The 55,086-nt window shown below is 65.0% G+C and carries 58 protein-coding genes (1 of these 58 cut by a window edge); 37 read left to right on the top strand and 21 right to left on the bottom strand.

The genetic code is table 11. The features are described from left to right. The first annotated feature begins 87 nt into the window (after positions 1–87). Positions 88–681, top strand: coding sequence for a hypothetical protein (locus AC3WLX_RS27815; RefSeq protein WP_492338358.1), 594 nt, complete (start codon positions 88–90; stop codon positions 679–681). Positions 682–894: 213 nt separating this feature from the next. Here AC3WLX_RS27815 and AC3WLX_RS27820 read toward each other — a convergent pair whose 3' ends face one another. Next, a complete protein-coding gene (locus AC3WLX_RS27820; protein ID WP_291628495.1) occupies positions 895–1,986 on the bottom strand; it encodes a TRAP transporter substrate-binding protein in 1,092 nt (363 codons plus the stop codon). A 290-nt stretch (positions 1,987–2,276) separates the two neighbouring features. Between AC3WLX_RS27820 and AC3WLX_RS27825 the strand changes: the two genes are divergently transcribed. Continuing rightward, a complete protein-coding gene (locus AC3WLX_RS27825) occupies positions 2,277–3,362 on the top strand; it encodes an NAD-dependent epimerase/dehydratase family protein (RefSeq protein ID WP_492338359.1) in 1,086 nt (361 codons plus the stop codon). A gap of 99 nt (positions 3,363–3,461) precedes the next feature. Here the strand turns inward: AC3WLX_RS27825 and AC3WLX_RS27830 are convergent, their stop codons facing one another. The 6 genes from AC3WLX_RS27830 to AC3WLX_RS27855 all read right to left on the bottom strand — a co-directional run bounded on the left by AC3WLX_RS27830 (position 3,462) and on the right by AC3WLX_RS27855 (position 9,014). Continuing rightward, a complete protein-coding gene (locus tag AC3WLX_RS27830) occupies positions 3,462–3,983 on the bottom strand; it encodes a hypothetical protein (protein ID WP_291628492.1) in 522 nt (173 codons plus the stop codon). Positions 3,984–4,121: 138 nt separating this feature from the next. Continuing rightward, the gene (locus AC3WLX_RS27835; RefSeq protein WP_492338360.1) at positions 4,122–5,441 is read right to left on the bottom strand and encodes an NAD(P)H-dependent oxidoreductase; all 1,320 of its coding nucleotides are present in this window, start codon (positions 5,439–5,441) and stop codon (positions 4,122–4,124) included. Positions 5,442–5,578: 137 nt separating this feature from the next. Further along, positions 5,579–6,379 carry a phytanoyl-CoA dioxygenase family protein gene (locus AC3WLX_RS27840; RefSeq protein ID WP_492338361.1) on the bottom strand — a complete coding sequence of 267 codons (801 nt, stop codon included), beginning with the start codon at positions 6,377–6,379 and terminating at the stop codon, positions 5,579–5,581. A 143-nt stretch (positions 6,380–6,522) separates the two neighbouring features. Beyond that, a complete protein-coding gene (locus AC3WLX_RS27845; protein ID WP_492338362.1) occupies positions 6,523–7,197 on the bottom strand; it encodes a GntR family transcriptional regulator in 675 nt (224 codons plus the stop codon). A gap of 183 nt (positions 7,198–7,380) precedes the next feature. Then, positions 7,381–8,193, bottom strand: a complete 813-nt coding sequence (locus tag AC3WLX_RS27850; RefSeq protein ID WP_492338363.1) for an alpha/beta fold hydrolase — start codon at positions 8,191–8,193, stop codon at positions 7,381–7,383. A gap of 2 nt (positions 8,194–8,195) precedes the next feature. Beyond that, positions 8,196–9,014, bottom strand: a complete 819-nt coding sequence (locus AC3WLX_RS27855; RefSeq protein ID WP_492338364.1) for an alpha/beta fold hydrolase — start codon at positions 9,012–9,014, stop codon at positions 8,196–8,198. A 132-nt stretch (positions 9,015–9,146) separates the two neighbouring features. Here AC3WLX_RS27855 and AC3WLX_RS27860 point away from each other — a divergent pair, with 132 nt between their 5' ends. Then, positions 9,147–9,689 (top strand): methylated-DNA--[protein]-cysteine S-methyltransferase, encoded by a 543-nt coding sequence (locus tag AC3WLX_RS27860; RefSeq protein WP_492338365.1) that lies wholly within the window; start codon positions 9,147–9,149, stop codon positions 9,687–9,689. A gap of 168 nt (positions 9,690–9,857) precedes the next feature. On the opposite strand, the gene AC3WLX_RS27865 is transcribed toward AC3WLX_RS27860, so the two are convergent. Further along, positions 9,858–11,402 (bottom strand): acyl-CoA synthetase, encoded by a 1,545-nt coding sequence (locus AC3WLX_RS27865; RefSeq protein WP_492338366.1) that lies wholly within the window; start codon positions 11,400–11,402, stop codon positions 9,858–9,860. Between the two features lie 185 nt (positions 11,403–11,587). Continuing rightward, complete coding sequence (locus AC3WLX_RS27870; protein ID WP_492338367.1) at positions 11,588–12,760, bottom strand: acetyl-CoA C-acetyltransferase; 1,173 nt, start codon at positions 12,758–12,760, stop codon at positions 11,588–11,590. Positions 12,761–12,910: 150 nt separating this feature from the next. Between AC3WLX_RS27870 and AC3WLX_RS27875 the strand changes: the two genes are divergently transcribed. The 8 genes from AC3WLX_RS27875 (at position 12,911) to AC3WLX_RS27910 (ending at position 22,157) form a co-directional block, all read left to right on the top strand. After that, the gene (locus AC3WLX_RS27875) at positions 12,911–13,570 is read left to right on the top strand and encodes a TetR family transcriptional regulator (protein ID WP_492338368.1); all 660 of its coding nucleotides are present in this window, start codon (positions 12,911–12,913) and stop codon (positions 13,568–13,570) included. A gap of 55 nt (positions 13,571–13,625) precedes the next feature. Continuing rightward, positions 13,626–14,384 carry an SDR family NAD(P)-dependent oxidoreductase gene (locus tag AC3WLX_RS27880; protein WP_025033612.1) on the top strand — a complete coding sequence of 253 codons (759 nt, stop codon included), beginning with the start codon at positions 13,626–13,628 and terminating at the stop codon, positions 14,382–14,384. Positions 14,385–14,587: 203 nt separating this feature from the next. Then, positions 14,588–15,394: an enoyl-CoA hydratase/isomerase family protein gene (locus AC3WLX_RS27885; RefSeq protein ID WP_492338369.1), complete on the top strand. Its 807-nt coding sequence runs from the start codon at positions 14,588–14,590 to the stop codon at positions 15,392–15,394. 44 nt (positions 15,395–15,438) lie between these two features. Continuing rightward, a complete protein-coding gene (locus AC3WLX_RS27890; protein ID WP_492338370.1) occupies positions 15,439–17,310 on the top strand; it encodes an AMP-binding protein in 1,872 nt (623 codons plus the stop codon). A gap of 156 nt (positions 17,311–17,466) precedes the next feature. Then, positions 17,467–18,594, top strand: coding sequence for an acyl-CoA dehydrogenase family protein (locus AC3WLX_RS27895; protein WP_492338371.1), 1,128 nt, complete (start codon positions 17,467–17,469; stop codon positions 18,592–18,594). 123 nt (positions 18,595–18,717) lie between these two features. Next, on the top strand, positions 18,718–19,962 hold the full coding sequence (locus AC3WLX_RS27900; protein WP_492338372.1) for an acyl-CoA dehydrogenase: 1,245 nt from the start codon (positions 18,718–18,720) through the stop codon (positions 19,960–19,962). A gap of 113 nt (positions 19,963–20,075) precedes the next feature. Then, positions 20,076–21,320, top strand: a complete 1,245-nt coding sequence (locus AC3WLX_RS27905) for an acyl-CoA dehydrogenase (RefSeq protein ID WP_492338373.1) — start codon at positions 20,076–20,078, stop codon at positions 21,318–21,320. Between the two features lie 138 nt (positions 21,321–21,458). After that, the gene (locus tag AC3WLX_RS27910; RefSeq protein WP_492338374.1) at positions 21,459–22,157 is read left to right on the top strand and encodes a nitroreductase; all 699 of its coding nucleotides are present in this window, start codon (positions 21,459–21,461) and stop codon (positions 22,155–22,157) included. A gap of 90 nt (positions 22,158–22,247) precedes the next feature. On the opposite strand, the gene AC3WLX_RS27915 is transcribed toward AC3WLX_RS27910, so the two are convergent. Further along, a complete protein-coding gene (locus AC3WLX_RS27915; RefSeq protein WP_011090521.1) occupies positions 22,248–22,796 on the bottom strand; it encodes a sigma-70 family RNA polymerase sigma factor in 549 nt (182 codons plus the stop codon). Beyond that, positions 22,796–23,029, bottom strand: coding sequence for a NepR family anti-sigma factor (locus tag AC3WLX_RS27920; protein WP_291625837.1), 234 nt, complete (start codon positions 23,027–23,029; stop codon positions 22,796–22,798). The genes AC3WLX_RS27915 and AC3WLX_RS27920 overlap by 1 nt, the downstream gene beginning before the upstream one ends. 216 nt (positions 23,030–23,245) lie before the next feature. Between AC3WLX_RS27920 and AC3WLX_RS27925 the strand changes: the two genes are divergently transcribed. The 11 genes from AC3WLX_RS27925 (at position 23,246) to AC3WLX_RS27975 (ending at position 33,296) form a co-directional block, all read left to right on the top strand. Beyond that, complete coding sequence (locus AC3WLX_RS27925) at positions 23,246–24,052, top strand: response regulator (protein WP_492338375.1); 807 nt, start codon at positions 23,246–23,248, stop codon at positions 24,050–24,052. Between the two features lie 144 nt (positions 24,053–24,196). Next, the gene (locus AC3WLX_RS27930; RefSeq protein WP_492338376.1) at positions 24,197–24,811 is read left to right on the top strand and encodes a nuclear transport factor 2 family protein; all 615 of its coding nucleotides are present in this window, start codon (positions 24,197–24,199) and stop codon (positions 24,809–24,811) included. A gap of 249 nt (positions 24,812–25,060) precedes the next feature. Beyond that, positions 25,061–25,474 carry a hypothetical protein gene (locus AC3WLX_RS27935; protein ID WP_291625841.1) on the top strand — a complete coding sequence of 138 codons (414 nt, stop codon included), beginning with the start codon at positions 25,061–25,063 and terminating at the stop codon, positions 25,472–25,474. A gap of 107 nt (positions 25,475–25,581) precedes the next feature. Next, complete coding sequence (gene htpG, locus AC3WLX_RS27940; protein WP_492338377.1) at positions 25,582–27,459, top strand: molecular chaperone HtpG; 1,878 nt, start codon at positions 25,582–25,584, stop codon at positions 27,457–27,459. 188 nt (positions 27,460–27,647) lie between these two features. Beyond that, positions 27,648–27,926 (top strand): DUF3551 domain-containing protein, encoded by a 279-nt coding sequence (locus AC3WLX_RS27945; protein ID WP_492338422.1) that lies wholly within the window; start codon positions 27,648–27,650, stop codon positions 27,924–27,926. Positions 27,927–27,935: 9 nt separating this feature from the next. Beyond that, on the top strand, positions 27,936–28,229 hold the full coding sequence (locus tag AC3WLX_RS27950; RefSeq protein WP_492338378.1) for a DUF3551 domain-containing protein: 294 nt from the start codon (positions 27,936–27,938) through the stop codon (positions 28,227–28,229). A gap of 442 nt (positions 28,230–28,671) precedes the next feature. Then, complete coding sequence (locus AC3WLX_RS27955; protein ID WP_492338379.1) at positions 28,672–30,486, top strand: long-chain-acyl-CoA synthetase; 1,815 nt, start codon at positions 28,672–28,674, stop codon at positions 30,484–30,486. A 143-nt stretch (positions 30,487–30,629) separates the two neighbouring features. Further along, a complete protein-coding gene (locus AC3WLX_RS27960) occupies positions 30,630–30,875 on the top strand; it encodes an acyl carrier protein (RefSeq protein WP_015688794.1) in 246 nt (81 codons plus the stop codon). Next, positions 30,862–32,244 carry a class I adenylate-forming enzyme family protein gene (locus AC3WLX_RS27965; RefSeq protein ID WP_492338380.1) on the top strand — a complete coding sequence of 461 codons (1,383 nt, stop codon included), beginning with the start codon at positions 30,862–30,864 and terminating at the stop codon, positions 32,242–32,244. The genes AC3WLX_RS27960 and AC3WLX_RS27965 overlap by 14 nt, the downstream gene beginning before the upstream one ends. Continuing rightward, on the top strand, positions 32,237–32,959 hold the full coding sequence (locus AC3WLX_RS27970) for an SDR family NAD(P)-dependent oxidoreductase (RefSeq protein WP_492338381.1): 723 nt from the start codon (positions 32,237–32,239) through the stop codon (positions 32,957–32,959). The genes AC3WLX_RS27965 and AC3WLX_RS27970 overlap by 8 nt, the downstream gene beginning before the upstream one ends. Positions 32,960–33,086: 127 nt before the next feature. After that, positions 33,087–33,296: a hypothetical protein gene (locus AC3WLX_RS27975; RefSeq protein ID WP_492338382.1), complete on the top strand. Its 210-nt coding sequence runs from the start codon at positions 33,087–33,089 to the stop codon at positions 33,294–33,296. 68 nt (positions 33,297–33,364) lie between these two features. Here the strand turns inward: AC3WLX_RS27975 and AC3WLX_RS27980 are convergent, their stop codons facing one another. Beyond that, on the bottom strand, positions 33,365–33,754 hold the full coding sequence (locus AC3WLX_RS27980) for a hypothetical protein (RefSeq protein ID WP_492338423.1): 390 nt from the start codon (positions 33,752–33,754) through the stop codon (positions 33,365–33,367). 207 nt (positions 33,755–33,961) lie between these two features. Here AC3WLX_RS27980 and AC3WLX_RS27985 point away from each other — a divergent pair, with 207 nt between their 5' ends. Further along, on the top strand, positions 33,962–35,107 hold the full coding sequence (locus tag AC3WLX_RS27985) for a DUF3095 domain-containing protein (RefSeq protein WP_492338383.1): 1,146 nt from the start codon (positions 33,962–33,964) through the stop codon (positions 35,105–35,107). 24 nt (positions 35,108–35,131) lie between these two features. Here AC3WLX_RS27985 and AC3WLX_RS27990 read toward each other — a convergent pair whose 3' ends face one another. The 3 genes from AC3WLX_RS27990 to AC3WLX_RS28000 all read right to left on the bottom strand — a co-directional run bounded on the left by AC3WLX_RS27990 (position 35,132) and on the right by AC3WLX_RS28000 (position 37,666). Beyond that, positions 35,132–35,566, bottom strand: a complete 435-nt coding sequence (locus AC3WLX_RS27990) for a DUF2147 domain-containing protein (protein ID WP_492338384.1) — start codon at positions 35,564–35,566, stop codon at positions 35,132–35,134. 105 nt (positions 35,567–35,671) lie between these two features. Next, the gene (locus AC3WLX_RS27995; RefSeq protein ID WP_492338385.1) at positions 35,672–37,057 is read right to left on the bottom strand and encodes an MATE family efflux transporter; all 1,386 of its coding nucleotides are present in this window, start codon (positions 37,055–37,057) and stop codon (positions 35,672–35,674) included. Between the two features lie 81 nt (positions 37,058–37,138). Then, positions 37,139–37,666, bottom strand: coding sequence for a GNAT family N-acetyltransferase (locus tag AC3WLX_RS28000; protein WP_291625520.1), 528 nt, complete (start codon positions 37,664–37,666; stop codon positions 37,139–37,141). A gap of 243 nt (positions 37,667–37,909) precedes the next feature. Here AC3WLX_RS28000 and AC3WLX_RS28005 point away from each other — a divergent pair, with 243 nt between their 5' ends. From AC3WLX_RS28005 to AC3WLX_RS28045, 9 genes are all read left to right on the top strand, one after another. Further along, positions 37,910–38,506: a superoxide dismutase gene (locus tag AC3WLX_RS28005; RefSeq protein ID WP_027573470.1), complete on the top strand. Its 597-nt coding sequence runs from the start codon at positions 37,910–37,912 to the stop codon at positions 38,504–38,506. Between the two features lie 276 nt (positions 38,507–38,782). Further along, a complete protein-coding gene (locus tag AC3WLX_RS28010) occupies positions 38,783–39,040 on the top strand; it encodes a hypothetical protein (RefSeq protein ID WP_492338386.1) in 258 nt (85 codons plus the stop codon). A gap of 2 nt (positions 39,041–39,042) precedes the next feature. Further along, on the top strand, positions 39,043–39,798 hold the full coding sequence (locus AC3WLX_RS28015) for a metal ABC transporter ATP-binding protein (RefSeq protein WP_492338387.1): 756 nt from the start codon (positions 39,043–39,045) through the stop codon (positions 39,796–39,798). 6 nt (positions 39,799–39,804) lie between these two features. Next, positions 39,805–40,674: a metal ABC transporter permease gene (locus AC3WLX_RS28020; protein WP_492338388.1), complete on the top strand. Its 870-nt coding sequence runs from the start codon at positions 39,805–39,807 to the stop codon at positions 40,672–40,674. Positions 40,675–40,676: 2 nt separating this feature from the next. Continuing rightward, positions 40,677–41,540, top strand: coding sequence for a metal ABC transporter solute-binding protein, Zn/Mn family (locus AC3WLX_RS28025; protein ID WP_492338424.1), 864 nt, complete (start codon positions 40,677–40,679; stop codon positions 41,538–41,540). A gap of 52 nt (positions 41,541–41,592) precedes the next feature. Further along, entirely contained in the window at positions 41,593–42,642 is a 1,050-nt protein-coding gene (locus tag AC3WLX_RS28030) for a CobW family GTP-binding protein (protein WP_492338389.1), read from the top strand. Further along, positions 42,642–43,661 carry a WD40 repeat domain-containing protein gene (locus tag AC3WLX_RS28035; RefSeq protein ID WP_492338425.1) on the top strand — a complete coding sequence of 340 codons (1,020 nt, stop codon included), beginning with the start codon at positions 42,642–42,644 and terminating at the stop codon, positions 43,659–43,661. The genes AC3WLX_RS28030 and AC3WLX_RS28035 overlap by 1 nt, the downstream gene beginning before the upstream one ends. Positions 43,662–43,691: 30 nt before the next feature. After that, positions 43,692–44,408 (top strand): MgtC/SapB family protein, encoded by a 717-nt coding sequence (locus tag AC3WLX_RS28040; protein WP_492338390.1) that lies wholly within the window; start codon positions 43,692–43,694, stop codon positions 44,406–44,408. 97 nt (positions 44,409–44,505) lie between these two features. Then, complete coding sequence (locus AC3WLX_RS28045) at positions 44,506–44,841, top strand: hypothetical protein (RefSeq protein ID WP_291628857.1); 336 nt, start codon at positions 44,506–44,508, stop codon at positions 44,839–44,841. Positions 44,842–44,954: 113 nt separating this feature from the next. Here AC3WLX_RS28045 and AC3WLX_RS28050 read toward each other — a convergent pair whose 3' ends face one another. The 5 genes from AC3WLX_RS28050 to AC3WLX_RS28070 form a co-directional block, all read right to left on the bottom strand. Further along, positions 44,955–46,397, bottom strand: a complete 1,443-nt coding sequence (locus AC3WLX_RS28050) for a homospermidine synthase (RefSeq protein ID WP_492338391.1) — start codon at positions 46,395–46,397, stop codon at positions 44,955–44,957. Between the two features lie 61 nt (positions 46,398–46,458). Next, positions 46,459–46,848, bottom strand: coding sequence for a RidA family protein (locus AC3WLX_RS28055; RefSeq protein ID WP_492338392.1), 390 nt, complete (start codon positions 46,846–46,848; stop codon positions 46,459–46,461). 140 nt (positions 46,849–46,988) lie between these two features. After that, positions 46,989–47,576 (bottom strand): GNAT family N-acetyltransferase, encoded by a 588-nt coding sequence (locus tag AC3WLX_RS28060; protein ID WP_492338393.1) that lies wholly within the window; start codon positions 47,574–47,576, stop codon positions 46,989–46,991. 131 nt (positions 47,577–47,707) lie between these two features. Beyond that, positions 47,708–48,850, bottom strand: a complete 1,143-nt coding sequence (locus tag AC3WLX_RS28065) for a type III PLP-dependent enzyme (protein ID WP_492338394.1) — start codon at positions 48,848–48,850, stop codon at positions 47,708–47,710. 670 nt (positions 48,851–49,520) lie between these two features. Next, positions 49,521–49,775, bottom strand: a complete 255-nt coding sequence (locus AC3WLX_RS28070) for a hypothetical protein (protein ID WP_291627162.1) — start codon at positions 49,773–49,775, stop codon at positions 49,521–49,523. Between the two features lie 134 nt (positions 49,776–49,909). Between AC3WLX_RS28070 and AC3WLX_RS28075 the strand changes: the two genes are divergently transcribed. From AC3WLX_RS28075 to AC3WLX_RS28090, 4 genes are all read left to right on the top strand, one after another. Continuing rightward, positions 49,910–51,991, top strand: a complete 2,082-nt coding sequence (locus tag AC3WLX_RS28075; RefSeq protein ID WP_492338395.1) for a M3 family metallopeptidase — start codon at positions 49,910–49,912, stop codon at positions 51,989–51,991. A gap of 8 nt (positions 51,992–51,999) precedes the next feature. Next, positions 52,000–52,632, top strand: coding sequence for a DUF1007 family protein (locus AC3WLX_RS28080; protein ID WP_492338396.1), 633 nt, complete (start codon positions 52,000–52,002; stop codon positions 52,630–52,632). Next, entirely contained in the window at positions 52,629–53,750 is a 1,122-nt protein-coding gene (locus tag AC3WLX_RS28085) for a nickel/cobalt transporter (protein ID WP_492338397.1), read from the top strand. Before AC3WLX_RS28080 ends, AC3WLX_RS28085 begins: the two co-directional genes overlap by 4 nt. Before the next feature lie 131 nt (positions 53,751–53,881). After that, positions 53,882–54,319: an acyl-CoA thioesterase gene (locus AC3WLX_RS28090; RefSeq protein WP_492338398.1), complete on the top strand. Its 438-nt coding sequence runs from the start codon at positions 53,882–53,884 to the stop codon at positions 54,317–54,319. A 6-nt stretch (positions 54,320–54,325) separates the two neighbouring features. Here AC3WLX_RS28090 and AC3WLX_RS28095 read toward each other — a convergent pair whose 3' ends face one another. Continuing rightward, a complete protein-coding gene (locus AC3WLX_RS28095) occupies positions 54,326–54,724 on the bottom strand; it encodes an MAPEG family protein (RefSeq protein ID WP_492338399.1) in 399 nt (132 codons plus the stop codon). An 82-nt stretch (positions 54,725–54,806) separates the two neighbouring features. Between AC3WLX_RS28095 and hemH the strand changes: the two genes are divergently transcribed. Next, a protein-coding gene (hemH, locus tag AC3WLX_RS28100; RefSeq protein ID WP_492338400.1) for a ferrochelatase crosses the window boundary here: on the top strand, positions 54,807–55,086 show its start. 758 nt of this gene lie beyond the right edge of the window; only the first 280 of its 1,038 coding nucleotides appear in the window; its start codon is at positions 54,807–54,809; its stop codon lies off the right edge, out of view.

Here is a 55,086-nt window from a genome sequence, read left to right on the forward strand (position 1 = left end):
GCGCGAGTTCAGGGGGCATTCACGCCCAGGCCGATAATCGAGACCCCGGCCGCGAAAACTGCCACCCCGAGATCCGAGGAGACTTCCATGCCAGCATTGCTTCGTCCCGCCCTCGCAGCGCTGAGCGTTGCGTGCCTGCTGTCCGCTGTGTCGCTGGCTGCGTCCGACGCCGCTCTCGCGCAGGCCAAGCAGTCAGCGCCCGCGCAGCCGGCGGAGCCGGCGCAGCAGCAGGCGCCCGCGTTGAAGCAGATTGCGCTCACCGACAAACAGCTCGACGGCGTGCTCGCCGCGCAGAAGGACATGGATGCAATCACGGAAAAGCTTCCGGAGAATGCTGCGCCCGACCAGAAGGTGATGGCGCAGGTCGAGGAGATCGCCAGGAAGCACGGCTTTGCCAGCTACGACGACTACGAAAACGTCATCGACAACATCAGCCTCGTGCTCGGCGGATTCGATCCCGCGACCAAGAAATATGTCGGCCCGGAAGCCGTCATCAAGGCGCAGATCGCGCAGATCCAGGCCGACAAGAAAATGCCCGCCAAGGACAAAAAGGAAGCGCTCGATGAGCTCAGTGAGGCGCTGAAGACGCCGGCGCTCGAGGTCGAGCACAAGAGCAACATCGATCTCGTCGCCCGGTATTACGACAAGCTGATTGCGGCGCTCGGTGATGACGAGAATTGAGGACGTCGATCTTCGTGTCCCGGATGCGCTGCAGCGTGTAACGCTGCTGCGCAGAGCCGGAACCCAGAGAGCCGCGAATTCTAGCATGGCCCCGGCTCTGCAGCGCACCGCCAGACGATGCTGCGCTGCGTCCGGGGCACGAGCATTCTGCCCTCAAACAAGAAAGCCCCGGAGACATCTCCGGGGCTTTCGTCGTTTCGTCGCTCGATGGGGCTACGTCCTCGTCCGCATCCGCATCATGAAGGTGTCGAAGCTGAGCTCGGCCACCTGCATCCACGCGAGTGACTCGCTGCGGAAGGCAGTGAGGCTCGCATACATCTTGCCGAAATGCGGGTTGCTCTTGGCGAGATCGGCGTAGATCTCGTTGGCTGCGCCATAGCAGGCTTCGAGCACTTCCTGCGGGAACGGCTTCAGGATCGCGCCTGATGCCATCAGCCGCTTCAGCGCGGGCGGGTTCACCGCATCGTACTTGCCCGTCACCCAGGTGAAGGTGTCCAGCGATGCCGTGCTGATGGCGGCCTGGTAGTACTTCGGCAGCGCGTTCCACTTCTCGAGGTTCATGATGTTGTGGCCTTGACCGGTGCCTTCCCACCAGCCGGGATAATAATAGTACTTCGCGACCTTGACGAAGCCGAGCTTCTCGTCGTCATACGGTCCAACCCACTCGGCGGCGTCGATCGTGCCCTTCTCCAGCGCGGGATAGATGTCGCCGGCCGCGATCTGTTGCGGCACGCCGCCCAGCTTGGAGATGATGGTGCCGGCGAAACCGCCGACGCGGAATTTCAGGCCCTTGAGATCATCGACAGTCTTGATCTCCTTGCGGAACCAGCCGCCCATCTGGGCTCCGGTCGAGCCCGTGGGGACGCCGATCGCCTTGTGCTCCTTCAGCAGATCGTTCAGCATCTCCTGACCGCCGCCCCATATCAGCCAGGAAATATGCTGGCGCGTATTGAGGCCGAAGGGCAGCGATGTCCCGAAGGTGAAGGCCGGATTCTTGCCCCAGTAATAGTAGAGCGCGGTATTGCCCATCTCGACCGTGCCGTTCGACACCGCGTCGAGCACTTGAAGGCCCGGGACGATTTCGCCGGCTGCGAAGGGCTGGATCTGGAATTTGTTGTCGGTGATCTCCGCGACTCGCTTGCAGAAATACTCGCAGCCGCCGTAGAGCGTATCCAGCGATTTCGGCCAGCTCGCCGCCAGCCGCCATTTCACCTCTGGCATAGACTGCGCGACAGCCGGCGAAGCAACCGCTGCGCTTGCAGCAAGGCCTGCGCCCGTTACCTTGAGAAATTCACGACGTTTCATGCGTACCCTCCATTGTGCCGATGCTTCGACCCGGGGAACGATCTTGCTGTCGTCTTGTCTTCGCCGAGGCTCGATGTTGTTTGCTTGAGGCTTGCTAGCGTTTCCGAACGGCCCTGACGGGCTCTTTTTGTTGGAAGTCCGATCGTTGCGGTTCCGCCGGCGAGGATGACCGGTCGTCCTGCGATAATCAAGCCTCATGGCCTGCTCGCAAGTGCGAACGCCGGCCAGACGCAAGTCGGCCCCGTCCGCAACCTGCTAGCGGATTGGGCAACGAGAAGGGGACACCGTACATGGCTGGCAAGAAGGTCGTGGTCGCCGGCGCAACCGGTCTGGTCGGCAACGCTGCGTTGCGACACTTCTGCGCGTCCGATCGCTGCGAGGTTGTGGCGTTGTCGCGGCGCAAGCCGCGCGATCTTCATGGTGCGCGCCACGTGCCGGTCGATCTCACCAGCGACGCCGATTGCCGCCGTGCGGCGGCGGAGCTGAACGGCGCCACCCATCTGGTTTACGCCGCGCTCTACGAGGCGCCGCAACTCGTCGACGGCTGGCGCGACGCGCAGCAGATCAGGATCAACGATCAGATGCTGCGCAATCTGATGGGCGTGCTCGAGCCGGCCGCGCCGGAGCTCAGGCACGTCGCGCTGCTGCAGGGCACGAAGGCCTACGGGGTCCACGTCCGCCCGCTGACGGTGCCGGCACGCGAAGGCCGCTCCGAAATGTACGAGCAGCCGAATTTCTACTGGGCGCAGGAAGATTTCCTGCGCAAACTCCAAGCCGGCAAGGCGTGGCATTGGACCATTCTGCGCCCGGTGTTGATCGTCGGGCTCGCCATGGGCGGCGCCATGGACCTGATCCCGCCGCTGGGCGTCTACGCTGCGATGCTGCGCGAGCAGGGGCGACCGCTCGATTATCCCGGCGGCGCACCGCGGGTGTCGCAGGCCGTCGACGTCGATCTCCTCGCCCGCGCAATCGCCTGGTCAGGCGAGGCCAAGGTGGCTCAAAACGAAGCCTTCAACGTCACCAATGGCGACGTCTTCACCTGGGAGAACATCTGGCCCGCGGTCGCGGACGCGCTCGAGATGAAGCCCGGCAAGGCCGTGCCGCTGTCGCTGGCGAAAGCCTCGGCCGATTGGGCCGAACCCTGGGACGCGATCCGGCACAAGCGCAATCTCGTTTCGCCCGACCTCGCCGACTTCGTCGGCCTCTCGTTCCAATACGCCGACTACAGCATGCGCTACGGTCAGACCGAGTCCGGCCCACCGTCGATCGTGTCCACCGTGAAGATCAACCGCGCCGGCTTCACCGAGATGATGGACACCGAGGACATGTTCCGGAAGTGGTTCCGGCAGGCAAAGGCGGAGCGATTGCTGCCGTAACTGATACTACGAAGACGGTGCGCCCCGCCTGCGGGGGGAGAGCGGGGAGACCGCGGCACGAAGCCGGGACCACGACCTCGTCTGAACGCGCTGCGCCGGTTATGACTTCGGCGCAGCGCGGGCACATTTGGCCCTCTCCTTCTTCAACAACTCGCGCATCTTGCGGAAATACGTGTCGTCGAGCGCCGCCGGCATGTCGCCGCAGATGTACGGCAGGTGAAACCTGACGTCTTCCTCGAAGCTGCGTCGCCACTCCGGTTCGTCATAGACGCCGAGAATCTCGTCATAGGCAAACAGCATGTGCGCGACGAAATTCTTGTAGCGCACCCATTCCTCGGGATCGGCCCGCAGCTTCGGCAGATCCGGCTCGACCAGGCTGGGGTAGCGCAGCAGGGACTCGCTGTAGGACATGTAGACCTGCCGGGCCGTCGCGACCCGCGCGTTGGCGCGGATGCTCCAGACCTGATAGGCGACGAAAATCAGGGCAATCGCCGCCACCACGGCAGAGGTGATCTGCGCCGTGTTACCATGCCTGGCGGCAAATCTGGGGATGGGCGGCTCGGGTCTCTCGCTCGGGGCGGCGCTGTCGCTGCCGGTCGAAAGGGTCTGCCGCTCGCTCATGGATTGCTCTGTTCGGAACCGGACTGAATCATCTGCTTGTCCGGATACTAAACCAGGATCGATCGAAGGGGCGACTCCTTGCCCGGTAACGTAATCAATCGGTGAATGAAGCGCTTTCCCGTGAATGGGAACGCGTGATCATGACGACGCTCCGGACGTTGCGAACGCCGCCTCCATTGCCTTGCGCGTCCTGATCGTCTCGTCATTGGCGTCGAACGCGACGTCGCTCCAGCGCACGATCTCGCCATGGGCGACGTCGTGCTTCAGCTTGAGCCGGTGCGCCAGCCCGATCGGCAGCGCACTGGTTTTCAGGCTCGCAGCCGCCGGCACCAGCTTGCCCCAGACCGTGTAGCCGCCCTCGCCGTCGAGCGTTTCGCCCGCGCGCAGGTTCCGCTTTGCAACTGCCGCGACGTCGCCGCGGAAGCCGTGAGGCTGTCCGGTCGGCTCGCCCCGCAGCGCGGCCGACAGGATCGAGATGTTCAGTTCGAGCCCGATCAGGTGATAGGGCTTGTACATCGCGGCATAGCGTCCGCTCCCGTCGGTCTTGAGGCCGTATTGCCTGAAGCAATCGGCGGCATAGTCGTTCGGAGCCTCCAGCACCACATAGACACCCCAGCGCAGGTCGCGAAACACCGGCCGGCCGTCGCGTTCGAGCGAGGAGACCACCTCCACGACGCCGGACCGCTCCAGCACACCGCCGCGCGAACGCGGCCGCATGATATGCGGGAGGTCGTCGACGCCGCAGGGCGGAAACAGCAGGCCGTCTGCGGGCACGTCGAGCCCGCAGGCGTTGGCGATCGCGGCCATCTCGATCGCCGATTTGGTGCCGTCGAGGAAGGAGTTGAACATCTGCGGATTCATGCCGGCCGATTGCGCCTCGCCGGCCGTGAGACCGTAATGCTGCCAGACGCCATCAGGCGTCACGTCGTGATAGGCCGGCAGGTATTTCGTCCCCTTGCCGGCCGCGACGACCCGAAAGCCGGTGGCGCGCGCCCAGTCGACCATCTCGGCGGTCAGCGCCGGCTGGTCGCCATAGGCGAGCGAATAGACCACGCCCGCCTTTCGCGCTTCCTCGGCGAGCAGCGGGCCCGCCAGCACGTCGGCCTCGACATTGACCATCACGATATGCTTGCTCGCCGCGATCGCAGCGCGCGCATGCTTGATGCCGACGGCAGGATTGCCGGTCGCCTCCACCACCACGTCGATGGCGCCGTCGATGGCGCGCACGCCGTCCTCGGTGAAGACGGTCGCGGCAATGCGCTCCGCGTCCCACCCGACGGTGCGGCAGGCCTCACGCGCGCGGTCGCGGTCGATGTCGACGATGACAGGCACCTCCAGCCCCGGGGTGTGCGGCACCTGTGAGAGGAACATCGAGCCGAACTTGCCGGCGCCGATCAATGCGACACGGACCGGCTTGCCGGCGGAGGCACGGGCCTGGAGGAGGCGGAAGAGATTCATGTTTGAAATCCGTCGGTGCAACGATCAAAGCTCGTCATTCCGGGGCGCGCGCAGCGCGAGCCCGGAATCCATTCATCCACGATCTCTGCGGCTTAATGGATTCCGGGCTCGCGCTGCGCGCGCCCCGGAATGACAGGTTACTCCGCCGCCTGCCGCGGTGCCCTTGCCAGCCGCAGCAGCGCATCGTCCTCCACCGGCTTGATCGGCGTGAAATCGCGATGCGCGATGTAGTCCGGCCGCGTGGGCTTGCGGATGTAGTTCGAGACCGCGTTCAGCGTCAGATACACGATCTTGCGCGGATACGGCGTGATGTTGCCGCTGGAGCCGTGCACGAGATTGCCGTGGAACATCAGCATGCCGCCGGGCTTGCCGGTGGGCGCGACGATGCCGCCCTGCGCGACGAGGCGCGTCACGGTGTCCTCGTCCAGCGTCCACAGCGGGTAGGATGTGGTGGCGAGGTCGTGCGAGGCTTCGAGATCTCCGGCGTTCTGGCTGCGCGGCACCAGCATCAGGGGGCCGTTGATCGGCATCACCTCGTCGAGGAAGATCGCGATGTTCATCGCCCGCGGCTCCGGCATGCCGTCGTCGCGCTTCCAGGTGCCGTAATCCTGGTGCCATTGCCAGACGTCGCCGGTGAAGGCCGATTTCGCGTTGATCTTGAACTGGTGCATGTAGACCGGCTCGCCGAACACCTGCTCGACCGGTTCGATCATGCGCGGATGCGCGCCCAATATGCCGAACGCCTGGTTATAGAGATGCGCGGCAAAGGCCGTGCGTGGCGCGCCGCTCTTCTCGCGCCAGACCTCGGGCCGGTTGGCATCGTAGATGCCGACCGCCTCGCGCGCGAGCAGGTCGACCTCCTCTTGGGCGAACAGCTCGGGCAGGAACAGCCAGCCCTCGCGGTGGAAGAAGTCCAATTGCTCGTGAGACAGTTTCATGGGTCGTCCTTCTTGGTTTTGTTCTTGTTGTCATTCCGGGGCGTGCGAAGCACGAGCCCGGAATCCATTCGTCCGCAGTCTCTGCCGCCTGATGGATTCCGGGCTCGATGCTGCGCATCGCCCCGGAATGACGGTGGCTGTGGCTACGCCGCCTCGTCCGTCGCCCTCAATCTCTCCTCGGTCATCCGTCCTGCCGTCTGCGCATGCGCGAGCGCTGCGCGTTCGGCCGCCTTCGCGTCGCCGGCGAGAATGCGTGCGGCGATATCGGCATGTTCGGCCCAGGCGCTGCCGCGATAGTCGAGCTCGGACAGCACCGTCGCCATCGAGCGGCGCATATGCGGCCATTGCGGCGCAATGGTCTCCTCGATCGCGGAATTGCCGGCGAGTTGATAGATCGCGCGGTGAAAATCGACATCGAGCGCGATGAGCTCGGCCAGTGTCGTAGCTTGGTCGATGCGGCGGCCGGCGGCGAGCGCCGCTTCGAGCCGCGTGCGGCCGGCCGCATCATGTCCTGCCCGTTCGGCAGCGAGCCGCGCCGCCAGCGCATCGATGGCCCCACGCACCTCGTAGAGCTGGCGGATGCGCGCGGGATCGAGCTGGGTCACCTCGAAGCCGCGTTTGCCGCTCTCGGCGACGAGGCCCTGCCGATGCAGCAGATGCAGCGCGTGCGACACCGGCTGGCGCGATACCCCGAGCTTGTCGGCCAGCTCGTTCTGCCGGATGCGCTGGCCGGGCGGAAGCGTGCGATCGGAAATCGCTTCCAGGATCCGCGCATAGACCTGGTCGATCAGGTTCGGGAGCGGGTCGAGAGGGATCACGCCGGACAGCTCCGCAGGGTATGAAGGAATACGGAATTCCGTATTCGAGCCTAAGGCAGGACGTTAAAGCCGTCAAATGGTATCATAGAACCTCTGCTCGATCCCAAACCGCCAAGCTATTGATTTTGCTGGCGCTCTCTACTGTGCATGGGGTTGTTTTCGAGAAATGAAAGTCGTGAGGACCTACTCGGTCAGGAACCTGCTCACGGCCTCGCCGAACTCCAGCGGGGCCTGCTCGAACATCCAGTGACCGGCATTCGGAATCTCGGCCGTACTCGCCCCCGCAATGTGCGCGGCCAGCACGCGCCACATCACCGACAGGCTGCCGGTGGTGGCGCCCCCGCCCATCAGCAGCGTCGGCGTCCTGATCGCTTGCGCATCGCTGAGCGTGTAGGGCCGGCGTTGTTCGTTGATCTGCCCGATCAAGGTGAGCGCGTTGTCGCGCAGCTGCTGCTTGGCGGCGGCCGGCACGCGCCGCCAGGCGCCGTCGCCCTCGATACCCTCGTAGAAATTCTGCAGCGCGCCCTCGATGTCGCCGGCGCGGATCATCTCGACCGAGCGCACGGTACGGGCAGCGAGTGACGGGTGCGCGGGCGTGCCCTCGGGCAGCGGCAGGCTGGCATCGAGATCGCCGCCGGGCTCGGCCAGCACCAGCTTGCGCAGCAGATCGGGCCGCGCCTGCGCCACGCGGAACGCGACGTGCCCGCCGCGCGAATGGCCCATGAGATCGACCGGTCCTGGCCGGACCTGTTCGAGAAAGGCGATCACGTCCGAGACGTGCTGCGCCATCTTGTAGTCGTCGCCCACGGCATCCCAATGCTCGGGAAAGAAGTGCCGCAGGCTGACCGAGATGACGCGATGGGCCTTCGAGAGCGGGCCGAGCACCGGATACCAGGTGCGGAAATCCCCGAGCGTGCCGTGCACGCAGACCAGCGGATGGCCATCCCCGACTTCGAGATAGGCCATGTCGTAACCGTTGACGCGGAAGCTCTGCATGGTCAGCTCGCCAGAAAATCCAGCACCACTTCGGAATATTTCTGCGGCGCCTGCTCGAACATCGGATGCGTCGCGTTGGGGATGACAGCCGTCTTCGAATAAGGCACATGCGCGGCCAGCGCATGCAGCACCTTCGGCAGCAGCCCCTTGGTCCGCGCCCCCAGGATGAACAGCGTCGGCATCCTGATAGCCTCCGCATCCGCCTTCGCGAAGGGCGGGCGGTTGTCGCGAACCTGGCCGATCAACGTCATCGCGTTGTCGCGCAGATTCTGCTTCACCATCGCCGGAAGTCGCGGCCAGGTGCCGGCGCCCTCCAGCGTGTCGACGAAGACGGCAAGGCCGCCGTCGACATCGCCGGCCGCGATCTTCTCGGCCGAGGCCGTGAAGCGCGCCAGCAGCGGCGAGGGCCCGCCGATGTAATCCGGATCGAGGCTCGCATCGAGCTCGCCGCCCGGCTCGGCCAGGACCAGCCGTCGCAGCAGATCGGGGCGCTGCTGGGCCACGCGAAAGCAGATGTGCCCGCCGCGCGAATGGCCCATCAGGTCGACCGGTCCGACGTCGAGCTTGTCGATGAAGGCGATGACGTCCTCGACATGCTGCGCGATCGAATAGGTGTCACCGACGCCGTCCCAGCGCTCCGGGAAGAAGTGCCGCAGGCTGACGGCGATCACCCGGTGTCGCTGCGTCAACGGCCCCAGCACGCAGCCCCAGACGCGGAAGTCGTTGAGCGAGCCGTGCACGCAGACCAGCGGCGGACGGTCTCTGTCTTCGCCCACGTCGAGATAGGACATGTCGTAACCGTTGACGTGGAGGCTTTGCATTCAGGGCTCGTGAAGATTGGATGTCCTGTGCAAGATTCCCGGAAACCGGGTGGATCGCAACTATTTCCAAGCCTAGATTTGCCGCGAGATGAAAGTGGGGCCTGCACGAGATGCAAGCCGGGAACCAAAGTCATGACCGACCAGCATTTTGCCCTGTTCGACACCCGCATCGGCCTCTGCGCCATCGCCTGGGGTCCGCGCGGCATCAACGGCACGCAATTGCCGATGGGCGGAGACCAGAAGATCCGCACCCGCATCCAGCAGCGCCATGCGGACGCCACCGAAGCTGAGCCGGCCGCCGAGGTGCAGCAGGCGATCGACCGCATGACGAGACTGCTCGCCGGCGAGCGCGATGACCTGACCGATATCGCGCTCGATCTCGACGGCGTTCCCGAGTTCAACCGCGGCGTCTACGAGATTGCCCGCGCAATCCCGCCCGGGAAGACGATCACTTACGGCGACATCGCCAAGCAGCTCGGCGGCGTCCAGCTGTCGCGCGACGTCGGCCAGGCGCTCGGCCGCAATCCCTGCCCGATCGTGGTGCCTTGTCACCGCGTGCTCGCCGCCGGCAACAAGCCCGGCGGCTTCTCCGCGAACGGCGGCGTGGTGACGAAGCTGAAGATGCTCGAGATCGAGGGCGCGCTGGTGAACCACACCCCGAGCTTGTTCGATTGATCTCCGCTTCACCATCCCCTGGAGGGGGAGGGTCGGCGCGTAGCGCCGGGGTGGGGTGATCTTTCCACTCGGGCAGTGCTCGTGTGGAGAGATCACCCCGCCCCGCTGCGCATTCCGCTTCGCTGCACGCGCATCGACCCTCCCCCTCCAGGGGAGGGTAAGAGCGCTTCAAATCTTCGCCGCCGTCTTCGGCCAGTATTTGTCGCGCAGGTGGCGCTTCACCAGCTTGCCGGTCGGCGTGCGCGGCAGCTCGGCTTCGAAATCGATCGAGCGCGGGCACTTGATGGCGGAGAGGCGGGTCTTGCAATAGGCGATCAGATCGGCCTCCAGCGCCTTGCCGGCGCGGCCGATGTCGTGCGGCTGCACCACCGCCTTGACCTCTTCGCCCATCTCCTCGTTCGGCACGCCGAACACCGCGACATCGGCGACTTCGGGGTGCGTGATCAGCACGTCCTCGGTCTCCTGCGGATAGATGTTCACGCCGCCGGAGATGATCATGTAGGACTTGCGGTCGGTGAGATAGAGAAAGCCGTCCTTGTCGAGATAGCCGACATCGCCGAGCGTCGACCAGCCCTTGGCATTGTAGGCCTTCTTCGTCTTCTCGGGATCGTTGTGGTAGGTGAAGGCGGGCGCGTCGGCGAAATAGACGGTGCCGATCTCGCCCGTCGGCTGCTCCTCGTCGTTCTCGTCGAGAATCTTGATCTTGCCGACCACGGCGCGGCCGACGCTGCCGCGGTGCTCCAGCCATTGCTGCGAGTTGCAGACGGTGACACCGTTGCCTTCCGAGCCGGCGTAATACTCGATCAGGATCGGACCCCACCATTCGATCATCTTGGCCTTGACGTCGATCGGGCAGGGCGCGGCGGCGTGGATCGCACCCTTCAGTGTGGAAACGTCGTATTTGGTGCGCACCTCGTCCGGCAGCTTCAGCATGCGCACGAACATGGTCGGCACGAGCTGCGACTGCGTCACCTTGTACTTCTCGACCAGCTTCAGGAACTCTTCGGCATCGAAGTGCTCCATGATGATGGAGGTGCCGCCGAGCACGACCGCCATCATATTGAAGCGCAAGGGCGCCGCGTGATAGAGCGGCGCCGGCGAGAGGTACGTGCTCTCCGCGTTCATGCCGCACATGTCGGCGCAGAGCACGCGCAGGAAGGCGTTCGGCACGTCGATCCTGTTGCCTTCGAAAGCCTTCTTGATTCCCTTCGGGCGGCCGGTGGTGCCCGAGGAGTACAGCATGTCGTAGCCGGCGACCTCGTCGGCAATCGGCGTGGTCGGCTGCGCGGCGGCTTCCTTGTCGTAGGAGCGGAAGCCGGGCAGCGGATCGTCCATCATGTAGAAGATCGGCTCGCCGGCCGTGCCCTTGATCAGGCCCTTGATCTGGTCGGCGCATTTCGGCGTGGTGATGACGACCTTGGCGCCGCAGTCCTTCACGATGTAGTCGATCTCGTCCTGCTTCAGGTAGCGGCTGATGGCGGTGTAATAGAGTCCGCTGCGCTGCGCGGCCCAGCAGATCTCCATGAAGGCGAGGCGGTTTTCCATCAGGAGCGCGATGTGGTCGCCGGCTTTGAGGCCGAGCGAGCGGAACAGATGCGCGCCCTGGTTCGAGAGCTCGTCGAGCTCGCGATAGGTAATCGCCTTGCCCGTGCCCGCCATCCGGTAGGCGATCTTGTCGGGCGTCGTCTTGGCGTGGATGGAGGGGTGAGTCATCAGCGCAGGTCCCGAGGCAAACGAGATGTCGTCCCCGCGGAGGCGGGGACCCATAACCAAATGGTCGTTGAAACGAGGTGGAGCTCCGGCGCAGCATAACCACGGCGTCCTGTGGTTATGGATCCCGGATCGGCGCGCGCTTGAGGCGCGCTTGTCCGGGACGACACCGTTTGTGTGGCCGCGACTTACAGCCGTTCCACGATCGTCACGTTCGCCATGCCGCCGCCCTCGCACATGGTCTGCAGGCCGTAGCGCTTGCCACGCTGGTGCAGGGCGTGGACCAACGTCGTCATCAGCTTGGTGCCGGAGCCGCCGAGCGGATGGCCGAGCGCGATGGCGCCGCCGTTGACGTTGAGGCGCTCAGGATCGGCGCCGGTGGTCTTCAGCCAGGCGGTCGGCACCGAGGCGAAGGCCTCGTTGACCTCGAACAGGTCGATGTCGCCGATCTTCATGCCGGCCTTCTCCAGCGCGCGCTTGGTGGCGTGCAAGGGAGCATCGAGCATGATCACGGGATCGCCGCCGGTCATGGTCATGTGGTGGATGCGCGCCAGCGGCTTGACGCCGAGCTGCTTCAGGCCCTTTTCGTTCACGACCATCACGCCCGAAGCGCCGTCGCAGATCTGACTGGCGCTCGCCGCGGAGAGCTTGCCGTTCTCGGCGATCAGCTTGACGCCCTTGATGCCGTCGAGCGTGACGTCGAAGCGGATGCCTTCGTCGATATGGTGGGTGTCCTTGCTGCCGTCGGCGCGGGTGATCTCGAGCGGCACGATCTCCTTCTTGAAGTGGCCCGCTTGCGTCGCTGCGATCGCGCGCTGATGGCTGTCGTAGGAGTACTTATCGAGCTCCTCCTTGGAGAGGCCGTACTTCTCCGCCATCATCTCCGCGCCGGTGAACTGGCTGAACACGATGTTCGGATATTTCTTCTCGATGCCCGGGCTCTTGTAATTGCCAAACCCGTTCTTGGCCGGCAGCTGCGAGGACAGGCCCATCGGCACCCGCGTCATCGACTCCACGCCGGCCGCGATCACGACGTCCATCGCACCGGACATGACGGCCTGAGCGGCGAAGTGCAGTGCCTGCTGGGAGGAGCCGCACTGGCGGTCGATCGAGGTGCCCGGCACGCTCTCCGGCAGCTTCGAGGCCATGATCGCGTTGCGCGCGACGTTGTTGGACTGCTCGCCGACCTGCATCACGCAGCCCATGATCACGTCCTCCACCAGGGCGGGATCGGCCTTGGTGCGGTCGACCAGCTCGTCCAGCACCTTGGCGGCGAGATCGGCCGGATGCCAGCCGGCGAGGCGGCCCCCCTTGCGCCCGCCGGCGGTGCGCGCAGCGGCGACGATATAAGCCTCGGCCATTTCGGTCTCTCCCTTGATTGTTCTGGATTGGGTTGTCGGGGGCGGATTTAAGGGGTGGACTATCGTTTAGTCAATCGATCAATTAACTCTTGTGATCAGGCGCTGCTTGGGCTTATCTGCGCGCGCTCCAGCGGCCAAACAGGGATATCCGTGGCGACCAGCGTAACGAACAGGCTCCCCGGCGGGAAAAATTCCACGGCAGAGAAATTGCTGGTGGCCGCAAGCGAGCTGATGATCGAACGCTCCTCGATCGAGATCTCCCTGTCCGACATCGCGCAGAAGTCAGGCGCCAACGCCGCGCTGGTCAAATATCATTTCGGCAACAAGGACGGCCTGTTGCTGGCGCTGTTGGCGCGCGACGCCGCGACGGAGATGTCAAATCTCGAGTTTCTCTTGGCGCAACCGATCACGTCGACGGCGAAGCTGAAGCTGCACATCGCCGGCATCATCCGCGCCTATCACCGCTTCCCCTACATGAACCGGCTGATCCATTATCTCTTGCACGAGACCAGCGGGAGCTCTGCCGATGAAGTATCGAAATTCTTCGTCGCGCCGCTCTTGGATTTCCATCGCCGCCTGCTGGCCGAGGGCGTCAGCCGCGGCGAATTCCGCCGGACCGACCCGGTGCTGTTCTACACCAGCCTGATCGGCGCCTGCGATCATCTGTTCTTCGGCCGGCACGCGATGTCGCGCGCGACCGGCGTCGGCCCGGTTACCGACGACGTCTGCCGGCAATACATCAAGCATATGGAAACGCTGATCTGCTGCGGCATCCTCACGCAAGCCGGGGAAGCTGTCGCTGCCGGATAGTCCGGCCAATTGTTCACAAGTCTAGAGAAGAAACGTCCAAGGAAAGGTACAAGCGATGCAGTTGAAAGACGTAGCCGTTCTCATCACCGGCGGTGGCTCGGGCCTCGGTGCCGCGACCGCCCGCGCCATGGCTGCCAAGGGCGCCAAGATCGGCGTGATCGACCAGAGCAAGGAAAACGCCGAGAAGGTCGCCGCCGAGGTGAAGGGCGTCGCGCTTCACGCCGACGTCACCAGCGAGGAGCAGATCAAGGCCGCGATCGCCAAGGCGGAAGCCGCGCACGGCGTCGCTCGCGTGCTGATGAACTGCGCCGGCATCGGCGGCTCGCAGCGCATCGTTGGCCGCGACGGCGTCTACCCGCTGGAAAAGTTCGCGCGCATCATCAACGTCAACCTGATCGGGACGTTCAATTGCCTGCGGCTGTTTGCCGAACGCCTCGTCACTGCGGAGCCCGTCGGCGAAGAGCGGGGCGTCATCATCAACACCGCCTCGGTCGCTGCTTACGAAGGCCAGATCGGCCAGATTGCCTATTCGGCGTCGAAGGGCGGCGTCGTCGGCCTCACGCTTCCGGCCGCTCGTGATCTCGCCAGCCAGAAGATCCGCGTCAACACCATCGCGCCCGGCCTGTTCTTCACGCCGCTGCTGATGGGCCTGAACGAAGAGGCGCGCAAGAGCCTGGGCGCCCAGGTGCCGCATCCCTCGCGTCTAGGCGATGCCAATGAATACGGCATGCTCGCGGTGCACATCGTCGAGAACCCGATGCTGAACGGCGAGACCATCCGCCTCGACGGCGCCATCCGCATGGCGCCGCGGTAGGCGGTGCACTTACCCTCCCCTGGAGGGGGAGGGTCGATCGCGCGAAGCGCGAGCGGGGTGGGGTGATCTCTCCACTCGGGCAGTCTCGACGCGGAGAGACCGTCACCCCACCCCGTCTCACATTTCGCTGCGCGCAATGTGAGCCGACCCTCCCCCTCCAGGGGAGGGTGGCAGTCCGGCTCACGACCGATGCACGAGGCCCCATGTCCCAACCGCTGCTGATCGAGCACGACGATGGCGTCGACCGGGTGACGCTCAATCGTCCTGACCATCTCAACGCGCTCGATCCTGCGCTGATCGATGCGCTCAACGACTATTTCCAGGGCCTGCAACGCAACCGCGATACCCGCGTGGTGGTGTTGAAAGGCGCCGGCGAGAATTTCTGCGCGGGCCTCGATCTCAAAGCCGCGATGGCGCGCCGGGCCGGGCAGCAGGAACCGCCTGGGGTCACGGAGTCGCTGGACTCGCAGCGGCGCATTGCAGATATCGTGATGCTGATGCGGCGCTGTCCGCAACCGATCCTGACGCTTGTGCAGGGCGCGGCTGCGGGTGGCGGCTTTGCGCTAGCGCTGGCGTCCGACATCCGCATTGCGACGAGATCGGCACGGATGAACTGCGCCTTCATCAAGCTCGGGCTCGGCGGCTGCGACATCGGCACCAGCTATTTTCTTCCTCGCCTTGTCGGCGTCTCAATCGCTTCCGAGCTTATCCTCACCGGGCGCTTCATCGGGGCGGACCGCGCGCTCGCGGTCGGCCTTGTCTCCGAGGTCGTTGACGAGGACAAGCTCGACGACGCGGCCGAACCTTACATCGAGGCGATGATCACGGCTTCGCCCGTGGGCCTGCGGCTCTCCAAGGAATGTCTCAACATGAGCGTCGACGCCGGATCGCTGGAAGCGGCGATCGCGATGGAGGATCGCAACCAGGTCCTGTGCAGCCGCTCGGAAGAGTTTTCGGAAGGCATCAGGGCCTTCCTTGAGAAGCGAAAGCCTGTCTATATCAAGCGCTGAACGACGAAGATCCGCCAAGGACAAGAAATTCCGGGAGACGCAAAATGAGTGGAAGCGCGGCGGCGGTGATGACGAAGCCCGCCTTTCGCAAGGTCGAGTGGCTCAAGCGCGACATCGACGTCGAGCGTCGTGCCGACGGCACGGTGGTGCTGAAGTCGCGCATTCCGTTGCAGGCTTACGAGACGCACATTCCGGCGTCGCTGGCGAAATGGGCGAAGGAAGCGCCCGCGCGCATCTGGCTGGCGCAGCGTGGCGGTCCGAACCGCGAATGGCGCAAGGTGTCTTATGGCGAAGCCAAACGCACCGTGGACGCGCTGACGCAAGGCCTGCTCGATCTCAAGCTCGACGGCCGGCCCGTCACGATCCTCTCCGGCAATTCGATCGAGCATGCGCTGATGACGCAGGCCGCGATGCAAGCGCGTTCACCTGCGGCGCCGGTGTCGCCGGCCTACTCGCTGATGAGCCACGATCACGTCAAGCTGAAATACCTGTTCGACCTGATAAAACCGGCCGTGGTGATGGTGCAGGACGGGCCGACCTTCGAGAAGGCGCTTAGGGCGATCGATCTGACCGGCGTCACCGTGGTTCACGTCGCGCGGCCCTGCGACGGCATCGCAAGCGTCAGCTTCGCCGAGCTCGCCGCAACGCCTGTGACCGCCGAGGTCGAGGCCTCGATCGCGCAGATCACGCCGCAGACCGTCGGCAAGCTGCTGTTTACCTCAGGCTCGACCGGCATGCCCAAGGCCGTCATCAACACGCAGGAGATGATGTGTGCCAATGCGGCGATGATGATGCAGGTTCGTCCGCGTTCGCCCGATGGTCCTGTCGCGACCATGCTGGACTGGATGCCGTGGAACCACACCATGGGCGGCAATGCGGCATTCCACCCGATCCTGGTCGATGGCGGCACGCTCTACATCGACGATGGAAGGCCCATGCCGGGCCAGTTCGAGGAGACGCTGCGGAACCTGCGCGAGATCTCGCCAACCTATTACGCCAACGTGCCGGCCGGCTACGCCGCGCTCGCCGCCGCGATGGAGAAGGACGACGCGCTCTGCCGCTCCTTCTTCAAGAACCTGTCGATCATGGCCTATGGCGGAGCGCGGTTGCCCGACGATCTCTATGAGCGCATGCAGGCCCTCGCCGTGAAGACCACCGGCGAGCGCATCGTGTTCTACACCGGCTGGGGTTCGACCGAGACCGCTCCGACCTCGACCGGTACTTACTGGGACACCGAGCGGGTCGGCCTGATCGGCCTGCCGTTCCCCGGCGTCGAGTTGAAGATGGTGCCGTGCGGCTCGAAATACGAGCTGCGCCTGCGCGGCGTCAACGTCACGCCGGGCTATTTCGGTCAGCCGGAGCTGACCAGGAAGATGTTCGACGAGGAGGGCTTTTACTGCATCGGCGATGCCGGCGTGTTCGTCGACGATACCGATCCGGTCAAGGGCATCATCTTTGCGGGCCGCGTCGTCGAAGACTTCAAGCTCACCACCGGCACCTTCGTGCATGTCGGCTCGCTGCGCACCGATGCGATCGCCGCCGCAACGCCGGTGGTGCACGACGCACTGGTTGCGGGACAGGACCGCGCCTTCATCGGCCTCTTGGCCTGGCCGAACCTGCACGCCTGCCGGCAGCTCGTCGGCAATCCTGATCTGAGCTTTGCCGAGGCGGTGAAGCATCCCGAGGTGATCGCCTGCTTCCGTCGTGGCCTCGAAGCCCACAACCGGGAGTGCGAGGGCGCCAGCAGCCGTATCATCGCCCGCGCCATGCTGATGGTCGAGCCGCCCTCCATCGACGGCAACGAGCTCACCGACAAGGGCTACATCAACCAGCGCGCCGGCCTCGAACGCCGCGCCGCGCTGGTGGAGCGGCTCTATGCGGAGAAGCCGGACGAAGATGTGATCGTGCTGCGATGAAGACGACACTCCCTCCATTCGTCATTCCGGGGCGCGCGCAGCGCGAACCCGGAAACCATCGGGCCGCATTAACGCGGTGGAATGGATTCCGGGCTCGCGACTTCGTCGCGCCCCGGAATGACGGTCTCAATGATACTGAATAAGAGGTAGCCCGCCATGAACTTCGACTTCTCCGACGACCAGAAGCAGCTCCGCGACCAGGCGCGCAAGTTCCTCGCCGAGAAATGCTCGCCCAAGGCCGTGCGTGTCGTGCTCGACGGCAAGGCGCCCTATGACAAGGAGCTGTGGAAAGGCCTCGCCGAGATGGGTTTCCTCGGCGTCGCGATTCCCGAAGAATTTGGTGGCGCCGGTGCCGGCCATCTCGAACTCTGCGTCATCGCGGAGGAGATGGGCCGCGCCAACGCGCCGGTGCCCTTCTCCTCGACTGTGTACCTCGCCGCCGAAGCGCTGCTGATCGCCGGCAGCTATGCGCAGAAGAAGAAATGGCTGCCTGCGATTGCTTCCGGGGAGGCGATCGGCACACTGGCGCTGTTCGAGGGCAAGGGCAATCCGGCGCCGAAGAACGTCAAGCTGACGGCTGCGAACGGCGTGCTCAACGGCGTCAAGAAGCCGGTTGCCGATGGTGCGATCGCCGACTTCGCGGTGGTTGCCGCCCGCACGGGATCGAGCGGGCGCGAGAGTGACATCTCACTGTTCCTGGTCGACCTCAAGGGCGGCGCCGTCGACGTGAAGAGCCTCACCAATCTCGATCCGACCCGCGGACAGGCCGAGATCAGCTTCAAGGACGCCAAAGCCGAGCCGCTCGGCGCTGCCGGCGAAGGCTGGAGCATCCTCACCCAGGTGCTCGACCGCGCCGCGGTGCTCTGCGCCTTCGAGCAGGTCGGCGGCGCCGATCGTGCGCTGGAGATGGGCCGCGACTACGCGCTCGACCGCATCGCCTTCGGCCGCCAGATCGGCTCGTTCCAGGCGGTCAAGCACATGCTGGCGGACATGTACGTCTCGGCGACGCTGGCGCGCTCCAACAGCTATTACGGCGCCTGGGCGCTCTCGACCAATGCGGCCGAGCTGCCGGAAGCCGCCGCCGCCGCGCGCATCAGCGCGACGCAGGCGTTCCAGCACTGCGCCAAGAACAACATCCAGGTCCACGGCGGCATGGGCTTCACCTGGGAGTTCGACTGCCACATGTACTACCGCCGTGCCAACGCGATGGCGCTGGGGCTCGGCAGCCTGACTTATTGGGAAGACCAGTTGATCGACCGGATGCGGAAGAAGAACGCCGCGTAAATTCCTGTCGTCATTCCGGGGCGCGCGGAGCGCGAACCCGGAATCTCGAGATGAGACGATAACCTCTGGATTCCGGGTTCGATGCTTCGCATCGCCCCGGAATGACGGAAGAGAGATGAAACCATGAACTTCGACGACACCCCGCAGGAAGCCGAATTCCGCGCCACCGCGCGCGCCTGGATCGATGCGAATGCGCCCAAGCAATATGAGGAGGAACTGCGCAAATCCTCGCTCGGCCGCACCGTGCTCAAGAACGCCGACATCCTGCAGGTCGCAAAGGCCTGGCAGAAGAAGAAGGCCGACGCCGGCTGGGCCTGCCTGCACTGGCCTAGGGAATATGGCGGCCGCGGCGCCTCGCCGATCGAGCGGGTGATCTGGCAGCAGGAGGAAGGGCCGTTCGGCCAGCTCTCCCGCATGTTCATCATCGGCCACGGCATGTGTGGGCCGACTATGATGGCGTTCGCGCGCGAGGAGCATAAGCGCACATATCTGCCGCCGCTCGCCTCCGGCGAGAAGGTCTGGTGCCAGCTGTTCTCCGAGCCCGCCGGCGGCTCTGATGTGGCCGGTCTGCGCACCCGCGCCGAGAAGGATGGCGACGAGTGGGTGATCAACGGCCAGAAGATCTGGACCTCGGGCGCGCATTATTCCGACTACGGCATTCTGCTCACCCGCACCGATCCGACCGTGCCCAAGCACAAGGGCCTCACCATGTTCTTCCTGGACATGAAGAGTCCCGGCGTCGAGGTGCGGCCGATCAAGCAGGCGAGCGGCGCCTCCGACTTCAACGAGGTCTATTTCACCAACGTCCGCATCCCCGACCACCAGCGCCTCGGCGAGGTCGGTGACGGCTGGAACGTCTCGCTGACCACGCTGATGAACGAGCGCAGCGCCATCGGCGCGGCGGTCTCGACCGGCTTTCCGGAGCTGTTCGAGTACTGCTCCAGTCTGATGCTCGATGACGGCCCGGCGATCGAGGATCGCGCGGTGCGCTCGAAGCTAGCAAACTGGGCGGTGAAGGCGAGCGGGCTGAAATACACCAGCATGCGTGCGATCTCGGCGCTGTCAAAGGGCGAGCGGCCGGGGCCGGAAAACTCCATCGGCAAGCTGGTTGCGGGCTCGATGATCCAGGACGTTGCGACCTACGCGCTGGACTTGCAGGGTGCGAGCGGCGTCGTCAGCGGCGAGGATGGTGAGCTCGCCGGACGTTTCCAGGCCATGCTGCTGCGCGCGCCCGGAACGCGCGTCGAAGGCGGCACCGACGAGATCATGCGCAACATCATCGCCGAGCGGGTGCTGGGCCTGCCGGGCGACATCCGCGTCGACAAAGACGTGCCGTTCAACAAGATCCCGACGAAGGGAAGGAACTAGCCGTCATTCCGGGGCGGCTCGAAGAGCCGAACCCGGAATCTCGAGATGTGTAGGTAACCTCTGGATTCCGGGTTCGCGCGTTGCGCGCCCCGGAATGACAAAAAGGAAGCGCCATGAATTTCGACGACACGCCGCAGGAAGCCGCATTCCGCGAGACCGCGCGCAAATGGATCGAGGCCAACGCGCCGCAGGAGCTCCATGCCGAGCTGTCGAAATCCTCGCTCGGCCGCATCCGCCTCGCCAATCGCGACATCGTCGATGTCGGCAAGGCCTGGCAGAAGAAGAAGTTCGAGGGCAATTGGGCCTGCCTGCACTGGCCGAAGGAGTATGGCGGCCGCGGCGCCTCGCCGATCGAGAAGGTGATCTGGCAGCAGGAGGAGGGCGTCTACGGCAAGCTGACGCAGCCGTTCCAGATCGGCGAAGGCATGTGCGGCCCGACCGTGATGGCCTTCGGCAGCGAGGAGGCCAAGCGCCGCTATCTGCCCAAGCTCGCGTCGGGCGAGGAGATCTGGTGCCAGCTGTTCTCCGAGCCGTCCGCCGGCTCCGACGTCGCAGGGCTTCGCACCCGCGCGGAGAAGAAGGGCGACGATTGGGTCGTCAACGGCCAGAAGATCTGGACCTCGGGCGCGCATTATTCCGACTACGGCCTCCTGATCGCGCGCACCGATCCGAACGTGCCCAAGCACAAGGGCCTCACCATGTTCTTCCTGGACATGAAGAGCCCGGGCGTCGAGGTGCGGCCGATCAAGCAGGCCAACGGCATGCAGGAGTTCAACGAGGTCTATTTCACTGACGTCGTGATCCCGGACAGCCAGCGTCTCGGTGCCATCGGCGAGGGCTGGAGCGTGTCGCTGACGACGCTGATGAACGAGCGCATGTCGATCGGCGCGCGGCTTGCGACCGGCGTCCCTGAGATGTTCGAGTTCTGCTCCAATTTGATGCTGGAGGATGGCCTCGCCATCGAGGATCCCGCCGTGCGCTCGAAGCTCGCGAGCTGGGCGGCGAAGTCGAATGGGCTGAAATTCACCAGCTACCGCACCATCTCGGCGCTGTCGAAGGGCGAGCGGCCAGGCCCGGAGAATTCGATCGGCAAGCTGGTCTCGGGCATGATGCTGCAGGACATCGCGACTTACGCCATGGACCTGCAGGGCGCGGCGGGCGTGCTCACCGGCAACGACGAGGAGACGGTGCAGGGCCAGTTCCAGCAGATGTTGCTGTCCTCGCCCTCGATGCGCATCGCCGGCGGCACCGACGAGATCCTGCGCAACATCATCGCCGAGCGCGTGCTGGGCCTGCCCGGCGACATTCGCGTCGACAAGGACGTGCCGTATAACAAGATCCCGACCAAGGGGCGGTGATGGCATAGTAGGGTGGGTTAGCGCAGCGGATGCGCGAAGCGCGATCCGCTCGGCGTAACCTACCAGATCGGTCAATGCGGAAACAAAGAGGTGGGTTACGCCTTCGGCTAACCCACCCTACGAAGAGTGAGCTGATCCATGGACGCACCCGTCAAACAAGCCGATCGCATCGGCGTGCTCGAAGAGCTCCTCAACGAGCGCTACTCGGTCCGCGCCTTCCTCCCCAAGGACGTCGACCGCGCCACCATCGAGCATGTGCTGGCCACCGCCCAGCGCACGGCATCCTGGTGCAACAGCCAGCCCTGGCAGGTCGTCATCGCCAGCGGCGAAGCCAAGGAGCGCTTTCGCAAGGCGATCTACGCTGAGGCCTCGAAGGGCCTCGGCGACGATTACGACTTCACACCGCCGCGCGAATATGTCGGCGTCTATCTGGAGCGGCGACGCGAGAGCGGCTTTCAGCTCTACAACACGCTGGGCATCGCCCGCGGCGACAAGATGGCCTACGCCAGGCAGGCGCTGGAAAACTACAATTTCTTCGGCGCGCCGCACGTCGCCATCATCCACACCAACGAGCCGCTCGGCATTTATGGCGCCATCGATTGCGGCGCCTATGTCTCGAACTTCATGCTGGCTGCACAGGCGCTCGGACTAGGGACGATCCCGCAGGCGGCGCTGGCGCGGCACTCCGGACTGATCCGCAGCCACTTCAACCTGGCCGAGGATCGCCGCGTCGTCTGCGGCATCTCGTTCGGCTATGCCGACCATGCCCACAAGGTCAACAGCTACCGCACCTCGCGGGCGAGCGTGGCGGAAACCGTGACCTTCGTGGACGAGTGACCGGCCTCGCCGGTTGGTGCTCGAACGCATGAAAAGGCGGCCGTGGAAACGGCCGCCTTCATGTTGTCCCGATACGATTGAGGCCGGCTGTCAGCCGCCGCTACCGCCGATCACGGCCCGCACGGTCTCGTCGGGCCCGAAATCCTCGGCGCCGTCGACATAGAGCAGCGCAGCGAGCTTGGAGCGGGCGCGGTTCACGCGGCTCTTGATCGTGCCGACTGCGCAGCCGCAGATCGAAGCCGCGTCCTCATAGGAGAAACCGGAGGCGCCGACCAGGATCAACGCTTCACGCTGATCCTGCGGAAGCTTTTCGAGAGCGGTGCGAAACTCCTCGAACTCGAGATGGGCGTTCTGCGACGGCTGAGTCTTCAGCGTCTTGGCATAGTTGCCTTCGGCATCCTCGACCTCGCGCCGCCGCTTGCGATAGTCGGAGCGGAACAGGTTGCGCAGGATCGTGAACAGCCACGCCGGCAGGTTGGAGCCGGGCTGGAACGAGTCGATGTTGGCGAGCGCGCGCAGCAACGTCTCCTGCACCAGGTCGTCGGCGCGATCCGCATTGCCGCTGAGCGAGATGGCGAACGCGCGCAGGCTCGGCACGGCCGCCAGGATGTCGTTACGCAGGGAGTCCGTGAGAGGCATTAATCCCTCCCGTTGTTGTTGTCGTTAGATCCCGCGTCATTTTCCACTTGAGGCGCCGCTCCCTGGGCATCAAGCTTCTTGATCAGTTCCGCGAACCGATCCGGAACCCCCTGCCGCACCACATCGTCGTACATCGCGCGCAGTTGGTGCCCGATCCGGGATTGAATCTCCGGAGTGAGCCCTCCCTTGCCGGGGGTCGTGCTTCTGCTGACTTGAGACTTGAGATCTTTCATGACCTGTTCCACGTTTCCCCGAGTTAAGTGACTGTAAAATCGAGAAATTTTCTCAACCGGGAGCCGTTCCCTGGATAGGCTCAATTCCAGCTGCGCTAAAAAGTTCCCAGTTTGCCGGAACTTTTCTAGGCTCGGGGCGTAATCAGTGCAGCAGGGGAACCCCGGGCCCCCCGCGTGACCTCAGCTAAGGTTGGCCCGAAGACGAATGGAGTGGGGATGTCCCGTTCACAGCTTGTTGCTGAACACTTGCCGTTGTTGCGCCGGTACGCGCGCGCCCTGACGGGCAGCCAGTCCTCCGGTGACGCCTATGTCGCTGCCATGCTGGAGGCCATGCTGGGAGACCCGTCGGTACTCGACGAGAGCCATGGGCCCAGGGCCGGCCTTTTCCGGCTGTTTACCCAGATTTGGAATTCGGTCTCGGTCAACGACGATGCCGAGGTGGCGACCCTGCCGATGCCACCCGAGCGGAGGTTGTCTAACATTACCCCGCTGCCGCGCCAGGCCTTCCTGCTGCTTTCGCTCGAGGGCTTTTCGGAAGAGGAAGTCGCCTTCGTTCTCGGCACCGACGTCGCGGAGACGCGCCGCCTTGCGGACGCTGCCGGCCGCGAGATGGCCGCCGAGATCGCGACCGACGTGCTGATCATCGAGGACGAGACCTTCATCGCCATGGACCTCGAGAGCCTGGTGAAGAATCTCGGCCACAATGTCGTCGGCGTGGCGCGCACCCATGCCGATGCGGTGGCGCTGGCCAAGAACAAGCGGCCGGGCCTGATCCTCGCCGACATCCAGCTCGCCGACGGCTCGTCGGGCCTCGACGCCGTCAACGAATTGCTGCGCACCTTCGAGGTGCCGGTGGTGTTCATCACCGCCTACCCCGAGCGCTTCCTCACGGGCGAGCGGCCTGAGCCGGCGTTCCTGATCTCCAAACCGTTCCAGCCCGCCATGGTGTCGGCGGTGGCGAGTCAGGCCCTGTTCTTCCAGCGCAACTCACGCAACCGCGCGCCGAAGGCGCCCGCGGCGTAGGACTTCTGCGCCTGACACTCAGCTGACGATCCAATCCGGCGTGCTGCAAGGCACGCCGGATTTTTCGTGCCGCCTGCTGCGCTTGACGGCTGCCGACTTAGCCGCTCAAAACCTCGTGCATTGATGCCAGTCGGAGATGTGTCCATGGACCAGCAACTGCTCGATCGCCTCGCCATCCGCGACCTCGTCGAGAACTGGGCGGTGTGGCGCGATGCCGGTGACTGGGAGCGCTTCGCCACGGTGTGGCACGAGGAGGGCTGGATGTCCGCGACCTGGTTTCAGGGGCCGGCGCGGGATTTCATTCGCGTCAGCCAGGAGGGGTTTGCCAAGGGCGTACGTATCCTGCATTTCCTTGGCGGCACCAGCATCGACCTCTCCGGCGCACGCGCGATCGCGCAGACCAAGATGACGATCTCGCAGCGGGCTCTCGTGCATGACGTGCTCTGCGACGTCGTCTGCACCGGACGCTTCTACGATTTCCTGGAAAAGCGCGAGGATCAATTAGGAATTGGCAAATGGGGCATCGTCCGCCGCCAGCCGATCTACGAGAAGGACCGGATCGATCCGGTCGATCCCGCCGCGACGCTGCGCCTCGATCAGCAGGCGCTCGCCGCTCTCCCGGAAGGCTACCGCCACCTCGCCTACATGCAGGAGCTGATCGGCTACAAGGTCAAGCGCGACATGCCCGGTCTCATCGGCGCCGAGGTCGAGAAGCTCTATGACGAGGGGCGGGATTGGCTCGCCGGGGCGGCGAAGTAGGCTCCAGACAAAAGTAAGGCGCGACTGGCATCACCACAGTCGCGCCCTACGTCGCCGGCTTATGGGGCAGGGGGGAATAGCCGGCTGTTGAGACGACTCCTGGCTGCCCAAGTCGTTCCCGCGCTTTGTGAAATATTTCGCCGATCACAGCCCTTATCGCACACGGTTAAGTGATCGTAATGGTCAAGAACTCCCGCTCCTCCGCCCGCGTTGTTCCCGTGATCGCCATGGGGCGAGGGATCGGCGGCCATGTCACAGATTCAAAAGGTAGTTTTAGGCGCCATTGCGATTGCCGCGACCTTGGGCGCGGTTCAATTGGCCTCCGGTCATGACTTGGCCGACCGCTGGCAGGCGGTCGCCGACATCCCCAGCTCGAACGTCGCCCCGGGCCAGAAGGTCAATCGCCTCGCAAAGGCTGATCGGCTCGCCGAGATCAAGCCGGCAGCGGTTCCCACCCGAACGGTATCGATGCGGCTGAATGACCTGGCCGATACGTCGGTGCTTCTGCGCGTCCCCGCGACGATCGACACCGGCAATGCCAGGCCGCCGGTGCTGCTCCAGAACCAGAAGGTTCGCAGAAAGCCGACGATCGCCTGTGAGCCGGTGGTCAGCTCGCTGACCGAGGTCGCTCGGCTGCTCCAGCCTGGCCGCTGCGTGACCTGATCGCCGCCTTTTTGTAGCTAGCACTGCCGGGATGTTCACATCCTCTTGATCCGCCATGGCCTCGCGCTATATCCGGTTCCTCCCCTTTGTTGTGACCGGGTAAGCGCATGACGACGTCAGATACGGCTGTGCACACGCAGCCTTTCCAGGCCGAAGTTTCCGAACTGCTGCACCTGATGGTGCATTCCGTATATTCGGAAACCGACATCTTCCTCCGCGAACTCATCTCCAATGCCTCCGATGCCTGCGACAAGCTGCGCTACGAGGCCATCGCAAGTCCCGCCCTGCTGGGCGAAGGCGACGCCCTCAAGATCCGCATCATCCCGAACAAGACGGCTGGGACGCTCACGATCGCCGACAATGGCATCGGCATGGAGCGGCAGGAGTTGATCGACCATCTCGGCACCATCGCCCGCTCCGGCACCAAGGCGTTCGTGTCGAAGCTGAAGGAGGCCAAGGACGGGCTCGGCCTGATCGGCCAGTTCGGCGTCGGCTTCTATTCAGCCTTCATGGTCGCCGAGAAGATCGTCGTGATCAGCCGCCGCGCCGGCGAGAGCGACGTCTGGACCTGGAGCTCCCAAGGCGGCTCCGGCTTCGAGATCGCCCGCGCCAGCGATGAGGAAGCGGCGCGCGTGACGCGCGGCACCGAGATCGTCCTGCACCTGAAGGACGACGCCAGGAAATATCTCGAGACCTACGAGATCGAGCGCATCGTCACGTCCTATTCCGACAACATCCTGTTCCCGATCGAGCTCGTGCCGGAAGAAGGCGAGCCGCGCCAGATCAACTCGGCCAGCGCGCTGTGGCAGCGCTCGAAATCCGAGCTCACGGCAGAGGATTACAAAAAGGCCTACCAGCAGATCGCGTCCGCCTTCGACGACCCCGCGATGACGCTGCATTACCGCGCCGAGGGCCGCTACTCCTACGCCGTGCTGCTGTTCGCGCCGTCGACCAAGCCGTTCGACCTGTTCGAGCCGAATCGCAAGGGCCGGGTCAAACTCTATGTCCGCCGCGTCTTCATCACCGACGACGCCGACCTGTTGCCGGGCTATCTCCGCTTCGTCCGCGGCGTCGTCGACAGCGAGGATCTTCCGCTCAACATCTCCCGCGAGATGCTCCAGAACAATCCGCAGCTCGCGCAGATACGCAAAGCCGTGGCGACCCGCGTCGTGTCCGAGCTCGAAAGTCTCGCCGAGAAGGACCCGGATAATTTCGCCAAGATCTGGGACGCCTTCGGCCCGGTGCTCAAGGAAGGCATCTACGAAGACTTCGAGCGGCGCGAAAAGCTGCTTTCGCTGTCGCGCTTCACCACGACGGCGGGCGATAAACGGTCGCTGAAGCAGGTCATAGCCGATTTCAAACCCAACCAGACCGAGATCTATTATCTCGTCGGTGACAGCATCGAGCGGTTGAAGTCCAATCCGCGGCTGGAAGCTGCGACCGCGCGCGGCATCGAGGTGCTGCTGCTGTCGGATCCCGTCGATGCGTTCTGGACCTCGATGCCGTCGGAGTTCGACGGCAAGCCGCTGAAATCGCTGAGCCAGGGCGATCTGAATCTCGATCTGATCCCGCGCATCGACGATCAGGACGAGTCGAAGAAGGACGAGCCGGCCGCGGATGAAGCGGCCACCATCGCCGTGATCAAGGCCGCGCTTGGCGAGCGCGTCAGCGACGTCAAGGCCTCGACGCGTCTCACCAGCTCGGCCTCCTGCCTCGTCGCCGACAGCCAGGGGCCCAGCCGCGAGCTCGAGCGCATCCTGTCGCAGCAGAACCGCGGGATGAAGACCAAGCCGATCCTCGAGATCAATTTGCGCCATCCGCTGGTCACGGCGGTCACCAAGGCGCAGGCCGGCTCGAAGGTCGTCGATGATCTCAGCCTGCTTCTACTCGAACAGGCGCAGATCCTGGACGGCGAATTGCCGGAGGACCCGGCGGCGTTTGCGACACGGCTGAACCGGCTCGTGTTGCAGGGTCTCGGCGCGTGATGGCCGGGGCAGGTCCGGCGTGACGAGGGAGCGCCGCCGGCGCGCCCCACTCACCTTGCCGTCAACTGTCCCGAGGAACAGTCGCCTCGCGCGTGGGGTTATGCCATATGAGGCGACCGGCAACCGTGCCGGTGCCTGACGTGACCGGCATCCGTGCCGGCGCCCGCGATCGATTCGAGGATTTCTCCATGCGCTTGCCGATATTGACCCTCACCGCGATTGCGACCCTGTTCGTCGCGGCAGACGCCAGCGCCCAGACCTATGATCCGCGCTATCCGGTGTGCATGCATGTCTATACGCCCGGCGGCTTCGGCGGCGGCGGTGATTATTTCGACTGCTCCTTCACCTCGCTGCCGCAGTGCCGCGCGACCGCGTCGGGCCGCTCGGCGAGCTGCGACCTCAATCCCTATTATGCCTTCGACCAGCCCCCGCCGCGCCCGCGCAAGCGGCAGAAGCAGCAATACTAGCGGTCCACCATGTATCTCGCTCGGATCTTCGCCTCGCGAACCTCGCTCGCTCTGATCGTGGCGAGCGGCGCCCTGCTTGCCGCCGCTCCAACGCAGGGGCAGACCTTCGATCCCCGCTATCCCGTCTGCATGCACGTCTATTCCGGCGCGAATGGCGGTGGCGGGGAGTGGTATGACTGCTCCTTCACATCGCTGCCGCAATGCCGCGCGACCGCCTCGGGACGCGCCGCGACCTGCGACCTCAACCCGTACTTCCCGGTCAACCCGCCGCCGCGCCGATTACGCCACGGGCGACCCGGCTAGCGTCAGACCAGGACGAGGATCAAGCCGGATCCGCGCGCCTGCTTGGCAGGGTAGGCAATCATTTGGTGCTTTGCGCGAGCTGAGCGCGCGCCTCGTCCTTCGAGATGCCCGCCTGCGGCGGGCCCTCAGGATGAGGCTAAGCGGCATCGGTGCTGATTGAAACGAGCGCTACGCGCTCGGTCCTCATCCTGAGGGCCCGCCGCAGGCGGGCGTCTCGAAGGATGGCCGCAGGCGAGATCGCTTCCCCATGCGATCGCCCGCTTCGCGGGCCGCAAACCTTCCGGACTCCGACACCTCTGCCACCTTGGGCCGGCGGTTTCGCGCTGGCTTGGTAAGGATGACTAGAGTTAATCCCGCACTAACCGGGTTTTACCTTGTCTCTTAACACCTGGGCAGGGCGCGCGGGCTAAGTTGCCGCAAAACCGGCAGACGGCCCGCACGAGTGAACAACATGACCACCGGCGTCATCGAACAGCCGAAAGCGACGCGCGCCTTCTCGGCTTCGAAGATCTGGCTGAAGGCGATCGAGCTCACGGCCCGGATCGAGATGTTGCCGGGGCGTTTGTTCGCCGATGTCGTCGACGATTGGGCGCGACGCCAGCCCGATCGCGCGGCGCTGGTGACCGACGCTGCCACGCTCGACTATGAAGGCTTGTCGAAGCGGATCAACCGCTATGCCCGCTGGGCGCGGTCGGTCGGGGTGGCCAAGGGTGACACCGTCGCGCTGATGATGCCGAACGGCGTTGACTATGTCGCGGCCTGGCTCGGCATCAGCCGGGTCGGCGGCGTGGTCGCGCTGCTGAACACCAAGCTCGTGGGGCAATCGCTCGCGCATTGCATCGACGTCGCCAAGCCCTCGCATGTTATCGTCGCATGTGAGCTGATGCAGCCGCTGGAGAGCGCGGCGCCTCACCTGAAGACGGACGCGAAAGTCTGGACCCATGGCGATGCCCGCCGCGAGCGCGCGATCGACGTCGCGCTTGCCGCCCTCGACGACGGGCCTCTCTCGCCTGAGGAGCATGGCGACGTCACGATCAACGATCGTGCGCTGCTGATCTACACCTCGGGCACCACTGGCCTGCCGAAGGCCGCCAGCATCAGCCACCGCCGCATTCTCAATTGGGGCCTTTGGTTTGCCGGCCTCACCGGTGCGACGCCGCAAGATCGGCTCTACGACTGTCTGCCGCTATTCCATTCGGTCGGCGGCATCGTCGCGCCATGCAGCATGCTGGCCGCGGGCGGCTCGGTGGTGATTGCGGAGAAATTTTCCGCCTCGAACTTCTGGTCCGACATCGTGCGGCACGACTGCACGATGTTTCAATATATCGGCGAGCTCTGCCGCTATCTGCTCAAGGCGGCGCCTTCCGAATACGAGGGCCGGCACCGCCTGCGGCTCGTCTGCGGCAACGGCCTGCGCGGCGACATCTGGGAGGATTTCCAGGCCCGCTTCGCCATTCCACGGATCCTCGAATTCTACGCGGCGACGGAAGGCAATTTCTCGCTGTTCAATGTCGAGGGACAGCCGGGCGCGATCGGCCGCATCCCCCCGCTGCTCGCGCACCGCTTCCCAGCCAGTCTCGTCAGACTCGATCCCGACAGTGGCGCGCCGCTGCGCAATGACGAGGGCTTCTGCATTGCCTGCGCCCGCGGCGAGACCGGCGAAGCCATCGGCCGCATCGGCACCGCCGATGAGGGCGGCGGCCGGTTCGAGGGCTACACCGACGCCGGCGAGACCGAGAAGAAGATCCTGCGTGACGTGTTTGCCAGGGGCGATGCCTGGTTTCGCACCGGCGATCTGATGCGGATCGACGACAAGGGCTTTTTCCATTTCGTCGATCGCATCGGCGACACCTTCCGCTGGAAGGGCGAGAACGTCGCGACATCGGAGGTCAACGACGCCGTGCGCGATTTCCGCGGTGTCGTCGATGCCACCACCTACGGTGTCGCCATTCCCGGCACTGACGGCCGCGCTGGAATGAGTGCGATCGTCGTGAACGAAGGTTTCGACATCGCCGCGCTGCCTGATCATCTCGCGCACCGCTTGCCGTCCTATGCCCGCCCGGTCTTCATCCGCATCTCGCGCGAGCTCGATGCCACCGAGACCTTCAAGCAGAAAAAGGGCGAGCTCGCCCGCGAGGGATTTGACCCGGCCGCGATCTCCGATCCGCTGTTCATCCTCGATCCGAAGTCCGGTGCCTATGTCGCGTTGGATGCCGAGGTCCATGCTCGCGTCAACGACGGTACGATCAAGCTGTAGCGAAACCAAAATCGAGAGATAGGTGCAATTTTATCTGAATTGTCCAAGCAGCCATTTACTTCTGTCGGGTAAACAGACGGCCATGGGGAGGCGGTCATCAAGAGCCGCCGCAACACAAAACGACAATGAAAAGCGAGCCAGCCATGTCGGTAAGGTCAAAGGTCATCGAAGCGATCCAGCAGATCGCCAAGGAACAGCACGTCACGCTTCCCGCGCTCTCGGACGATCTCTCCCTGCACGAGACGGGTTTCGACTCGCTCGCTTTCGCGATCCTGGTCGCGCGCCTCGAGGACGAGACGGGCGTCGACCCCTTCACGATTTCCGAGGACGCTGCATTCCCTGCCACGGTGGGCGATTTCGTGCGGGCCTACGAAAATGTCCCCGCGTGAGATCTTTGCGCTTCGCGACCATCTCGGCGCGGAGCTGAAAGGCCGCACGATCTCCGATGCGCACCATGTCGTGTCGCTAACGGATATCCTGTCGCACACGGTTCTGGGCGGCCGCCTGCGCGAGCTGTCCGGCCGCGCGGTGCTGCTGAAACTGTCAGACCAGCTCCGGTCGGGCCTTGCCATGATCGAGCTCGACGGCATCGCGCGTCGCATGCTGCTCTGTCCGCCCGATCTCGACCCGGCACATCTCGACGCGCTAATCGCGGATGCCGGGATCGATGCGGTTGTGACCGACGAGCCCGATCGCTGGGCGGCGTCCAGCGTGTCGCTGGTCGTCACCGCGCGCTTGCCGCTTCAAGCCACCGATCCTGCCAAATCCGAGCGCGCCACCGAATGGCTGATGCTGACGTCAGGCACCTCCGGGGTGCCGAAGATCGTCGGCCATACGCTGGAAGCGCTGACCGGCGCCATCGTCGCCGAGGGTCCTGCGCACGGACCGGCGCCGGTATGGGCGACGTTCTACGACATTCGCCGCTATGGCGGCTTGCAGATCTTCCTCCGCGCCATTCTCTCGGGCGGCTCGATGGTGCTGTCAGATCCGCATGAAGCGCTCGGCGATCACGTCGCGCGGCTGAACGCGCGCGGCGTCTCGCACATGTCCGGCACGCCCTCGCATTGGCGCAAGCTCCTGATGAGTGGTTCGGCCGCGCAATTCTCCCCGGCCTATGTGCGTCTCTCCGGCGAGATCGCCGACCAGGCCGTGCTCGATGGCCTGAAGGCGGCATTCCCCAATGCTTCCGTCGGCCACGCCTATGCCTCGACGGAAGCCGGCGTGGGCTTCGCCGTCAATGACGGGCTGGAGGGTTTTCCGGCCGGCTATCTCGGCAACCGCAACGGCGTCGAGATGAAGGTCGTCGACGGCTCGCTGCGGATCCGATCGACACGCACGGCCCACGCCTATGTCGGCCGCAACGCGGCGCCGCTCACCGACGCCGACGGCTTCGTCGACAGCGGCGACATCGTCGAACTGCGCGGCGACCGCTACTATTTCGTCGGCCGTCGCGGCGGCATCATCAATATCGGCGGGCTGAAGGTCCACCCCGAGGAGATCGAGGCGGTGATCAACCGTCATCCAGACGTGCGGATGTCACGGGCGAGATCGCGCCGCAGTCCCATCACCGGCGGCATCGTCGTCGCCGATGTGATCCTGGCCGACGGCGCCGATCCGGCCCGCGCGAAGGAGATCCGCGACCAGATCCTGGAGCAGTGCCGCGCCCGGCTCGCCTCCCACAAGGTACCGGCCGTGATCCGCTTCGTTGAGGCGCTCGACGTCACCCCGGCCGGAAAACTGGCGCGTACCGATGCATAACGTTCTCGTCACCGGCGGCAGCCGCGGCATTGGGCTGGCGATCGGCAAGCGCCTCGTCGCTGCCGGCTTCAACGTGATCGCGGCAGCGCGGCGCGAGAGCGAGGAGTTCAAGGCGGCGATCGCCGCCTCCGAAGGGCGTCTGCATTTCCGCGCCTGCGACCTTGCCGTGATCGATGCGATCCCGGCCTTCGCAAAGCTCGTGCGCGACGAGTTCGGCCCGATCTACGGCCTCGTCAACAATGCCGGCCTCGGCACCGAGGGCCTGCTCGCCACCATGCACAATTCCGAGATCGAGGCGCTGGTGCAGCTCAACGTGCTGTCGCCGATCATCCTCACCAAATATGTCGCGCGGCAGATGATGGCCGACGGCGCCGGGCGCATCATCAACATTTCCTCGATCATCGCCACCACCGGTTATAACGGCCTATCCGTCTACGGCGCGACCAAGGCCGCCGCCACCGGCTTCACCCGCTCGCTCGCGCGCGAGGTCGGCAAGCTCGGCATCACCGTGAATGCGATCGCTCCAGGCTTCATCGACACCGAGCTGACGCACAATCTGTCCGACGAAGGACGCAAGCGCATCGCCAGCCGAAGCGCGCTACGCCGCCTGCCCGAGACGGACGACGTCGCGCGCATGGTGGAATACCTTTTGGGCGAGGGCGGCCGCAACGTTACCGGGACGGTGTTCACGATCGACGCGGGCAATACGGCGTAGGCGGAACCCGGTCGTGGCAGTTTGCGTTGATCCGGCGCAATGACAGACAGCCGGATTTGGTCGTAAGATGCCTCGCAATCGATTGGGTTACGTCAATCGATCTGCCCTAATAGAAGGGGAGCAGTCGATGGCCACATCAAACATGACCGCTTCGAGCCAGGGCCGCACGGAGCAATGCCTTCCCAAGCCGGGCGAAGTCCGCTGCCCGCCGATGACGCATCAGAACTCCGGTAGTCACGGCCACGAAATGTACCCGCAGCAATTCGTCCGCCTGGTCGGCTGCCACGATGCCTCCATCGACACCTTGCGCAAGCGCCAGATCGAGAAGCTACATTAAAGCATGATCCGGAAAGTGCGAGCGGCTTTCCGGAAAGATCATGCGCAAAACAACGGCCTTTAGGCGCTTCAGGTCCGATGCTGCTTCGGCAGGTCAATTCGTTCGTGTGAGAATTCCGGCGGCCCTTCGGTGAGGCGACGGATGCGGCGCTCGCGTTCGTCCGCCGGCAACGCGGGATCAAGCAGCGACTCGATCTCGTGCACTGCGATCTCTTCGATCTTGGTGGCGTCCGATGCGAGCGGGTGCACCGGTGTCGGGGCGGGAGGCGCGATTCTCAGGCCCAGCTCGATCAGCTTGCAGATCGCGTCCGAGCGGGTCAGGCGATGAGCTTCAGCCCATTGATCGACGGCGGCGGTCAGCCCCTCGGGCATCTTCACCGCGCTGACCGGATCGACGCCCGTGCGCCGGCGGACCGGAGAGGGCGAGTCCTTCTTGCCGAAATCGGACACCGCAATAATCCCCTGCGCCCCCTGGAGCTGACCGACGATAGCCGCTCTCTCCGGGCCGCCGTTTGATGCCGATCAATGACCCGCGGCGGAATTGCCGCGCGGCCGCATCTTGTTGTCCGGGCCCGTTTCGGCCAATGATTGAAAGGTCCGCCGGCCAGCGAACCCGGATCGATCCTGCCCCGTATTTTTCTTGCATTCCAACCATCCGGCATCCCGATGACCTCAGGCCAATCCTTTTATGGCGGCATTCCCGTCTTCCGAGGCTTCACCAGCCTGATGGATCCCTCACTTTATGCCCCGCTGCCCGACGACTGGAGCATCGGTATTGCCGACATCGTCGATTCGACCAAGGCCATCGCGGCGCAGCGCTACAAGGCGGTGAACATGGCCGGCGCCGCGGTGATCGCGGCGGTGACGAACGCGTTGGAGGGGCGCGAATTCCCCTTTGTGTTCGGTGGCGACGGCGCAAGCTTTGCGGTTGCGGCGGAGGATGTCGAACTTGCCCGCGAGGCGCTGGCGGCGACCGCGACCTGGGTGCGGGAAGACCTCGATCTGACCATGCGCGTGGCACTGGTGCCGGTCAGCGCCATCCGCGCGCAGGGGCTTGACGTGCGCGTCGCCCGCTTCGGGCCGTCAGCCAACCTCTCCTACGCGATGTTCTCGGGCGGCGGGCTCGCCTGGGCCGACGCCGCGATGAAGCACGGCGAGTTTGCGGTCAAGGAGGCGCCGGCCGGCACGCAGCCCGATCTGTCGGGCCTGTCCTGTCGCTTCGAGGTGATTCCGGCCTCACGCGGGTTGATCCTGTCGGTACTGGTGATGCCGGCGCGTGGCGCCGATCCGCACGCCTTCCGCAAGGTGATCGAGGATATCATCCATCTCGTCGAGCGCAGCCCGGACGGTGGCCGCCCGGTGCCGCCGCAGGGGCCGCCGCTGAAATGGCCGCCGCAGGGGGTGGAATTCGAGGCCCGCACCAAGCGCGGCCGTCCGTTGCTCTTTCGTAAGGCCGTCGTGCTGGCCTATAATTTGTTCATCTATCTGGTCATGCGCTTCGACCTCAAGGTCGGGGGCTTCGTGCCCGCGGTCTACAGGCGTCAGGTGGTCGAGAACTCGGACTTCAGAAAATATGACGACGGTCTGCGCATGATCCTCGACTGCACGCCGCAGCTCGAACGCGCGTTGAGTGAGCGTCTCGCGGCGGCCGCGCGCGACGGTATCGTGCGCTATGGCCTTCACCGGCAAGATGCGGCGATGATGACCTGCTTCACGCCGTCGGTGCTGCGCAGCGACCACGTCCACTTCATCGACGGCGCGCGGGGCGGTTACGCCTCGGCGGCGACGGAGCTGAAAGCAATGACCGCGTGAGAAGATCGCGTCCGGGACACGAGACTACCGTCCCGCGCGCGTCCAGGTCTCGCCGCCGCAGAGCGCCCCGACGCAGCCTTCGACCCGCAGCGAGTCCGCGCCCGTCAGGCTGATATTGCTCGCATAGGTGCTGCCATCGTCGGCGTTGTAGATCTGCCCCGACCATTTGTTGGGTCCCACCGGCTCCATGCCGCTGAACAAGGGCAGGCCGATCATCGGACGCCTGGCGAGTGCGGGATTGGGATTCTTGCTGTCGGTGGCGGGCTGGCCGGTCGATGTGTCGTAGGGCTCGCGCAGCCAGACCACGTGGCCGCAGATGCCGCCGCCGCATTTGCTGATCTTCACGCGCGCATCGCCCGCCTGTGTGAGCCAGGTCCCGTCGGCGCTCTGCGCGCGAGCGGCAGATGTGCCAAGCATCGCGGTGAGGAGGACGATGAGAGCTGCGAATCTGGAAGTCATGGAAGGCCTCGAAAATGGAGCGCCTCAATAGCAGCCCGGCGGGATAGTGCAACGCCGGCTGGAATCACATTCCTGCGTTCAACTGCCTGAATGTTCTACCTGCGCTCATTTGCCCCAGCGCACGAACGCGACCGAGGCCGCGGTCGAGAGTCCGAACACGACCATGGCGCCGCCGACAAGCGCGAACAGGGTCCAGGCCGGAGCTTGCGCGCTCATGAGCCCGACGCCGCCGATCGCGACGATCAAGAGCCGCGCGGTGGAGGCGAGCACAGGACCGCCGACGCGCGCGGCGCCCTGCGAGGAGAAGTAAAGCGACACGCCCATCCCGAAGAATACGAAGGCCGGGCCGGCCCAGTGGAAATAGCTGTATGCCGCGGCGGTGACGCCGGGATCACGCGTGAAAAGTCCGACCCACAGCGATGGCGCGAGCGCGACGAGGAGGCCGATCAGGCCGACCGTGAGTCCGGAAGCCGCAGCCGCGGTCCAGGCCACGCGCCGCGCGCGCTTCACATGTCCGGCGCCGATGGCGACGCCGACCATCGGCACCGAGGCGATGCCGAAGGCGAAGGTGATCGGAATCAGCAGGAATTCGAGCCGCGAGCCGATGCCGTAGCCGGCCAGCATCTCGGTGCCGAAGGTCGCGAGGATCTTCGTGAAGATCAGGATGGTGAGCACGGTCTGGAGCGGCGACAAACAGGCCACCGCGCCGACCTTCAGGATGTCCAGGAACATCGCGCGCTCGAAATGAAAGGCGCGGACATCCAGCGGCAGCCGGCTGCGTCCGGACAGCAGATACCAGACGAAGAAGATCGCCGCGCAACTGAACGCGATCAGCTGGCCTGCTGCCACACCCGGCATGCCGAATTGCGGCACTCCGAACAGGCCGAGCCCGAGCGTGCCGCCGAGCGCGATCTGGACCACGCTCGCACCGATCAGAATCGCCGAGGGCAGGCGCATGTCGCCAGTGCCGCGGATCACCGAGGCCAGCGTGTTGACGAGCCAGATCGCGACCGCGCCGGAGAACAGCACCTGCGAATAGCCGACGGCTTCTTCCAGGACGCGCTCGCGGCCGCCGAGCAGCGCGAAGAAGGAGCGGCCAAAGGCAAGCATCATCACCGTGAACAACAGACCGCCGCAGAGGCCGATGATGGCCGCATGCAGCGCCAGCGTCGCGGCGCGGTCGCGATCCCCTGCGCCGAGGGCGCGGCTGATCGCGGAGGAGACGCCGCCGCCCATCGCGCCCGCGCTCATCATCTGCGTCAGCATCGCGAACGGAAACACCAGCGCGATCGCCGCGAGCGGGATGGTGCCGAGCCGACCGATATAGGAGGTCTCGGCCACCGCAACCAGCGTGCTGCCGACCATCGCGATCATGTTGGGGATGGCGAGTCGCAGCAGCGTCGGCAGGATCGGTGCCGTCAGCAGGCTGGCGATGGAGGAAGCGACCGGTGCGCGCGGCGGAATAACGTCTAGGGGGGCGTAGATCGTCATGGTCACCGGGCGGAATATTGGATGATGTTCGACATACTATAGGGCGCGAATCGGCCGGCGCAGCCCTCGCTCACGCAGGGCTCACCACGGCAGGCCGCATAGGTCGATCGTGCCCAGCGTCGGCGCGCGGACGATGTTGAAGACGTAGGGCGCCATGTGGGTGAAGCGGATCCGCCCCTCCGGCTGTTCGCAATAGACCTCGCCCTTGAATGGCAGCCAACTCCGCGTCTCGTAGAACGAAAAATTGTGGGGTTCGCAGAACAGCAGGGCGAAGCGGGCGGCCTCGTTGGCCCTGATCGTGTGCACGGCTGCGTCGATCGCCACGGTCGCATAGCCGCGGCCGCGCCGGTCCTCGCGCGTGCAGACCCCGCCGATACCGCCAATATGGACCTTCTGTCCGTTCCAGGTAACGGTGCGGAAGTAGATGCCGACATGGCAGACGAGACCGTCCTCAGGCGTCTCGATCAGCACGCGCAGGTCGGCATTGGCCCATTTCACGTCAGCCCAAGGCTTGCCCGCGATCAATTGCGGTCCCCAGACCGCCTGATGCAGCGGCTCGGCCATCGGCCACGAGGCGTCGCCGTTCAGAATGTCGATCTCGATACTCATGGCCTCGTCCTTCACAGCTCCGCTTCGTGGCGCGTTCGTTCTGTCGTAAGCGCTTCAAAGGCAATGATATTCCATGACAAGCCGCAGGGTCGATCGACGCTACAGGTTGCGTTCAATTTGTGCATCGGGACGAGACCGCCGCATCACGCCTTTTCGCAAATTCTGAGGTATTTAATGGCGGCGGAACCTTCTATAAGGGGTGACCGTTAGATCTCGTTCCCCACCAGTTGCGGACAAGAAGCCATGACCTTTACGCTGCCCCCACTTCCTTACGCCTATGACGCCCTCGGCCAGTACATGTCGAAGGAGACGCTGGAATATCACCACGACAAGCATCATCAGGCCTACGTCACCAACGGCAACAACGCGCTCAAAGGGACCGAATGGGAAGGCAAGTCCCTTGAAGAGATCGTCAAGGGCTCGTTCGGCAAGAACCCCGCGGTGTTCAACAATGCCGGCCAGCACTACAACCACATCCACTTCTGGAGCTGGATGAAGCCCAATGGCGGCGGCACCAAGCTGCCCGGCAAGCTCGAGAAGAAGATCAACGAGGACCTCGGCGGCTTCGAGAAGTTCAAGACCGACTTCCAGGCGGCCGGCGTCGGCCAGTTCGGTTCCGGCTGGTGCTGGCTCCAGGTCAAGAACGGCAAGCTCGAGATCTCCAAGACCCCGAACGGCGAGAATCCGCTGGTGCACGGCGCCACCCCGATCCTCGGCTGCGACGTCTGGGAGCACTCCTACTACATCGACTACCGCAACCGCCGTCCCGACTATCTGAAGGCGTTCGTCGAGAACCTCGTGAACTGGGAATACGTGGAGTCCCTGTTCGAGAAGGCCTAAGGCCTCGCTGTCATTCCGGGGCGCCCGCAGGGCGAACCCGGAATCCATTCGTCCACTCGGGCTGACACCCGATGGATTCCGGGCTCGGCGCTGATGCGCCGCCCGGAATGACGTAAACAAAGGCGGTCGCGGACGCGGCTGCCTTTCCTTGTCAGGACGTGCATTCCCTCGATCCGAGCCACCCAGTCTTGGGATTCCTCGTCGGATGCTTCGTGCGCCCCGGAATGCCGCCCCGGAGCCGTGGACAGGCGTGATGTTATAATATAACATCCTGCGATGGTTCCAGCCGCGTCCCACGTCCATCGTGACGACCATGCCCCCGCCCATTCTCATGGCCACCATCCGCATGGCCATGATCACAGCCATGCCCATACCCACGCCCATACCCACGCCCATGTCCACGATGCGGCCTCGCCGCATCCGGCCCAGGCGGCGCCCTGGTCGATCCTGCGCATGACCATGGCGGGCCGTCTCGCGGCCGCGCTCGCCGTCTGCACCGTGCTGTGGGGCGTCGTTCTACTGGCGATGAGGTGAGGATGGCAGCGCTCCACTTTCACAACGTCACGCTCGGCTATGACCGGCATCCGGCCGTGCACCATCTCAAAGGCGAAGTCGCTTCCGGCGCGCTGGTGGCCGTGATCGGTCCGAACGGCGCCGGCAAGTCGACGCTGCTGCGCGGCATCGTCGGTATCCTCCCGCCGCTTGACGGCAGCATCCATCTCGGCGGGCTCGACAGCAGGGACATCGCCTACCTGCCGCAGAGCGCGGAGATCGACCGCAGCTTCCCGATCTCGGTGTTCGATTTCGTCGGCACCGGCCTCTGGCGCAAGGCCGGCCTGTTCGGCGGCATCGGCAAGGCCGCGCGCGACCAGATCCTGCGCGCGATCGCCTCCGTGGGTCTCAATGGCTTCGAGAACCGCCCGATCGGAACGCTCTCCGGCGGCCAGATGCAGCGCGTGCTGTTCGCGCGGGTGCTGCTGCAGGACGCGAAGCTGATCGTGCTCGACGAGCCATTCAACGCCATCGACAGCAAGACCACGGTCGATCTGCTCGCGCTGGTCAAAGATTGGCACGCCGAGGGCCGCACCGTGCTCGCCGCACTGCACGACATGGAGATGGTGCGCAACCATTTCACCGAGACGCTGGTGCTGGCGCGCGGCCCCGTGGCCTGGGGTCCGACGGCGGAGGTGCTGACGCCCGAAAACCTGCTGGTCGCGATGCGGATGTGCGAGGCATTCGACGACAGCGCGGCGGCCTGCGCGGCCGATGACATCGGCTCGCGGGCGGCCTGATCTCCGATGCTCCATGATGCGCTGATCGGTCCGTTCACCGAATTCGAGTTCATGCGGCGCGCGCTCGCCGCCGTGATCGCGCTCGCCCTGGCGGGCGCGCCGATCGGCGTGTTCCTGATGCTGCGGCGGATGAGCCTCGTCGGCGATGCCATGGCGCATGCGATCCTGCCGGGTGCAGCGGTCGGCTTCCTGCTCTCGGGCCTCAATTTGTTCGCGATGACGGCGGGCGGCCTGATTGCCGGCTTTACCGTCGCGATCCTCGCCGGCGTGGTCGCGCGCTCGACCGGGCTGAAGGAGGATGCTTCGCTCGCGACCTTCTATCTGGCCTCGCTCGCGCTGGGGGTCACGATCGTCTCGATCAAGGGCACCAATATCGACCTCCTGCACGTGCTGTTCGGCAACATCCTCGCCATGGACGACCAGACGCTGCTTGTGGTCGCCTTCAACGCCACGGTGACCCTGCTGGTGCTCGCGGTGATCTACCGTCCACTGGTGATCGAGAGCGTCGATCCCTTGTTCCTGCGCACCGTCAGCCGCGCCGGGGGACCCGCGCATCTGGCCTTCCTGGCTCTGGTCGTGATCAACCTCGTCAATGGATTTCAGGCGCTCGGCACGCTGCTCGCGGTCGGCCTGATGATCCTGCCGGCCGGCATCGCCCGGTTCTGGTCGCGCGACCTCACGGCGATGATCTGCATCGCCGTCGTCGCCGCGGCGGTCTCCGGCTATGCGGGCCTCGTGCTGTCGTTCCAGACCCGCGTGCCGTCCGGCCCTGCGATCATTCTGGTGGCGACGGCGATCTACGTGATCTCGGTTCTGTTCGGCCGCGTCGGCGGCATCGTCCGGCAGCTGTTTCCCGGCCGGCATCTGGAAGCATGACGATGCGGTTCTTCCTGTTTTGTGCGCTGTTGTTGATCGCCTCGCCGCTGCAGGCCGCGGAGCGGCTCAATGTGGTCGCGAGCTTCTCGATCCTCGGCGACTTCGTCCGCAACGTCGGCGGGGACCGCGTCAACCTGACGACGCTGGTCGGCGCCGACGGCGACGTCCATGTCTACACGCCGGCCCCTGGGGACGCGAAACGGATCGCGGCGGCAAAGCTCGTCTTCGTCAACGGGCTCGGCCTCGAGGGTTGGCTGCCGCGCCTCGTGCAGTCCGCGGGCAGCAAGGCGAAGGTGGTGACCGCGAGCGCCGGCATCACGCCGCTGAAATTGGGGGCGGCTGCCGATCCCCACGCCTGGCAGTCCGTTCCCAACGCCAGGATCTACGTCACCGACATCGCCGATGCGCTGGCCGCGGCCGCTCCTGACGACGCGGAGGTCTTTCGCACCCAGGCCGAGGCCTATTTGGAAAAGCTCGAAGCGCTCGACCGCGAGGTCCGCGAGGCCATGGCGAAAATCCCGCCCGAGCGGCGCAAGGTGATCTCCACGCACGACGCCTTCGGCTATTTTTCCGCCGAATACGGTATCCAGTTCATCGCCCCCCTGGGCGTCTCCACCGAAACCGAGCCGAGCGCGCGGGACATTGCGGCCATCATCGGCCAGATCAAGGCCGCGAGGATCCCGGCGGTTTTCCTGGAAAATATCAGCGACGACCGGCTGATCCGGCGGATCGCGGCCGAGACCGGCGCCAAGGTCGGCGGGACCTTGATTTCCGACGGTTTGACCGGCGAAAAGGGGCCTGCACCCACTTACATTGACATGGTCAGGCACAATATAAAGGCCCTGACCAGCGCGCTTGACCATTAGGGCAGGGCCACCCGCCTCGCGTCGCGCGGCAAGCCCGAAGTCCGGAGTTGTTATGTCTGAAGCGACCTCCCAGAAGATTCCCGTGACCGTGCTGACCGGCTATCTCGGAGCCGGCAAGACCACGCTGCTCAACCGCATCCTGTCCGAAAACCACGGCAAGAAGTACGCCGTGATCGTCAACGAATTCGGCGAGATCGGCATCGATAACGACCTCATCATCGGCGCCGATGAGGAGGTTTTCGAGATGAACAATGGCTGCATCTGCTGCACCGTGCGCGGCGACCTCGTCCGCATCATGGACGGCCTGATGAAGCGCAAGGGCAAGTTCGACGCCATCATCGTCGAGACCACCGGCCTTGCCGATCCGGCGCCGGTCGCCCAGACCTTCTTCGTCGACGAGGACGTGCAGAAGAACGCGCGGCTCGACGCGGTGGTCACGGTCGCCGACGCCAAATGGCTGTCCGCCCGGCTCAAGGATGCACCCGAGGCCAAGAACCAGATCGCCTTTGCCGACGTGATCGTCCTGAACAAGACCGACCTCGTCTCCAAGGGCGAGCTCGCCGAGGTCGAGGCCCGCATCCGCGGCATCAATCCTTACGCGAAACTCCACCGCACCGAGCGATGCTCCGTGGCGCTGGCCGACGTGTTAGATCGCGGCGCGTTCGACCTCGACCGCATCCTCGACATCGAGCCGGATTTCCTGCAGGCCGACGATCATGATCACGACCATGATCATCATCACCACCACGGCCACGACCATCACCACCATGATCACGGTCACGGATTGAAGCACTATCACGACGAGGACATGCAGTCGCTTTCGCTCAAGACCGACAAGCCGCTCGATCCCAACGTGTTCATGCCATGGCTCCAGAACCTGGTGCAGGTCGAGGGCGGCAAGATCCTGCGCTCCAAGGGCATCCTCGCCTTCCACGACGACGACGACCGCTACGTCTTCCAGGGCGTCCACATGATGCTGGAGGGCAACCACCAGCGAAAGTGGAAGGAAGGCGAACCGCGTGAAAGCCGCCTCGTCTTCATCGGCCGCGAATTGCCGGAAGAGGCGATCCGCAAAGGTTTCGAGAGCTGCATCGTCTCGTGATGAAAGAGTTCACGCCGCCGCCGGATTCGGCCTCGATCGTCTCCGTCACCGACCGCGTCAAGCCCATTGCGCTCGGCATGGCCGTGACCTCGGTGCACTTTATCGGGCCACGCGCCGCCTTTGTCGGCGGCGAGGAGAACGTGGCGTTTGTCGACGGCCAGGGTGAGATCACAAAGGTTGCCGTGCACAGCGGCGGCATTCTCTCCACCGCCTCCGACGGCAAGCGCCTCGTGATGGGCGGCGACGATGGCAAGGTCGTGTCGCTCGATGCCAAGGGCGAGGTGACGCTGCTCGCCACCGACCCGAAGCGGCGCTGGATCGACGCGGTGGCGCTGCACGCCGACGGCGCCTTCGCCTGGTCGGCCGGCAAGACGGCCACCGTGAAGAGCGGCAAAGCCGAGGAGAAGTCGCTCGACGTGCCCTCGACCGTCGGCGGCCTCGCGTTCGCGCCGAAGGGCCTGCGGCTCGCGATTGCCCATTACAACGGCGTGACGTTGTGGTTTCCCAACATGGAAGGGTCGGCCGAATTTCTGCCTTGGGCCGGCTCGCATCACGCGGTCAGCTTCAGCCCGGACAACAAATTCCTGGTCACCGCGATGCACGAGCCGGCGCTGCACGGCTGGCGGCTCGCCGACAACAGGCACATGCGCATGACCGGCTATCCCGGCCGGGTCCGCTCGATGTCCTGGAGCGCGGGCGGCAAGGGGCTGGCCACGTCGGGCGCCGACACCGTCATCATCTGGCCGTTCGGCAGCAAGGACGGCCCGATGGGCAAGGAGCCCGCGATGCTGGCGCCGCTCCAGGCCCGAGTCGCGGTCGTCGCCTGCCATCCCAGGAACGACATCCTCGCTGCCGGCTATAGCGACGGCACCGTGCTGATGGTGCGTCTGGAAGACGGCGCCGAGATCCTGGTCCGCCGCAACGGCACGCCCCCTGTCGCCGCGATCGGCTGGAATGCCAAGGGCACGCTGCTCGCCTTCGCCGACGAAAATGGGGATGGCGGGCTGCTGGAGCTTTAATCTGTCATGGTTCCGGCCGTATAGGGGACCATGCGCTTTCTCACGACCTTCCAGCTCGTCGATTTCGCGGACACGCTGGCCAGCCTGACCACCGCCTTCGTGCTGGGCACGCTGATCGGCGCCGAGCGGCAATATCGCCAGCGCACTGCTGGCCTGCGCACCAATGTGCTGGTAGCAGTGGGAGCCGCTGCCTTCGTCGATCTCGCCATGAATCTGGCAGGTGCGGACGGTGCGGTGCGCGTGATCGCTTATGTGGTGTCCGGCATCGGTTTCCTCGGGGCCGGCGTCATCATGAAGCAGGGCATGGACGTGCGCGGGCTCAACACCGCGGCGACGCTGTGGGCGTCCGCGGCGGTTGGCTCCTGCGCCGGGGCCGACATGATCGCGCAGGCTGCGGCGCTGACCGTCTTCGTCATTGCCGGCAACACCATGCTGCGTCCGCTGGTGAACGCCATCAACCGCATTCCCATGAACGAGCAGGCTCTGGAGGCGACGTACTATTTCAAGCTCGCGGTTGCCGCTGACGCTCTTCCTGATATGCGCGACCGACTGGTCGAGAAGCTCGAGGGTGCGAAATATTCGGTGGCCGATATCGATGTGGCCGAGATCGGCGAGGACATTCTGGAGATCGCCGCAAAGCTGGTCGCGACTGCTGTCGATCCCAACGAGCTGAATGCGGTCGCCACCGATCTCCAGCATCTGCCGGGCGTGCGACACGCCACCTGGGAAGTCAGTACGACGGACTAAGCGCGGCGTTTTGGCATGCACATGGGTTCCACCATGCTGCTGACGGAACCCAGGTCGGGCGATTTCGTTGATTCCGCGGACAAAGGCGGTGATCGACATGCCCGGCCAAGACGACAAACGCAAATTGAAGCTCGACCTGACGATTGCAGCATCGCTGTTGGCAGCAGGAATCGTGGTGGCGGTTATGTCCGTCGCCCAGATCCGCGCCGAAAGCCGGATGGAACTGGCGCAGGCAACGCCGCCGCTCCAGGGCACGCCGTCCGAGGACCAGAACAAACCCGCGGAAGCCAAGCCCGGCGGCGATCGGCCGACCACGCCGGCCCCTGAGCCGGCGCGCCCGGATCCGCAGACGCAGGGCGCGGCGACTGCTGTGCAACCGGCACTGCCTCCGGCCCCAGCGGAGAAGATCGCCCCGCCGATCAAGGAGAAGTAGGTTCTCCGCCGTCATTCCGGGGCGCGTGAAGCGCGAACCCGCGTATTGCCGCCCGATGGATTCCGGGCTCAACGTTACGCGTCGCCTCGGACTGACGAGCGGAGAGCTAGCCCTCACCGCACCAGAATGTTCCTGAACTGCCAGGGATCGCTGGTGTCGATATCTTCCGGAAACAGTCCCGGACGGTGCGTCAGCGGCGTCCAGTCGGTATAATAACCCTTCACCGGGCCGAGATACGGCAGCTGGATTTCCAGGAGGCGCTCGAAATCCATCTCGTCGGCTTCGACGATGCCTTCGTTGGGATTCTCCAGCGCCCACACCATGCCGCCAAGCACGGCCGAGGTCACCTGCAGGCCGGTCGCGTTCTGGTAGGGCGCGAGTGCGCGGGTCTCCTCGATCGAGAGCTGCGAGCCGTACCAATAGGCATTGTTCTCGTGGCCGAACAGCAGCACGCCGAGCTCGTCGATGCCGTCGACGATCTCGTTCTCGTCGAGGATGTGGTGCTTCTCCTGCATCTTCGCGGCGCGGCCGAACATCTCGTGCAGCGACAGCACGGCATCGTCGGCGGGGTGATAGGCGTAGTGGCAGGTCGGCCGGTAGATCGCCGTACCCGAGGCGTCGCGCACGGTGAAGTAATCGGAGATCGAGATCGACTCGTTGTGGGTGACGAGGAAGCCGTATTGCGCGCCGCGGGTCGGGCACCAGGTGCGCACGCGCGTGTTGGCGCCGGGCTGCATCAGATAGATGGCGGCGCCGCAGCCGGTTTGGTGGGTGCGCGCATTCTCCGGCATCCATTTCTCATGGGTGCCCCAGCCGAGCTCGGACGGCTGCACGCCTTCCGACAGGAAGCCTTCCACTGACCAGGTGTTGACGAAGACGTCGGGCTCCTTCGGCTTCTTCGAGCGCTGGGTGTCGCGCTCGGCGATGTGGATGCCCTTGATGCCGGCCTGCCGCATCAGATCCGCCCATTCGCCGCGGGTCTTCGGCTTCGGGGCGTTGAGCTTCAGATCGGCGGCGACGTTGAGCAGCGCCTGCTTGACGAAGAAGGAGACCATGCCGGGATTGGCCCCGCAGCAGGAGACGGCCGTGGTCGAGCCCGCCGGGCGTGCGCGCTTGGCGGCTAGCGTCACTTCGCGAAGAGCGTAATTGGAGCGCGCTTCCGGGCCCTTGGAGGCATCGAAATAGAAGCCGAGCCAGGGCTCGTTGACGGTGTCGATGTAGAGCGCGCCGAGCTCGTTGCAGAGCTCCATGATGTCGGTCGAGCCAGTATCGACCGACAGATTGACGCAAAAGCCCTGGCCGCCGCCTTCGGTGAGCAGCGGAGACAGCAATTCGCGATAATTGTCCTTTGTCACGGCCTTCTGGATGAAGCGCACATTGTGCTTCTCGCAATGTGCCTTCCGGCCCTCGTCCTTGGGGTCGATCACGGTGACGCGCGACTTGTCGTAGTCGAGATGCCGCTCGATCAGCGGCAGCGTGCCTTTGCCGATGGAGCCGAAGCCGACCATGACGATGGGACCGGTGATCTTCGCGTAAAACTGCGAGGGAGGGCTCATGGGATGGATTCTCCGGAACGTGCTGGCAGGCAAAGGGTGGGTGGATCCGGCGCCGCGCTCGTCAGGCGCTGCGGCGCTTGGCGGTAACTTCGATCTCGACCTTCATCTCGGGCTTGGCGAGGGCGCTGACGACCAGCAAGGTCGCGGCCGGCCTGATGTCGCCGAGGACCTCGCCGCAGACGGCGAAGTGGGCGTCGATGTCGCTGGCGTCGGTGACGTAGTAGGTCGCACGCACGATGTCGGCCATCTCGAATCCGCCCTCCTTCAGGGCGGCTTCGATGGTCTTGAAGCAGTTGCGTGACTGGCTCGTGACATCGGCGGGCATGGTCATCGTGGCGTAGTCGTAGCCCGTGGTGCCCGCCACGAAGGCGAACTCGCCGTCGATCACCGCGCGGCTGTAGCCGGCGGTCTTCTCGAACGGGGAGCCGGTGGAAATCAGGCGACGGGACATGGGTTGGACCTCGACTAAAGGGGGTGTTTCGCGGGGTTAAAGGGCGTTTCGGCGGCCTGCGCAACCCCAAAGGGCGGGGGGCAGGCCCAGCCGAGCGTTGCCGCTCAGTGCGGCGCGGTCGTCGCTATGACAGCGTTCCCTCAGGCCGCGTGCGCCACAGCGGCGCGAACCGACCTCCGTTTGGGGAGGGCCGCGCCGGTCGGGACGATCATCCCCGCGGCGCAGTCCAGCGCGCCGTCGGCGAACTCGATCGCCAGCAGGCGGTCGCGCTCGAACGGGCCGGGCAGCGCGAGCGCGGCCGTCTTCTCCACCGAGAAGCCGAAGCGCGCGTAATAGGGGGCATCGCCGAGCAGGATCACGGCGCCATGCCCGCGCGCCCGGGCGGCGGCCAGCGCTTGATGCATCAGCGCGGCGCCGATCCCGAGCTCGCGGCAGGCAGGGTCCACCGCCAGCGGTCCGAGGACCAAAGCGGGCCTGCCTCCGGCGCTGACGTGCCACAGCCGCACGGTTCCCACGAGCTTGCCCTCGCGCACCGCCGACAGGGCGAGGCCTGCGGCGGGTGCGCGTCCGTCGCGCAGGCGCTGGCAGGTGCGGCCGTGGCGGTTCTCGCCAAAGCAGGCATCGAGCAGCGCTTCGCGCATCGCGACGTCGGTAGCGCGTTCCGCACGGATCACGAACGGAGCGGCTTTCGAGGTGAGGGCGATCTGTGGCTTCCGAGGAGCGGTCATGGCGCGTCAGTCCCCGCTTGAGCCGGCGTGCGAAAGCACGCCTGCCCAAGACGTCGTCATATCGAGATGTCAGGGAGGGAGCCGGCAAGCCGGCTCCCGGGTTCGTCAGGCCTCTGGAAGAGAGAGGCGGATCAGATGTGGTACGTCTTCAGCGGCGGAATGCCGTTGAAGGCCACCGACGAGTAGGTCGACGTATAAGCCCCGGTGCCTTCGATCAGCACCTTGTCGCCGATCTCCAGCGTGACCGGGAGTGGATACGGGTTCTTCTCGTACAGCACGTCGGCGCTGTCGCAGGTCGGACCAGCTAGCACGCAGGGCGTCATGTCCGCGCCGTCGTGACGGGTGCGGATGGCGTAGCGGATCGACTCGTCCATCGTCTCGGCGAGACCGCCGAACTTGCCGATGTCGAGATAAACCCAGCGCACCTCGTCCTCGTCGCTCTTCTTCGAGATGAGCACGACCTCGGATTCGATGATGCCGGCGTTCCCCACCATGCCGCGGCCCGGCTCGATGATGGTCTCCGGGATCTGGTTGCCGAAGTGCTTGCGCAGCGCGCGGAAGATCGAGCGTCCGTAGGTCACCACCGGCGGCACGTCCTTCAGGTATTTGGTCGGGAAGCCGCCGCCCATGTTGACCATGGACAGGTTGATGCCGCGCTCGGCGCAGTCGCGGAACACCTGCGAGGCCATCGCCAGCGCACGGTCCCACGCCTTCACCTTGCGCTGCTGCGAGCCGACATGGAACGAGATGCCGCACGGCTCCAGGCCCAAGCGCTTGGCGAGGTCGAGCACGTCGACCGCCATCTCCGGGTCGCAGCCGAACTTGCGCGACAGCGGCCACTCGGCGCCGGCGCAGTCATAGAGGATGCGGCAGAACACCTTCGCGCCGGGCGCGGCACGGGCGACCTTCTCGACCTCGGCGGCGCAGTCGACTGCGAACAGCCGGATGCCGAGCGCAAAGGCGCGTGCGATGTCGCGCTCCTTCTTGATCGTGTTGCCGAAGGAGATGCGGTCGGGCGTCGCGCCTGCGGCCAGCGCCATCTCGACCTCCGCGACGGTCGCGGTGTCGAAGCAGGAGCCCATGGAGGCAAGCAGCGACAGCACTTCCGGCGCCGGGTTCGCCTTGACGGCATAGAACACGCGGCTGTCGGGCAGCGCCTTGGCGAAGCTCTGGTAATTGTCGCGCACGACTTCGAGGTCGACGACGAGGCACGGCTCGGTGTCGAGGCCTTCGTTGCGGCGGCTGCGCAGGAATTCCTGGATACGTTCGGTCATAGCACTCTCCAGCGGCCCCAGCGACGGGAGCCGTATCAACGTGACGTCTGACGAGAGTGCTTCGGCCGCATCGCGCGATGGAGGCGCGCCGAGGCCAAAGAACTCAAACCAGACTGTGCTGCCGTGGATTGGTTGGGAGTGTTCCCGCCCGCACACCTGGCAATGAAGGACAAGCCTTTTCAGTAGCCCGCGCCGGCGTTGGAATGCCGGTAGAGACCAAAAAAGCCCGATCCGTCGTTGCTTTAAGTCGCGTCCCCCGTTGAGAGCGGGGTGCGCCGGTTCGCCTCCGGCTGCCAGTCACGGTTGCAAAGAGCGAAGTCACCTTCGACAAGGCATCCCTTTGAGAGAGATGCTGGGCGCTCCGGGTTTGCTTCGGTCGTCGACCTTTCAGTCTCGACTTCCGCACGTCCGAAGAGCCCCTCGGCTTCTTCACCCCTTGGCGGCTGTCCGGCCTCTTGTCCGGATACCTACCGACTGACACACGACCACAGGCACGTGCGAAATTGGGCAAGTCCGCACATAAGTGTTTTGACTCGGCTTCGCAAGAATTTTTTTAGGCTGTGAGCAGAATGCCTAACATCTGCTTGCGCGCTGTGGCGCGAGCGACGCGGAAGATGAACGCGCGTTAAGTTTTCGCGGGCCTCGCGCGTGTTGCTGGCGCGAGGAAGTGTCAGCCGCGCTTGGTGAAGGGCTCGATGCGCTGAGCGCCGCGGATGAAGGCGGTCATCACGAGCACGCCGAGCGCGAACAGCACGGCCTGCAGGATGTGCGCGCCCTGGTCGCCGAGCCCGAACAGAATCGCAAGCGCCCAGCCGCCGGCAAAGGCGGCGCCGAACACCTCGGCGCCGATCAGGATGGCCGCGCTGATGACGGTGACGACGCTGGACCATACGATCTGGCGGGACGAGGAGGAGGGCGCGTTCATGGCTTCGGGGGTCCTGACTTCGAGGGCCGCAATCTCCCCGAAAAGGCGGCCGGGAGCAAGGGCAAACGGCCCAAAAAAGCCCCATCGCGTGCTATAGCTGGCCACAACAATCGCGCCACGAAACTGGACTTGTGATGTCAGAATCCCGCCAAATTACGGACCCCGAGACCAATCCGCTGCTGAAGGCCTGGGTGACGCCGTTCGCGGCCCCGCCCTTCGACGAGATCGAGCCGGAGCACTTCCTGCCGGCCTTCGAGCAAGCCTTCGCCGACCACGCAGCCGAGATCGCGGCGATCACCAGCGATCCGGCGGTGCCCGACTTCGCCAACACCATCACGGCGCTGGAGCGCTCGGGCAAGCTCCTGAGCAAGGTCGCGGCGGTCTTCTATGACCTGGTCTCGGCGCATTCCAACCCGGCCATCCTGGAGATCGACAAGGAGGTCTCCTTGCGGATGGCGCGGCACTGGAATCCGATCATGATGAACGCCGTGCTGTTCGGTCGCATCGCCCAGCTGCACGAGAACCGCGCCAATCTTGGGCTCACGCCCGAGCAGCTGCGACTGTTGGAGCGCACCTACACCCGCTTCCACCGCGCCGGCGCCGGTCTCTCCGAGGAGGCGAAGACGCGGATGGCCGCGATCAACGAGCGGCTGGCCCAGCTCGGCACCAGCTTCAGCCACCATCTGCTCGGTGACGAGCAGGACTGGTTCCTGGAGCTTGGGGAGGCCGACCGCCAGGGCCTGCCGGAGAGCTTCATCGCTGCCGCCAAGGCTGCGGCGGAAGAGCGCGGCATGGCGGGCAAGGCCATCGTCACGCTGTCGCGCTCCTCGGTCGAGCAATTCCTGAAGAGCTCGGCGCGGCGCGACCTGCGCGAGAAGGTCCACAAGGCCTTCATCGCGCGCGGCGACAACGGCAACGCCAACGACAACAACGCCGCCATCGGAGAAATCCTGAAGCTGCGCGAGGAGAGCGCAAACCTCCTGGGTTACCCGACCTATGCCGCCTACCGGCTCGAAGACTCCATGGCCAAGACGCCGGACGCGGTGCGCAGCCTGCTCGAGCGGGTCTGGAAGCCGGCCCGGGCGCGGGCGCTCGCCGACCGCGACGAGATGCAGGCGCTGATCACGGACGAGGGCGGCAATTTCAAGCTCGCCCCCTGGGACTGGCGCTTCTATGCCGAGAAGCTTCGCCTCCAGCGCGCCAATTTCGACGATGCCGCGATCAAGCCGTATCTCAGCCTCGACAACATGATCGCCGCTGCCTTCGACTGCGCCACGCGCCTGTTCGGCGTCACCTTCGAGGAGCGCAAGGACGTTCCGGTCTGGCACCCGGACGTCCGGGTCTGGGAGATGAAGGGTCCGGACGGCAAGCACAAGGCCCTGTTCTATGGCGACTACTTCGCCCGGCCGTCGAAGCGCTCCGGCGCCTGGATGACCTCGCTGCGCGACCAGCAGAAGCTCGACGGCGACGTCGCGCCGCTGGTTCTCAACATCTGCAATTTCGCCAAGGGGGCCGGCGGCGAGCCGTCGCTGCTGTCGCCCGACGACGCCCGTACCTTGTTCCACGAGTTCGGCCACGGCCTGCACGGCATGCTCTCCAACGTGACCTACCCGTCGCTGTCGGGCACCTCGGTGTTCACCGACTTCGTCGAGCTGCCGTCGCAGCTCTACGAGCACTGGCAGGAGCGGCCCGAGGTGCTGCAGAAGTTCGCCCGCCACTACCAGACCGGCGAGCCGCTGCCGGACGACCTGCTCCAGCGCTTCCTTGCCGCGCGAAAATTCAACCAGGGCTTTGCCACGGTCGAATTCGTCTCCTCGGCGCTGGTCGACCTCGAATTCCATACTCAGCCGGCTGAAGCCGCGCAGGATGTCCGCGCCTTCGAGCGGCGCGAGCTGGAGAAGATCGGCATGCCCGAGGAGATCGCGCTGCGGCACCGCCCCACGCAGTTCGGCCACATCTTCACCGGCGACCACTATGCCGCCGGCTATTACAGCTACATGTGGTCGGAGGTGATGGACGCCGACGCTTTCGGCGCCTTCGAGGAGGCCGGCGATATCTTCGACCCCGCCGTCGCCAAGCGCCTGCACGACGACATCTACTCGTCCGGCGGTTCTCTCGATCCCGAAGCCGCCTACGAGGCCTTCCGCGGCCGGCCGCCGGAGCCCGACGCGCTGCTGCGCCGCCGCGGCCTGCTCGACAACGCCAAGGCCGCGTGATGGGCACGATGCGCCGTCTGTTTGGATTGCTTCTGGCCGTCGGCCTGTCGCTCGCGGCGGGTGCCGCGAGCGCGCATCCGCATGTCTGGATCACTGCGACCAGCGAGCTTCTCTACGCCGCTGACGGCACCATCACCGGCGTGCGCCACGCCTGGACCTTCGACGACATGTTCTCGGCCTATGCGGTGCAGGGGCTCGAGAGCAAGACCAAGGGCGCCTACACCCGCGAGGAGCTCAAGCCCCTGGCACAGACCAACGTCGAGTCGCTGAAGGAATACGCCTACTTCACCTTCGCGCGAGCCGACGGCAAGAAGGAGCGATTCCAGGAGCCGGTCGACTACTACCTGGACTACAAGGACACGGTGCTGACCTTGCACTTCACGCTGCCGCTGAAGAACCCGGTCAAGCCCAAGCAGTTGGTGCTCGAAGTGTTCGACCGTTCCTTCTTCATCGATTTCCAGATGGCCAAAGAGAATCCGGTCAAGCTGGTCGGCGCGCCCGCAGGCTGCCAGATGAAGCTGGAGCGGCCGAACGACGGCTCGGCGAGCGCCCAGAAGCTCGACGAGCAAACCTTCCTGAGCGGCGAGAACGCCAATTTCGGCATGATGTTCGCCAACAAGATCACGGTGGATTGCCCTTGAAGCCGCAACTCCCTCCGCTCGCGCGCGCCGTGCTCGCCTGCGCCGCCGTTCTGCTGATGGTCGGCGTGGCCGATGCGGCGCTTCACGAGGTCCTCGCGCAAAATCCGTTCGGCGCGCCGCGCCCGGCGCAGGCGGCCGGGTCCGAGGCGGGCGGTGTAGTCGGCTGGCTCCTGGCCAAACAGTCGGAATTCTATCGCCAGATGTCGGCAACCATCCGCGCCGCCAAGTCCGACGGTTCGGCGGTGTGGACGCTGCTCTTCATCTCGTTTGCTTACGGCATCTTCCATGCCGCAGGCCCCGGCCATGGCAAGGCGGTGATCGCCTCCTACCTGGTCGCCAACCGCGAGACCGCGCGGCGCGGCATCGCGCTGTCGTTTGCGTCCGCCCTGATGCAGTCGCTGGTGGCGATCCTGATCGTCGGCATCTCGGCCTGGGTGCTGAACGCGACCGCAAAGACCATGTGCAAGGCGGAAGGGGTCATCGAAATCGCGAGCTACGCCCTGATCGCGTTGTTCGGCCTGCGCCTGGTCTGGGTCAAGGGCCGCATCTTCATTCGCGCGCTGCAGGCGATTCAGCCGGTGCCGGCGATCGCCGGCGTGCCGCATGACCATCATGATCACAGCCATCACCATGATGCGCATGATCATCACGGCCATGATCATCATCATCACCACGATCATGCCCATGCGCACGCCCATCATCATCACGGGCACGACCACGTTCATGACGAGCATTGCGGTCACTCCCACGGCCCCGCTCCGAGCGAACTCGCCGGTGCCGGAGGCTGGCGGCGCGGCTTTGCCGCCATTCTGACCGTCGGTATCCGTCCCTGCTCGGGCGCGATCCTGGTGCTGGTGTTCGCGCTCGCCCAGGGCCTGTTCTGGGCAGGCATCGCCGCGACCTTCCTGATGGGATTGGGCACCGCGATCACGGTGGCGGCCATCGCCGTCGTCGCCGTCTCCGCCAAGGACATCGCCGCCCGCCTCAGCGCCGGCCGCGACGGCGGCGGTGCACTCTTCATGCGCGGCATCGAATTCGCGGCCGCCGGCGTCGTGCTGCTGTTCGGCGCAGGCCTCCTGTTCGGCTACATCGCGGCCGAACGGACGACGTGTTTTTGAGGCACTCTCTCTTACCCTCCAGGGGAGGGTAAGAAGCGCACGGGCTGCAATCGCCCAGCCCAGTCGCTTCCCGAACGCCCTCCGGTCCGCTATCAGTCCTTCAAACCAACAAGAACGTCTCGGGGGACGCCATGTCGCGCGAACAATTCTGGTTTTTTCATCCGTTCCGGGTGCGGTATTCCGAGATCGACGGGCAGGGCGTCGTCTTCAACGCGCATTACCTGACGTATTTCGACACGGCCATCACCGAATATTTCCGCGCGCTCGGCTTCGACCAATATGCCGACGCGCAGGCGAGCGGCATCGATTTCCACGTCGTCAAATCCGTCATCGAATACAAGGCGCCGGTCCGCTTCGACTGGGAGCTCGATGTCGGCGTGCGCGTGGCGCGGATCGGCAATTCCAGCCTCCTCTTCGATCTCGCGGTTTTCCTGAAGGGCGGCACGGATGCGCTGGTGACCGGCGAGATCGTCTGGGTCTACACCCATCAGGAGACCCACCGTCCGGTCACGATCCCGGCATCGATGCGGGCGCTGATCGCGACGCGGGAGCGGCATCTGGCGGCGTGAGCCGCCTCACACCGGCAGGAAGCGCTTCAGGGCCGGCATGAAGAAGATCCCGAGATTGATAGCAAAGCCGACGCTCCAGAGGATCGAGCGCAGCGTGGGGCGGTTGCCGAGATAGGTCAGCACGTAGGCGATCCGCACGATCAGGAACAGGGCCGCGAGCTCGTCGATCAGCCGCTGCGGCGCATCGCGGAATTCGGCGAGCAGCACGGCGAAGGCGAAGAACGGAAAGGTCTCTATGCCGTTCTGGTGCGCGCCGAGCGCGCGCTGCGAGAGGGCATCCTCGTAGAAGGCGGGGTCGCGCGGCCGGGAATTGTCGAAGCGGCCGAACCTGATCCATTTGATCGCGGCGATCGTAGACAGGTAGAGCAGCAGCGCTCCAAAGACGCACCATTCCGCGAGTGTCATCGTCCTTCCCCGGCCTGGCTGCGACCCTAACGAAACCCGCCTCATCTTGACAAGTTCGGACCAACGCGCGACCCAACCAGCCATGACCAGCGTCGTCCCCCTCGAGACAGCGAAACCGGCCCCCCGATCCGCCCTGCCGCGCGTCGGCGTGCTCCTGATCAATCTCGGAACGCCTGATACGGCCGATGCCCGGGGAGTGCGGGTTTATCTGAAGGAGTTCCTCTCAGACGCCCGGGTGATCGAGGATCAGGGCCTGATCTGGAAGGTGGTGCTCAACGGCATCATCCTGAACACCCGTCCCCGGGCCAAGGCACGCGACTATCAGAAGATCTGGAACACCGAAAGGAACGAGTCCCCGCTCA

The organism is Bradyrhizobium sp. FW305-F6 (assembly GCF_058782905.1).

Coding starts and splice junctions, on each gene's coding strand:
- AC3WLX_RS27820 (WP_291628495.1), bottom strand. CDS start 1,986: ATGAAACGTCGTGAATTTCTCAAGGTAACGGGCGCAGGCCTTGCTGCA.
- AC3WLX_RS27850 (WP_492338363.1), bottom strand. CDS start 8,193: ATGCAGAGCTTCCGCGTCAACGGTTACGACATGGCCTATCTCGAAGTC.
- AC3WLX_RS27985 (WP_492338383.1), top strand. CDS start 33,962: ATGACCTCAGGCCAATCCTTTTATGGCGGCATTCCCGTCTTCCGAGGC.
- AC3WLX_RS27835 (WP_492338360.1), bottom strand. CDS start 5,441: ATGAATCTCTTCCGCCTCCTCCAGGCCCGTGCCTCCGCCGGCAAGCCG.
- AC3WLX_RS27920 (WP_291625837.1), bottom strand. CDS start 23,029: ATGAAAGATCTCAAGTCTCAAGTCAGCAGAAGCACGACCCCCGGCAAG.
- AC3WLX_RS27910 (WP_492338374.1), top strand. CDS start 21,459: ATGGACGCACCCGTCAAACAAGCCGATCGCATCGGCGTGCTCGAAGAG.
- AC3WLX_RS27925 (WP_492338375.1), top strand. CDS start 23,246: ATGTCCCGTTCACAGCTTGTTGCTGAACACTTGCCGTTGTTGCGCCGG.
- AC3WLX_RS28010 (WP_492338386.1), top strand. CDS start 38,783: ATGGTTCCAGCCGCGTCCCACGTCCATCGTGACGACCATGCCCCCGCC.
- AC3WLX_RS27990 (WP_492338384.1), bottom strand. CDS start 35,566: ATGACTTCCAGATTCGCAGCTCTCATCGTCCTCCTCACCGCGATGCTT.
- AC3WLX_RS28020 (WP_492338388.1), top strand. CDS start 39,805: ATGCTCCATGATGCGCTGATCGGTCCGTTCACCGAATTCGAGTTCATG.
- AC3WLX_RS28045 (WP_291628857.1), top strand. CDS start 44,506: ATGCCCGGCCAAGACGACAAACGCAAATTGAAGCTCGACCTGACGATT.
- AC3WLX_RS27880 (WP_025033612.1), top strand. CDS start 13,626: ATGCAGTTGAAAGACGTAGCCGTTCTCATCACCGGCGGTGGCTCGGGC.
- AC3WLX_RS27960 (WP_015688794.1), top strand. CDS start 30,630: ATGTCGGTAAGGTCAAAGGTCATCGAAGCGATCCAGCAGATCGCCAAG.
- AC3WLX_RS27930 (WP_492338376.1), top strand. CDS start 24,197: ATGGACCAGCAACTGCTCGATCGCCTCGCCATCCGCGACCTCGTCGAG.
- AC3WLX_RS28075 (WP_492338395.1), top strand. CDS start 49,910: ATGTCAGAATCCCGCCAAATTACGGACCCCGAGACCAATCCGCTGCTG.
- AC3WLX_RS28030 (WP_492338389.1), top strand. CDS start 41,593: ATGTCTGAAGCGACCTCCCAGAAGATTCCCGTGACCGTGCTGACCGGC.
- AC3WLX_RS28015 (WP_492338387.1), top strand. CDS start 39,043: ATGGCAGCGCTCCACTTTCACAACGTCACGCTCGGCTATGACCGGCAT.
- AC3WLX_RS28025 (WP_492338424.1), top strand. CDS start 40,677: ATGCGGTTCTTCCTGTTTTGTGCGCTGTTGTTGATCGCCTCGCCGCTG.
- AC3WLX_RS27970 (WP_492338381.1), top strand. CDS start 32,237: ATGCATAACGTTCTCGTCACCGGCGGCAGCCGCGGCATTGGGCTGGCG.
- AC3WLX_RS28000 (WP_291625520.1), bottom strand. CDS start 37,666: ATGAGTATCGAGATCGACATTCTGAACGGCGACGCCTCGTGGCCGATG.
- AC3WLX_RS27885 (WP_492338369.1), top strand. CDS start 14,588: ATGTCCCAACCGCTGCTGATCGAGCACGACGATGGCGTCGACCGGGTG.
- AC3WLX_RS27840 (WP_492338361.1), bottom strand. CDS start 6,379: ATGAAACTGTCTCACGAGCAATTGGACTTCTTCCACCGCGAGGGCTGG.
- AC3WLX_RS27935 (WP_291625841.1), top strand. CDS start 25,061: ATGTCACAGATTCAAAAGGTAGTTTTAGGCGCCATTGCGATTGCCGCG.
- AC3WLX_RS28050 (WP_492338391.1), bottom strand. CDS start 46,397: ATGAGCCCTCCCTCGCAGTTTTACGCGAAGATCACCGGTCCCATCGTC.
- AC3WLX_RS27905 (WP_492338373.1), top strand. CDS start 20,076: ATGAATTTCGACGACACGCCGCAGGAAGCCGCATTCCGCGAGACCGCG.
- AC3WLX_RS28035 (WP_492338425.1), top strand. CDS start 42,642: ATGAAAGAGTTCACGCCGCCGCCGGATTCGGCCTCGATCGTCTCCGTC.
- AC3WLX_RS28070 (WP_291627162.1), bottom strand. CDS start 49,775: ATGAACGCGCCCTCCTCCTCGTCCCGCCAGATCGTATGGTCCAGCGTC.
- AC3WLX_RS27895 (WP_492338371.1), top strand. CDS start 17,467: ATGAACTTCGACTTCTCCGACGACCAGAAGCAGCTCCGCGACCAGGCG.
- AC3WLX_RS27865 (WP_492338366.1), bottom strand. CDS start 11,402: ATGACTCACCCCTCCATCCACGCCAAGACGACGCCCGACAAGATCGCC.
- AC3WLX_RS28095 (WP_492338399.1), bottom strand. CDS start 54,724: ATGACACTCGCGGAATGGTGCGTCTTTGGAGCGCTGCTGCTCTACCTG.
- AC3WLX_RS27860 (WP_492338365.1), top strand. CDS start 9,147: ATGACCGACCAGCATTTTGCCCTGTTCGACACCCGCATCGGCCTCTGC.
- AC3WLX_RS27995 (WP_492338385.1), bottom strand. CDS start 37,057: ATGACGATCTACGCCCCCCTAGACGTTATTCCGCCGCGCGCACCGGTC.
- AC3WLX_RS27975 (WP_492338382.1), top strand. CDS start 33,087: ATGGCCACATCAAACATGACCGCTTCGAGCCAGGGCCGCACGGAGCAA.
- AC3WLX_RS27830 (WP_291628492.1), bottom strand. CDS start 3,983: ATGAGCGAGCGGCAGACCCTTTCGACCGGCAGCGACAGCGCCGCCCCG.
- AC3WLX_RS27890 (WP_492338370.1), top strand. CDS start 15,439: ATGAGTGGAAGCGCGGCGGCGGTGATGACGAAGCCCGCCTTTCGCAAG.
- AC3WLX_RS27825 (WP_492338359.1), top strand. CDS start 2,277: ATGGCTGGCAAGAAGGTCGTGGTCGCCGGCGCAACCGGTCTGGTCGGC.
- htpG (WP_492338377.1), top strand. CDS start 25,582: ATGACGACGTCAGATACGGCTGTGCACACGCAGCCTTTCCAGGCCGAA.
- AC3WLX_RS27815 (WP_492338358.1), top strand. CDS start 88: ATGCCAGCATTGCTTCGTCCCGCCCTCGCAGCGCTGAGCGTTGCGTGC.
- AC3WLX_RS27965 (WP_492338380.1), top strand. CDS start 30,862: ATGTCCCCGCGTGAGATCTTTGCGCTTCGCGACCATCTCGGCGCGGAG.
- AC3WLX_RS28060 (WP_492338393.1), bottom strand. CDS start 47,576: ATGACCGCTCCTCGGAAGCCACAGATCGCCCTCACCTCGAAAGCCGCT.
- AC3WLX_RS28055 (WP_492338392.1), bottom strand. CDS start 46,848: ATGTCCCGTCGCCTGATTTCCACCGGCTCCCCGTTCGAGAAGACCGCC.
- AC3WLX_RS28080 (WP_492338396.1), top strand. CDS start 52,000: ATGCGCCGTCTGTTTGGATTGCTTCTGGCCGTCGGCCTGTCGCTCGCG.
- AC3WLX_RS28065 (WP_492338394.1), bottom strand. CDS start 48,850: ATGACCGAACGTATCCAGGAATTCCTGCGCAGCCGCCGCAACGAAGGC.
- AC3WLX_RS28090 (WP_492338398.1), top strand. CDS start 53,882: ATGTCGCGCGAACAATTCTGGTTTTTTCATCCGTTCCGGGTGCGGTAT.
- AC3WLX_RS28005 (WP_027573470.1), top strand. CDS start 37,910: ATGACCTTTACGCTGCCCCCACTTCCTTACGCCTATGACGCCCTCGGC.
- AC3WLX_RS27855 (WP_492338364.1), bottom strand. CDS start 9,014: ATGCAAAGCCTCCACGTCAACGGTTACGACATGTCCTATCTCGACGTG.
- AC3WLX_RS27950 (WP_492338378.1), top strand. CDS start 27,936: ATGTATCTCGCTCGGATCTTCGCCTCGCGAACCTCGCTCGCTCTGATC.
- AC3WLX_RS27900 (WP_492338372.1), top strand. CDS start 18,718: ATGAACTTCGACGACACCCCGCAGGAAGCCGAATTCCGCGCCACCGCG.
- AC3WLX_RS28040 (WP_492338390.1), top strand. CDS start 43,692: ATGCGCTTTCTCACGACCTTCCAGCTCGTCGATTTCGCGGACACGCTG.
- AC3WLX_RS27945 (WP_492338422.1), top strand. CDS start 27,648: ATGCGCTTGCCGATATTGACCCTCACCGCGATTGCGACCCTGTTCGTC.
- AC3WLX_RS27915 (WP_011090521.1), bottom strand. CDS start 22,796: ATGCCTCTCACGGACTCCCTGCGTAACGACATCCTGGCGGCCGTGCCG.
- AC3WLX_RS27870 (WP_492338367.1), bottom strand. CDS start 12,760: ATGGCCGAGGCTTATATCGTCGCCGCTGCGCGCACCGCCGGCGGGCGC.